The sequence below is a fragment of the Curtobacterium sp. 320 genome, assembly GCF_031455235.1.
Taxonomy (GTDB): Bacteria; Actinomycetota; Actinomycetes; order Actinomycetales; family Microbacteriaceae; genus Curtobacterium.
Genome location: NZ_JAVDSI010000001.1, coordinates 112203 through 168736 on the forward strand (window position 1 = coordinate 112203; position 56534 = coordinate 168736).

The 56534-nt window shown below is 71.9% G+C and carries 50 protein-coding genes and 3 tRNA genes (2 of these 53 cut by a window edge); 34 read left to right on the forward strand and 19 right to left on the reverse strand.

The window, feature by feature from the left end; translation table 11 throughout:
• Positions 1-14 carry the 5' end (the start) of a diacylglycerol kinase family protein gene (locus J2X60_RS00555; RefSeq protein WP_309886141.1) on the reverse strand. 1057 nt of this gene lie to the left of the window's left edge, so the window shows 14 of its 1071 coding nt (coding positions 1-14); it begins with the start codon at positions 12-14; its stop codon lies beyond the left edge, outside the window.
• Between the two features lie 128 nt (positions 15-142).
• On the opposite strand from J2X60_RS00555, the gene serS reads away from it, so the two are divergent.
• The 4 genes from serS (at position 143) to J2X60_RS00575 (ending at position 2926) form a co-directional block, all read left to right on the forward strand.
• Positions 143-1408 (forward strand): serine--tRNA ligase, encoded by a 1266-nt coding sequence (serS, locus tag J2X60_RS00560; protein WP_070418122.1) that lies wholly within the window; start codon positions 143-145, stop codon positions 1406-1408.
• Complete coding sequence (locus J2X60_RS00565; RefSeq protein ID WP_309780363.1) at positions 1405-2259, forward strand: HAD family hydrolase; 855 nt, start codon at positions 1405-1407, stop codon at positions 2257-2259. Before serS ends, J2X60_RS00565 begins: the two co-directional genes overlap by 4 nt.
• A 52-nt stretch (positions 2260-2311) precedes the next feature.
• Positions 2312-2399 (forward strand) — tRNA-Ser (locus J2X60_RS00570).
• Positions 2399-2926 (forward strand): GNAT family protein, encoded by a 528-nt coding sequence (locus J2X60_RS00575; protein WP_309886143.1) that lies wholly within the window; start codon positions 2399-2401, stop codon positions 2924-2926. Before J2X60_RS00570 ends, J2X60_RS00575 begins: the two co-directional genes overlap by 1 nt.
• A gap of 9 nt (positions 2927-2935) precedes the next feature.
• Here the strand turns inward: J2X60_RS00575 and mtnN are convergent, their stop codons facing one another.
• The gene (gene mtnN, locus J2X60_RS00580; protein WP_309886145.1) at positions 2936-3646 is read right to left on the reverse strand and encodes a 5'-methylthioadenosine/S-adenosylhomocysteine nucleosidase; all 711 of its coding nucleotides are present in this window, start codon (positions 3644-3646) and stop codon (positions 2936-2938) included.
• 84 nt (positions 3647-3730) lie between these two features.
• On the opposite strand from mtnN, the gene J2X60_RS00585 reads away from it, so the two are divergent.
• Positions 3731-4291 (forward strand): GrpB family protein, encoded by a 561-nt coding sequence (locus J2X60_RS00585; protein WP_309886147.1) that lies wholly within the window; start codon positions 3731-3733, stop codon positions 4289-4291.
• A gap of 249 nt (positions 4292-4540) precedes the next feature.
• Here J2X60_RS00585 and J2X60_RS00590 read toward each other — a convergent pair whose 3' ends face one another.
• Complete coding sequence (locus J2X60_RS00590) at positions 4541-5236, reverse strand: SDR family oxidoreductase (RefSeq protein WP_309886149.1); 696 nt, start codon at positions 5234-5236, stop codon at positions 4541-4543.
• A gap of 84 nt (positions 5237-5320) precedes the next feature.
• Between J2X60_RS00590 and J2X60_RS00595 the strand changes: the two genes are divergently transcribed.
• Entirely contained in the window at positions 5321-5770 is a 450-nt protein-coding gene (locus tag J2X60_RS00595; RefSeq protein ID WP_309886150.1) for a helix-turn-helix domain-containing protein, read from the forward strand.
• Positions 5771-5860: 90 nt separating this feature from the next.
• Here the strand turns inward: J2X60_RS00595 and J2X60_RS00600 are convergent, their stop codons facing one another.
• Both J2X60_RS00600 and J2X60_RS00605 read right to left on the reverse strand, forming a co-directional pair.
• The gene (locus tag J2X60_RS00600) at positions 5861-6874 is read right to left on the reverse strand and encodes a LacI family DNA-binding transcriptional regulator (protein WP_229087208.1); all 1014 of its coding nucleotides are present in this window, start codon (positions 6872-6874) and stop codon (positions 5861-5863) included.
• 74 nt (positions 6875-6948) lie between these two features.
• Positions 6949-8181: a Gfo/Idh/MocA family protein gene (locus tag J2X60_RS00605; RefSeq protein ID WP_396127768.1), complete on the reverse strand. Its 1233-nt coding sequence runs from the start codon at positions 8179-8181 to the stop codon at positions 6949-6951.
• A 199-nt stretch (positions 8182-8380) separates the two neighbouring features.
• Here J2X60_RS00605 and J2X60_RS00610 point away from each other — a divergent pair, with 199 nt between their 5' ends.
• The 4 genes from J2X60_RS00610 to J2X60_RS00625 all read left to right on the forward strand — a co-directional run bounded on the left by J2X60_RS00610 (position 8381) and on the right by J2X60_RS00625 (position 12283).
• Positions 8381-9355, forward strand: a complete 975-nt coding sequence (locus J2X60_RS00610; protein WP_309886153.1) for a sugar ABC transporter permease — start codon at positions 8381-8383, stop codon at positions 9353-9355.
• Between the two features lie 29 nt (positions 9356-9384).
• A complete protein-coding gene (locus J2X60_RS00615) occupies positions 9385-10341 on the forward strand; it encodes a carbohydrate ABC transporter permease (RefSeq protein ID WP_083295227.1) in 957 nt (318 codons plus the stop codon).
• A 10-nt stretch (positions 10342-10351) separates the two neighbouring features.
• Entirely contained in the window at positions 10352-11725 is a 1374-nt protein-coding gene (locus J2X60_RS00620) for a sugar ABC transporter substrate-binding protein (RefSeq protein WP_309780355.1), read from the forward strand.
• 87 nt (positions 11726-11812) lie between these two features.
• Positions 11813-12283 carry a BLUF domain-containing protein gene (locus tag J2X60_RS00625; RefSeq protein WP_309886155.1) on the forward strand — a complete coding sequence of 157 codons (471 nt, stop codon included), beginning with the start codon at positions 11813-11815 and terminating at the stop codon, positions 12281-12283.
• Between the two features lie 37 nt (positions 12284-12320).
• On the opposite strand, the gene J2X60_RS00630 is transcribed toward J2X60_RS00625, so the two are convergent.
• Genes J2X60_RS00630 through J2X60_RS00640 form a run of 3 tightly spaced genes read right to left on the reverse strand, consistent with a single transcriptional unit; the run spans position 12321 to position 14748 of the window.
• Positions 12321-12749: an RbsD/FucU domain-containing protein gene (locus J2X60_RS00630; protein WP_309886157.1), complete on the reverse strand. Its 429-nt coding sequence runs from the start codon at positions 12747-12749 to the stop codon at positions 12321-12323.
• Complete coding sequence (locus J2X60_RS00635) at positions 12749-13759, reverse strand: LacI family DNA-binding transcriptional regulator (protein ID WP_309886158.1); 1011 nt, start codon at positions 13757-13759, stop codon at positions 12749-12751. The genes J2X60_RS00630 and J2X60_RS00635 overlap by 1 nt, the downstream gene beginning before the upstream one ends.
• The gene (locus J2X60_RS00640; protein WP_309886159.1) at positions 13756-14748 is read right to left on the reverse strand and encodes an aldo/keto reductase; all 993 of its coding nucleotides are present in this window, start codon (positions 14746-14748) and stop codon (positions 13756-13758) included. Before J2X60_RS00640 ends, J2X60_RS00635 begins: the two co-directional genes overlap by 4 nt.
• A 120-nt stretch (positions 14749-14868) precedes the next feature.
• On the opposite strand from J2X60_RS00640, the gene J2X60_RS00645 reads away from it, so the two are divergent.
• The 3 genes from J2X60_RS00645 to J2X60_RS00655 all read left to right on the forward strand — a co-directional run bounded on the left by J2X60_RS00645 (position 14869) and on the right by J2X60_RS00655 (position 17435).
• Positions 14869-16419, forward strand: a complete 1551-nt coding sequence (locus tag J2X60_RS00645; RefSeq protein WP_309886160.1) for an alpha-L-fucosidase — start codon at positions 14869-14871, stop codon at positions 16417-16419.
• Positions 16420-16501: 82 nt separating this feature from the next.
• Positions 16502-17113 (forward strand): ScbR family autoregulator-binding transcription factor, encoded by a 612-nt coding sequence (locus tag J2X60_RS00650; RefSeq protein ID WP_309886161.1) that lies wholly within the window; start codon positions 16502-16504, stop codon positions 17111-17113.
• Between the two features lie 4 nt (positions 17114-17117).
• Positions 17118-17435 (forward strand): hypothetical protein, encoded by a 318-nt coding sequence (locus J2X60_RS00655; RefSeq protein WP_309886162.1) that lies wholly within the window; start codon positions 17118-17120, stop codon positions 17433-17435.
• Between the two features lie 33 nt (positions 17436-17468).
• Here J2X60_RS00655 and J2X60_RS00660 read toward each other — a convergent pair whose 3' ends face one another.
• The gene (locus tag J2X60_RS00660; protein ID WP_083295228.1) at positions 17469-17897 is read right to left on the reverse strand and encodes a BLUF domain-containing protein; all 429 of its coding nucleotides are present in this window, start codon (positions 17895-17897) and stop codon (positions 17469-17471) included.
• 76 nt (positions 17898-17973) lie between these two features.
• Positions 17974-19182, reverse strand: coding sequence for an MFS transporter (locus tag J2X60_RS00665; RefSeq protein ID WP_309886163.1), 1209 nt, complete (start codon positions 19180-19182; stop codon positions 17974-17976).
• A gap of 67 nt (positions 19183-19249) precedes the next feature.
• Between J2X60_RS00665 and J2X60_RS00670 the strand changes: the two genes are divergently transcribed.
• The 3 genes from J2X60_RS00670 to J2X60_RS00680 are packed head-to-tail and all read left to right on the forward strand — an operon-like array spanning position 19250 to position 21304.
• A complete protein-coding gene (locus tag J2X60_RS00670) occupies positions 19250-19972 on the forward strand; it encodes a histidine phosphatase family protein (protein ID WP_309886164.1) in 723 nt (240 codons plus the stop codon).
• A 34-nt stretch (positions 19973-20006) separates the two neighbouring features.
• Positions 20007-20534 (forward strand): DUF3090 domain-containing protein, encoded by a 528-nt coding sequence (locus J2X60_RS00675; RefSeq protein ID WP_070418140.1) that lies wholly within the window; start codon positions 20007-20009, stop codon positions 20532-20534.
• Complete coding sequence (locus J2X60_RS00680) at positions 20531-21304, forward strand: SCO1664 family protein (protein WP_309886166.1); 774 nt, start codon at positions 20531-20533, stop codon at positions 21302-21304. The genes J2X60_RS00675 and J2X60_RS00680 overlap by 4 nt, the downstream gene beginning before the upstream one ends.
• A 335-nt stretch (positions 21305-21639) precedes the next feature.
• Here J2X60_RS00680 and J2X60_RS00685 read toward each other — a convergent pair whose 3' ends face one another.
• Both J2X60_RS00685 and J2X60_RS00690 read right to left on the reverse strand, forming a co-directional pair.
• On the reverse strand, positions 21640-23652 hold the full coding sequence (locus J2X60_RS00685; RefSeq protein WP_309886168.1) for a VWA domain-containing protein: 2013 nt from the start codon (positions 23650-23652) through the stop codon (positions 21640-21642).
• Entirely contained in the window at positions 23645-25030 is a 1386-nt protein-coding gene (locus J2X60_RS00690; RefSeq protein ID WP_309780345.1) for a magnesium chelatase, read from the reverse strand. The genes J2X60_RS00685 and J2X60_RS00690 overlap by 8 nt, the downstream gene beginning before the upstream one ends.
• A 408-nt stretch (positions 25031-25438) precedes the next feature.
• Between J2X60_RS00690 and J2X60_RS00695 the strand changes: the two genes are divergently transcribed.
• The 4 genes from J2X60_RS00695 (at position 25439) to J2X60_RS00710 (ending at position 29936) form a co-directional block, all read left to right on the forward strand.
• On the forward strand, positions 25439-26896 hold the full coding sequence (locus tag J2X60_RS00695; RefSeq protein ID WP_309886169.1) for an MFS transporter: 1458 nt from the start codon (positions 25439-25441) through the stop codon (positions 26894-26896).
• 149 nt (positions 26897-27045) lie between these two features.
• Positions 27046-27720, forward strand: a complete 675-nt coding sequence (locus tag J2X60_RS00700) for a GntR family transcriptional regulator (protein WP_309780343.1) — start codon at positions 27046-27048, stop codon at positions 27718-27720.
• Between the two features lie 195 nt (positions 27721-27915).
• Positions 27916-29433 carry an LCP family protein gene (locus J2X60_RS00705; RefSeq protein WP_309886171.1) on the forward strand — a complete coding sequence of 506 codons (1518 nt, stop codon included), beginning with the start codon at positions 27916-27918 and terminating at the stop codon, positions 29431-29433.
• A 413-nt stretch (positions 29434-29846) separates the two neighbouring features.
• Positions 29847-29936, forward strand: a tRNA-Ser gene (locus J2X60_RS00710).
• 259 nt (positions 29937-30195) lie between these two features.
• Here J2X60_RS00710 and J2X60_RS00715 read toward each other — a convergent pair.
• Entirely contained in the window at positions 30196-31389 is a 1194-nt protein-coding gene (locus J2X60_RS00715; RefSeq protein ID WP_309886172.1) for an MFS transporter, read from the reverse strand.
• 134 nt (positions 31390-31523) lie between these two features.
• On the opposite strand from J2X60_RS00715, the gene J2X60_RS00720 reads away from it, so the two are divergent.
• Positions 31524-31973, forward strand: coding sequence for a MarR family winged helix-turn-helix transcriptional regulator (locus J2X60_RS00720; RefSeq protein WP_070418145.1), 450 nt, complete (start codon positions 31524-31526; stop codon positions 31971-31973).
• A gap of 48 nt (positions 31974-32021) precedes the next feature.
• A complete protein-coding gene (locus J2X60_RS00725) occupies positions 32022-33023 on the forward strand; it encodes a glycosyl hydrolase family 18 protein (RefSeq protein WP_309886173.1) in 1002 nt (333 codons plus the stop codon).
• 202 nt (positions 33024-33225) lie between these two features.
• Here J2X60_RS00725 and J2X60_RS00730 read toward each other — a convergent pair whose 3' ends face one another.
• A complete protein-coding gene (locus J2X60_RS00730; protein ID WP_309780340.1) occupies positions 33226-34221 on the reverse strand; it encodes a LacI family DNA-binding transcriptional regulator in 996 nt (331 codons plus the stop codon).
• Positions 34222-34317: 96 nt separating this feature from the next.
• On the opposite strand from J2X60_RS00730, the gene J2X60_RS00735 reads away from it, so the two are divergent.
• The 5 genes from J2X60_RS00735 (at position 34318) to J2X60_RS00755 (ending at position 41389) form a co-directional block, all read left to right on the forward strand.
• The gene (locus tag J2X60_RS00735; RefSeq protein ID WP_309886175.1) at positions 34318-35541 is read left to right on the forward strand and encodes a Gfo/Idh/MocA family oxidoreductase; all 1224 of its coding nucleotides are present in this window, start codon (positions 34318-34320) and stop codon (positions 35539-35541) included.
• Positions 35538-36542, forward strand: a complete 1005-nt coding sequence (locus J2X60_RS00740) for a sugar phosphate isomerase/epimerase (protein ID WP_309886177.1) — start codon at positions 35538-35540, stop codon at positions 36540-36542. The genes J2X60_RS00735 and J2X60_RS00740 overlap by 4 nt, the downstream gene beginning before the upstream one ends.
• 175 nt (positions 36543-36717) lie before the next feature.
• The gene (locus tag J2X60_RS00745) at positions 36718-37710 is read left to right on the forward strand and encodes a MoxR family ATPase (protein ID WP_309780337.1); all 993 of its coding nucleotides are present in this window, start codon (positions 36718-36720) and stop codon (positions 37708-37710) included.
• Positions 37710-39041 (forward strand): DUF58 domain-containing protein, encoded by a 1332-nt coding sequence (locus J2X60_RS00750; protein WP_071302792.1) that lies wholly within the window; start codon positions 37710-37712, stop codon positions 39039-39041. Before J2X60_RS00745 ends, J2X60_RS00750 begins: the two co-directional genes overlap by 1 nt.
• 110 nt (positions 39042-39151) lie before the next feature.
• Complete coding sequence (locus tag J2X60_RS00755; RefSeq protein ID WP_309886179.1) at positions 39152-41389, forward strand: DUF3488 and transglutaminase-like domain-containing protein; 2238 nt, start codon at positions 39152-39154, stop codon at positions 41387-41389.
• A 518-nt stretch (positions 41390-41907) separates the two neighbouring features.
• On the opposite strand, the gene J2X60_RS00760 is transcribed toward J2X60_RS00755, so the two are convergent.
• On the reverse strand, positions 41908-42537 hold the full coding sequence (locus J2X60_RS00760; RefSeq protein ID WP_070418152.1) for a TetR/AcrR family transcriptional regulator: 630 nt from the start codon (positions 42535-42537) through the stop codon (positions 41908-41910).
• Positions 42538-42821: 284 nt separating this feature from the next.
• Positions 42822-43607, reverse strand: a complete 786-nt coding sequence (locus J2X60_RS00765) for a trimeric intracellular cation channel family protein (RefSeq protein WP_070418153.1) — start codon at positions 43605-43607, stop codon at positions 42822-42824.
• 69 nt (positions 43608-43676) lie between these two features.
• On the opposite strand from J2X60_RS00765, the gene efeU reads away from it, so the two are divergent.
• From efeU to J2X60_RS00780, 3 genes are read left to right on the forward strand one after another with little or no spacing between them, the layout of a single operon-like run.
• Positions 43677-45263 carry an iron uptake transporter permease EfeU gene (gene efeU, locus J2X60_RS00770; protein ID WP_309886182.1) on the forward strand — a complete coding sequence of 529 codons (1587 nt, stop codon included), beginning with the start codon at positions 43677-43679 and terminating at the stop codon, positions 45261-45263.
• On the forward strand, positions 45250-46473 hold the full coding sequence (gene efeO / locus J2X60_RS00775; protein ID WP_309886183.1) for an iron uptake system protein EfeO: 1224 nt from the start codon (positions 45250-45252) through the stop codon (positions 46471-46473). Before efeU ends, efeO begins: the two co-directional genes overlap by 14 nt.
• Positions 46470-47807, forward strand: a complete 1338-nt coding sequence (locus J2X60_RS00780) for a Dyp-type peroxidase (RefSeq protein WP_309886185.1) — start codon at positions 46470-46472, stop codon at positions 47805-47807. Before efeO ends, J2X60_RS00780 begins: the two co-directional genes overlap by 4 nt.
• A 305-nt stretch (positions 47808-48112) precedes the next feature.
• On the opposite strand, the gene J2X60_RS00785 is transcribed toward J2X60_RS00780, so the two are convergent.
• The 3 genes from J2X60_RS00785 to J2X60_RS00795 all read right to left on the reverse strand — a co-directional run bounded on the left by J2X60_RS00785 (position 48113) and on the right by J2X60_RS00795 (position 53612).
• Entirely contained in the window at positions 48113-50470 is a 2358-nt protein-coding gene (locus J2X60_RS00785) for a bifunctional UDP-sugar hydrolase/5'-nucleotidase (RefSeq protein WP_309886187.1), read from the reverse strand.
• A gap of 92 nt (positions 50471-50562) precedes the next feature.
• Complete coding sequence (locus J2X60_RS00790) at positions 50563-52377, reverse strand: thiamine pyrophosphate-requiring protein (RefSeq protein ID WP_309886190.1); 1815 nt, start codon at positions 52375-52377, stop codon at positions 50563-50565.
• Between the two features lie 65 nt (positions 52378-52442).
• Positions 52443-53612: a Gfo/Idh/MocA family oxidoreductase gene (locus tag J2X60_RS00795; protein ID WP_309886191.1), complete on the reverse strand. Its 1170-nt coding sequence runs from the start codon at positions 53610-53612 to the stop codon at positions 52443-52445.
• 82 nt (positions 53613-53694) lie between these two features.
• Here J2X60_RS00795 and J2X60_RS00800 point away from each other — a divergent pair, with 82 nt between their 5' ends.
• The 4 genes from J2X60_RS00800 to J2X60_RS00815 all read left to right on the forward strand — a co-directional run.
• Positions 53695-55119, forward strand: coding sequence for a glucose-6-phosphate dehydrogenase (locus tag J2X60_RS00800; RefSeq protein ID WP_309886192.1), 1425 nt, complete (start codon positions 53695-53697; stop codon positions 55117-55119).
• Positions 55120-55146: 27 nt separating this feature from the next.
• Positions 55147-55932: a dienelactone hydrolase family protein gene (locus J2X60_RS00805; RefSeq protein ID WP_309886195.1), complete on the forward strand. Its 786-nt coding sequence runs from the start codon at positions 55147-55149 to the stop codon at positions 55930-55932.
• A gap of 90 nt (positions 55933-56022) precedes the next feature.
• Positions 56023-56095: transfer RNA gene (locus tag J2X60_RS00810), tRNA-Arg, on the forward strand.
• 133 nt (positions 56096-56228) lie between these two features.
• A protein-coding gene (locus tag J2X60_RS00815; protein WP_309886197.1) for a hypothetical protein crosses the window boundary here: on the forward strand, positions 56229-56534 show its 5' portion. Its footprint extends 135 nt past the window's final position; the window shows 306 of its 441 coding nt (coding positions 1-306); its start codon is at positions 56229-56231; the stop codon falls past the right edge of the window.

The following is a 56534-nucleotide window of genomic DNA, read 5'->3' on the forward strand; positions in this document are numbered from 1 at the left end:
GAAGGGGTCGACATGCACCAACGGTACCGATCGGATGCTGCGAGCGGACGGTCGTGACGACCCGTCTCGGGCCTGGAGGCGCGGGTCGGGCCCGCACCGCGCCTCCAGTCCGTCCGCAACTGCGCCCCTTTAGGATGGTGCGGTGATCGATCCCCAGCTGCTGCGTGACAACCCGGACGTCATCAAGGCCTCGCAGGAGGCGCGCGGCGCCTCCGTCGCCGTCGTCGACGAGGCCGTCGCCGCGGACGCGGCACGGCGGAGCGCGATCACCTCGTTCGAGTCCCTCCGGGCCGAGCAGAACGCCTTCGGCAAGACCGTCGCGAAGGCCCCGAAGGACGAGAAGGCCGCGCTCGTGCAGCAGGCCCAGGCGCTCGCCGCGAAGGTGAAGGAAGCGCAGGCGACCGTCACCGCGGCCGAGGAGTCCTTCAACGCGGTCGTCCGGAGCATCCCGAACGTCGTGCTGCCCGACGTGCCGAAGGGCGGCGAGGACGACTTCGTCACGCTCCGCACCGTCGGCACGAAGCCGGAGTTCGACTTCGAGCCGAAGGACCACGCCGACCTCGGCGAGCACCTCGGCATCATCGACATCCCGCGCGGCGTGAAGGTCTCCGGCTCGCGGTTCTACTTCCTGCGCGGCCTCGGTGCACGGCTCGAGATCGCCCTGATGTCGCTCGGCCTCGACCGTGCGATCGCCGCAGGCTTCGAGCCGCTCATCACCCCGACGCTCGTGCGCCCCGAGACCATGGCCGGCACGGGCTTCCTCGGCGAGCACGCGGCCGAGGTCTACCGGCTCGAGGCGGACGACCTCTACCTGACCGGCACGAGCGAGGTCGCCCTCGCCGGGTTCCACGCCGACGAGATCCTCTCCTTCGACGGTGGCGACGGCCTGCGGTACGCCGGCTGGTCGACCTGCTACCGGCGCGAGGCGGGGTCGGCGGGCAAGGACAACCGCGGCATCCTGCGCGTGCACCAGTTCAACAAGCTCGAGATGTTCGCCTACGTCCACCCGGACCAGGCCGAGGCCGAGCACGCCAAGCTCGTCGGGTACCAGGAGCAGATGCTGCAGGACCTCGGGCTGCACTACCGCGTGATCGACGTGGCGGGTGGCGACCTCGGCACGAGTGCGGCGCGCAAGTACGACATCGAGGCGTGGGTCCCGACGCAGGGCACCTTCCGCGAGCTCACGTCGACGTCGAACTGCACGACGTTCCAGGCTCGTCGCCTCGACATCCGGTACCGCACCGAGAGCGGGAAGACCGCGCCGGTCGCGACCCTGAACGGCACCCTCGCGACCACCCGGTGGATCGTCGCGATCCTCGAGACGCACCAGCAGGCCGACGGTTCGGTCGTCGTGCCCGAGGTCCTCCGTCCCTACCTGGGCGGCGTCGAGGTGATCGAGCCCCGATGAGCACGCAGGGTCGGTTCGTCGACGGTTCGGCCGGTGCGGGTGCGCCGGCCCGGACGAAGCGCTGGTTGGTGGCGCTCGACATCGACGGCACCACCATGCGCGAGGACGGTGTCGTCACCGACACCGTGATCGCCGCGCTCCGCGATGCCGAGGCGGCCGGACACGAGGTCATGCTCAGCACCGGTCGCAGCGAGGGCATGACCGTCCCGCTGCTCGACACGCTCGGCATCCAGCCGAAGTACCTCGTCTGCGCGAACGGAGCGCTGACGCTCGCACGACGTCCCGACGGCTCCTACGAGCGGGTGCACGTCGAGCAGTTCGACCCGAGCGAGGTCCTGCAGACCATCCACGGCGCCCTCGAGAACGCCGCGTTCGGCGTCGAGGACCAGACCGGCCACTTCCTGCTGTCCGGCAACTTCCCCGACGACACGATGACCGTCGCCGGTGAGCACGTCCCGTTCGAGCGGCTGCTCGGCGTCGAGGCGACCCGCGTCGTGGTCATCTCTCCCGGGCACGACACCGAGGACTTCCTGCAGATCGTCGAGCAGATGGGCCTGCACAAGGTCTCGTACTCGGTGGGCTGGACGTCGTGGCTCGACATCGCTCCCGAGGGCGTGACGAAGGCCACCGCGATGGAACGGGTCCGCGAGTGGCTCGACATCCCGCGCTCCCGCGTGTTCGCCGCGGGCGACGGTCGGAACGACATCGACATGCTCCGGTGGGCCTCGACCTCGGGGCGCGGCGTCGTCATGGGGCAGGCACCCGAGGACGTCGTGGACGCGGGCAACGAGCTCACGGGTGGCGTGACCGACGACGGCCTGGCGGCTGCGCTCGACTCCCTGCCGCGCTAGCCCGGTAGACTTCCCGGGACGCGATCACGTCTCGCCACGTGGTCGCGTCGCTGGAGGGTTGTCCGAGCGGCCGATGGAGCCTGTCTTGAAAACAGGTGGGCAGAGATGTCTCGTGGGTTCGAATCCCACACCCTCCGCCATGGACACACGCCTGCGCCTGATCCGCGTCGACGACGCTGCGACGCTCGCGGCCGTCGTCAGTGCGAGCGCCGACCACCTGCGGCCGTGGGAACCGACCCGTTCGCCCGCCTACTTCACCGAGGCGGGGCAGCACGACGTCATCGTCCAGGCCCTCGCGGCCGAGCGTGCCGGCACGTCCGTCCCGTTCGTGATCGAGTCGGTCGACGGCGAACTGCTCGGCCGGATCACGCTGAGCGGCATCACCCGCGGTGCCCTGCAGTCGTGTGCGATGGGGTACTGGATCCGCGCCGACCGAGTCCGGCAGGGGCATGCCTCCCGGGCTGTCCGGGCGGCTGCGGCGCACGCGTTCGAGGTGCTGCGGCTCCACCGTGTCCAGGCGGAGACCCTGCCCGAGAACGTGGGCTCGCAGCGTGCACTGCAGGCAGCGGGGTTCACGCGCTACGGCCTGGCGCCCGAGTACCTCAGGATCGCCGGGACGTGGCGCGACCACGTCATGTTCCAGCTCCTCGCTCCGACCGACCGGTGAGCCCCCGGTTCAGCTGACGAGCCCCGTCACGACGTCGTGCACCACGCGGGCGGCACGGGCGGCCGCATCGTCGAGGTGCTCCTTGAACTCGTCGCCGTCCGGCGCACACAGGTCGCTGATGCACCGGACGGAGACGAACGGCATGGCGTGGACGTGTGCGAACTGCGCGATCGCCGCCGACTCCATGTCGACCGCCGCGACCGTGGGGAACGCCGTCCGGAGCAGACGTGCTCGACCCTCGGTGACGAAGATCTCGCTCGAGCCGATCGTGGCCGAGCGGAGGCGGTACCCGGCGTCGGAGGCGAGTGCCAGCTCGACGAGCCGGTCGTCGGGCTCGTACCCGGTGGGCATGCCCGGGACCTGGCCGAGCGCGTACCCGAACGCCGTCGCGTCGGCGTTGAGGTTGACGTAGCGGTCCCCGACGACGACGTTGCCGATCTCGACGCCGTGCATCAGCCCACCGGCCGTCCCGACGCTGATCACCGGGATGCCCGAGCCGAAGTCGTGGAACGCGTGGGCGACCGCTGCCGTGGCGTTCGTGAACCCGATGCCGCTGCGGCGCACGGCGACCGTGGCGCCACCGACGTCGAGCAGGTGGTGTTCGTCGTGGCCGCCGACCGGACCGTCGAGGATCGGGACACCGCCGAGGAGCCCGGCGAACGCGGACACCTCTTCGCTCATGGCGGCGATGACGACCGCGATCGGGGGAGGGAGTTGCACTGATCGATGATCGCACGGGCCGCCGACCGTCGGGACACCGGGACGCGTACCGTGCACCGTGCGCGAGGAGATCCAGGGGGCGGTGTGGTCGAGGTCGTCGGGTACCGGGCGGAGTGGCCGCGGCGCTTCGCGGTGCTGCGGACGGCGTACGGCGCGGCGCTCCTCGCCGCCGGCGTCCCGCACCGCATCGAGCACGTCGGGAGCACGGCGGTGCCCGGCCTCGCGGCGAAGCCCGTCATCGACGTCGACGTGGTCGTCGGGGCGGCGGACGTGCCCGCGGCCGTCGAGGCCCTCGCTGCGATCGGTTTCGTGCCGCGCGGCGACCTCGGCATCCCGGGGCGGCAGGCGTTCCGCACGCCCGAGCGCTTCGCCCCGAGCAACACCTACGTCGTGGTCGAGGGATCGCTCGCGCTCCGCAACCACCTCGGCGTGCGTGATGTCCTGCGCGCGGACGGCGCACTCCGCGAGGAGTACGCCGCCGTGAAGCGTCGGGCTGCCGCCGAGGCGCTGGACATCGACGACTACCTCGTGCGCAAGACCGCGGTGCTCGACCGGGTGCTGCGCGCGGCGGGCCTCACCGACTCCGAGCGCGCCTCGATCGCCGACGCCACCGCGGGCATCACCGGCCGAGGTGCCCACGGCTGACCCCTGACGCGCGGGTGTGACCCGACCGGCTGCGATCGGCCGACTCGCCGCGGTCGTGCGCGTGTCCTCCCGCCGTCGTGACCGTTCCGGTTCGCGGATCACGGGATCCGCGAACCGGAACGGTCACGCGCCCCGCGGAACCGGCCGTCCCGACGCCGCAGCGCGCCGCGGCGTGTCCCGACGCCTCGCCGTCGCGCGGAACGGCGGGCGGGGTCGCGAGCCCCGCCGGCGCCGTCGACAGCGAAGGCGTCAGGCAGACGCCAGCGCCGGGTAGAGCGCGGTCAGCGGGGCGCTCAGTCCGGCGCGGACGTCGCGGCTGACCTGGTCGGCGAGGACCTCGTGCTCGCCGGCCTCGAGGGCGTCGTAGATCGCCGCCACGATGTCCGCCGGGTCGGCCTTCTCGACGTCGAGGTCGGCCGTCATGCCGGTGTCCGTGTAGCCGAGGTGCGCTCCGAGGACCTGGGTCCCCTGGGGTGCGAGCTCGAGGCGCAGGGAGTTCGTGATCGACCAGAACGCGGCCTTCGAGGCGGAGTAGCCCCCGGCCAGCGCGATCCAGCTGAGCACCGAGTGCACGTCGACGAGCGCGCCCCCGGCCAGCGACGGCGCGAAGGCCTTGGCGACCCGGAGCGCACCGAAGACGTTCGTGGCGAAGACGTGCTCGACCTCGTCGACCGAGGTCTCGAGGAGCGGCGCGGAGCCACCGATGCCGGCGTTGTTCACGACGATCGTGGCGTCGGCTGCTGCACGGGCGGCGGCGTCGACGCTCGCCTGGTCGGTGACGTCGAGGGCGAGCGGCACGATGCGCTCGTCGTCCCAGGTGCGCGGGGTCCGGGCCGTGGCGTAGACCTTGGCGGCGCCGCGGTCGAGGGCCTGCTGGACGAACGCGGCGCCGAGGCCGCCGTTCGCTCCGGTGACGAGGACGGTCGCGTCGGTGAGGGTGGTCATGGTGTGCTCCTGTCGAAGAGGTTGGGTACGGAAAGTGAACCTAGCACGGTGTGTCTGGATTCCGAACCCAGGTAGGATGAACACATGCTCGGCATCCTCGGCGGCGACGAGCGCTGCCCCATCGCGCGGTCCCTCGACGTCCTCGGCGAGAAGTGGACGCTCATGATCGTCCGCGACGCCCTCGCGGGGTCGACCCGCTTCAGCCAGTTCCAGCAGAGCCTCGGGGTCCCGCGGGAGGTCCTCACGGCCCGCCTCGGCTCCCTCGTCGAGGGCGGCGTGCTCGAACGCCACGCCTACAAGCCGGACGGTGGGCGCGTCCGTGACGAGTACGTCCTCACCGAGGCCGGCCGCGACCTCTCGCTCGTGCTGCTCGCTCTCGGCGGGTGGGCGGACCGGCACCGGCCGTCCGCGCGCACGTCCGACCTCCGCTTCGTCGAGGCGGCCACCGGCGAGCCGGTCGAGGCGGTCGCCGTGACGCGCAACGGGCACCGCCGCGTCGCGCTCGACGCGCTCGAGGCGGTCATGGAGGGCTGACGGTGCGAGCAGGCGGGCTGGCGTGACCACCGTCGGACGGGAGGCGCGGGTCGGCCCCGCGCCGCGCCTCCCGGACCGCAGGCGGGTGCGTCAGCGACGCACGCCGCACCCGCAACTGGCGCCGAGCACCAACTCGGCGGGGACGAGGTCCCGGTGCCACTGGTTGTCCGCGTCGAGGCCGAGCACCCGGTCGACGGCGGCGGTCGCCATCGTCTCGATCGGCTGCCGGACCGTGGTGAGCTGCGGGTTCGTGTAGTCGGCCTCGACCGCGCCGTCGAAGGAGACGATCGCGACGTCGTCGGGCGCGGACAGTCCGAGCTCGAAGAGGGCGCGCAGGAGCCCGACCGCCTGCATGTCGGAGCTGACGAAGACCGCACGGGGGCCGGAGCCCTCGCCGAACATACGGAGACCGGCCTCGTAGCCGCCCCGTCGGGTGAAGTCGCAGCGGACGATCGGGCCGTCGGGCAGCCCGGCGTCGCGGAGCGCGCGCATCCAGCCCTGCTCGCGGAGTTCCATCGAGCCGGCGTGCCCCATGACCAGGCCGATCGAGCGGTAGCCGTGCTCGACGAGGTGCTGCGTGCCGTCGTACGCGCCACGAAGGGCGTCGACGCCGATGCTCGCGTAGTCGGGGACCTCGAAGAAGGTGTTGAGCAGGACCATCGGGATGCCGGGGTCCGTCACGGTGGACAGGTCCGGCCGCGTCATGATGCTCGTGACGATGATGCCGTCGACCTGCCGGGCGGAGAGGCTGCGCAGGCGCTCCCGTTCCTGCGCGGCGTCGCCGTCGCTGTTGGCGAGCAGGACGTCGTACCCGCGCGCGGCGGCGGCGTGCGTGACCGCGACGCCGAGCTCGGACCAGAACGGGTTGTCGAGCTCGGGGACGATGAGTCCGAGCATCTTCGAGGAGCCGGTGCGGAGGGCCTGGGCGCTCGCGTTCGGGCGGTAGCCGAGGACGCGGATCGCCTCGCGGACGCGTGCCGCGGTGGCCGCTGCGACCGGACGGGGTCCGTCGTGCACGACGTAGCTCACGACGGAGGTGCTCACGCCGGCGTACCGGGCGACGTCGGCGCGGGTGACCGCCCTCGGGGTCGTCGGGACGGTCACGGGTGCCACCTTCGTCGGGTCGGAAGTCGCGTTCGGGTGCCGGCCCGTGCGGATCGACACCCGAACACCACTTGCTAGTCGCTGGCGATACTAGACGAGCCCACCGCCTCGACCGTCTCCGGGGCGTCGCCGAAGTCCGGCACCTCGAGGCGGACGCCGCCCTGCAGGGCGGACTGGTGGGCGATGATGCCGGGCAGCGTGAACCGGGCGGCGGTCCAGGCGTTCACCGGCGGCAGGGTCCGGTCGACGACGGCCCGGACGAAGTCGTCGGCGAGGAACTGGTGGCTGCCCTCGTGTCCGGTCGGCACGCCGGCGTACTCGGCCGGCAGGCGCGACGTGTCGTGCACAGCCGCGTAGCCGGAGACGAACGCGTCACGGAGCGAGGGGTCGACGCCGGCGAGGCGCGGGTCGTCGAGCTCCATCGTGGCCTGGGTGTCGATCTGGTCGCTGATGTCGTGCGAGTCCTCCTTCTCCTGCCAGACGCTGACCTTGGCGAGCTGCTCGAAGCTCGCCTCGGTGCCGAAGTAGCGGAAGCGGGACTCGCGGATGTGCGACGGGTAGCCGACGCGGCGCATCTCGTTGATCCGCATGACCCCGCCGTTGTCGAGCTCGAACAGGGCGGTGGCGTTCGAGAAGTCGTTGTCGAACTGGCTGACGTCCTTGTCGAAGACCCCGTCGCCGCGGTCGTCCTTGACGCCGATGCAGCTGACGCTGACCGCGTGCCCCGGGATCGCACCGAGGACCCCGCCGACCGAGTGTGTCGGGTAGAGCATGGGCGGGTAGCTGGCGGTGCGCTTCCAGTCCTCGCCGCCGCTGAACTGGTACGCGGCGTAGAAGCCGAGGTCCATGTCGTGCACGTAGTCGCCCTCGGCGTAGAAGACACGGCCGAAGGCACCCTCGGCGACCTTCGAGCGGGCGAACACCGTCGCGGGGTTGTAGTAGCTCGTCTCGCCCATCATGTAGGTGAGCCCGGTCTCGCGGACGGCCTCGATGATGGCCTGGATCTCCTCGACCGAGATCGCCATCGGCACGGCCGAGTACACGTGCTTGCCGGCGCGGAGGGCCTTGACCACGAGTGGCCCGTGCGTCCAGCGCTGCGTGAAGATCGCGACGGCGTCGACGTCCGAGGCGAGCACGGCGTCGAAGTCCGGGAACGTGCCGTCGAGGTGCTGCGACTCGACGAGCTCGGACGCCCGGTCGTCGACGAGGTCGGTGACGAAGACGCGGTCGACGTCCGGGTGCAGCTTGAACAGCTTGGCGAACTGGGGGGCGAACTGGCCCGCGCCGACCATTCCGACAGAGATCATCAGTGACCTTTCCAGGTGGGGGATGCGTCGCCGGGCAGGTCGCTCCGATGCGATCGAGGGATATCCTGACACCGATGTCTACACGTGACAACCCCCGATTCAAACGAAGAAGAAGCCTCTTGCCACCCGCTGTCCCCACGTGTAGATTCCCGGCTCACGGACTGCTGCACGTCAGTCCACCGCAGACGAAGGAGTCGCGATGGCCACCGAGAGCCCTGTGTCGTCACCCTTGACGACGGCCAGCACGAGACGGAGGAGTCGGGCGACCGACCTCGCCCGTGCCGGCACCACCTCCCCGCGACGCCGGCCCAGGAACGACCTCTGGCTGGCGCTGATCTTCATCGCCCCGGCATCGGTCGGCTTCGCCGTGTTCCTCGCGTGGCCCACCGTCCGGGGCATCTACCTCAGCTTCACGTCGTTCAACCTGCTCACGCCCCCGGTGTTCACCGGGCTGCAGAACTACGAGCGCCTGGTGCAGGACTCGATCTTCTGGCACTCGATGGCGGTGACGGTCGAGTACGTCCTGCTGAACATCGGGTTCCAGACGATCCTCGCGCTGTTCATCGCCGTGATGATGCACCGCCTCACCAAGTCGACCTTCGTCCGGGGCATCGTCCTCGCGCCGTACCTCGTGTCGAACGTCGTCGCGGCGCTCATCTGGCTGTGGATCCTCGACACGCAGCTCGGCATCGGCAACGAGATCCTGTCGGCGATCGGTGTGGGCCGCATCCCGTTCCTGCAGAGCGACGTCTGGGGCATCCCGACCATCGCGTTCATCAACGTCTGGCGGAACGTCGGCTACACGGCCCTGCTCATCTTCGCGGGCCTGCAGGCGCTGCCGGAGCAGGTCTACGAAGCCGGCCGCATCGACGGCGCCAGCGAGTGGAAGATGTTCTGGCGCATCACCGTGCCGCTGCTCCGACCGATCCTCTCGCTCGTGCTCATCATCACGATCATCGGGTCGTTCCAGGTGTTCGACACCGTCGCCATCGCCACCCAGGGCGGACCCGCGAACGCCACGAACGTCGTGCAGAACTACATCTACAACCTGGCGTTCGGCCGGTTCCAGTTCGGCTACGCGTCCGCCGTCTCGGTGGCCCTCCTCATCGTCCTCAGCATCATCACGATCATCCAGTACCGACTCTCGCGTTCCGGCGAGAGCGACCTGGACTGACGGCCAGAGCACACGGAAGCGAGTCGAAGATGACCAGCACCCTGCCCCCGGTGGTCGAACCGCAGACCACACGCGCGATCACCACCCGCGGCGGCCCCCGACCGCCTCGTCGGAAGCCCTCCGTCGGACGGGTCATCGCCTGGATCGCGATGATCGCCGTCATCGTCGTGACCCTGTTCCCGTTCTACTGGATCCTCCGCACCGCCCTGTCCTCCAACGGTGCGATCTCGGCCGACCCCACCTCGCTCCTCCCCACGGGCTTCAGCCTCGGTGGTTTCGAGCGCGTGTTCGGCCTGCAGTCCACGAAGGAGGCGCTCGCCCAGGGCGGGTCCGGCGCGGCCATCAACTTCTGGCAGTACCTGCTGAACTCGGTGCTCACCGCGACGATGATCACCGTCGGCCAGGTGTTCTTCTCCGCCGGGGCGGCCTACGCGTTCGCGCGGTTGCGGTGGCCCGGGCGCGACCGGGTCTTCGCGGTCTTCCTCGCCGGACTGATGGTGCCGACGATCTTCACGCTCCTGCCGAACTTCACGCTGATCAAGTCGCTCGGCCTGGTCGACACCCTGTTCGGGATCGCCCTGCCGTCGATGCTCATGACGCCGTTCGCGGTGTTCTTCCTCCGGCAGTTCTTCCTCGGGATCTCCCGCGAGGTCGAGGAGGCGGCACTCATCGACGGCGCCGGCAAGGTCCGGGTCTTCTTCCGGCTCATCCTCCCGATGGCCTCCGCCCCGATCGCGACGCTCGCCGTCCTGACGTACATCACGGCGTGGAACGACTACTTCTGGCCGCTGATGGTCTCGTACACCGACAGCTCACGCGTGCTCACGGTGGCGCTCGGGGTCTTCAAGTCGCAGTCGCCGCAGTCCGGCACCGACTGGGCCGGGCTCATGGCCGCGACGCTCGTGGCGGCGCTCCCGATGATCGTGCTCTTCGGCGTCTTCGCCAAGCGGATCGTCAACTCCATCGGCTTCTCCGGCATCAAGTAGGGATCCGCACATGACGAACTCCATCACCCGCCGCGCCCTCTTCGCCGGCGGAGCGTCCGCCCTGGCGCTCGGTGCGCTCGCCGCCTGCTCCACCACGGGGACCCCGAACCCGCGGAGCGGTGCGACCGGCACGGTGTCCTACTGGCTCTGGGACTCGAACCAGCTGCCGGCGTACCAGGCCGTCGCCAAGGCCTTCGAGCGCGAGAACCCCGGCATCACGATCAGGATCACCCAGCTCGGGTGGGCCGACTACTGGACGAAGCTCACCGCCGGGTTCATCGCCGGCACCGCTCCGGACGTGTTCACGGACCACCTGTCGAAGTTCCCGCAGTTCGCCGACCTCGACGTGCTGTACGAGCTCGACGAGCTCGAGGCGACGTCGGGGATCCGTGACGACGACTACCAGTCCGGGCTCGCCCAGCTCTGGAAGGGGCGGGACGGCCACCGGTACGGCTCGCCGAAGGACTGGGACACGGTCGCGATGTTCTACGACCAGAAGGTCATCGCGAAGGCCGGGTACACCGCCGACGACCTGGCCGCCCTGTCTTGGAACCCCGATGACGGCGGCACCTTCGAGCGTGCCGTCGCGCACCTCACGATCGACGGCAAGGGGCGCCGCGGGGACGAGCCGGGTTTCGACAAGACGGACGTCGCCGTCTACGGGATGAGCGCCAACGGCAGCGGGGGCGACGGGTTCGGGCAGACCCAGTGGTCGCCGTTCACCGGGTCGATCGACTGGTTCTACACGAACAAGAACCCCTGGGGGAACCGGTTCCGCTACGACGACGCCGGGTTCCAGAAGACGATCTCGTGGTACTTCGGGCTCGCCGAGAAGGGCTACATGCCGAAGTACGGGGTCTTCTCCACGACCACCGGACCGGACGTCCAGCTCGGCTCGAAGAAGGTGGCGCTCTCGTTCAACGGCTCGTGGATGATCGGGACGTACGCGAACCTCCCGGGCATCGACGTCGGGATCGCGCCGACGCCGACCGGACCGATCGGGCACCGCGCGTCGATGTTCAACGGGCTCGGCGACTCGATCACGAAGCAGGCGCGGAACCCGGAGGCAGCTGCGAAGTGGGTCGCGTACCTCGGCAGCGCTGCCGCCCAGGAGATCGTCGGCCGGGCGGGCATCGTCTTCCCGGCACGCCGATCGGGGACCGACGCAGCGGTGGCGGCGTACGCGAAGCGGGGCCTCGACGTGACGGCCTTCACCGAGCAGGTCGAGGACGGCACGACGTTCCTGTTCCCCGTGACCCGCAACCCCGCCGACGTGCAGGCCATCGTGCAACCCGCGTTCGACGACATCTACGCGAACGGCAAGCCGATCAGCACGCTGACCGGGGTGAACGAGCAGGTCAACAACCTCCTCGCCCTCACCTGAGCCGCGTTCGTCCGCACACCGCACCCGCCGGTGCGGTGTGCGGACGAACCTTGCACGCCGCAGGGGCCAGGTCCGAGACTGACGCCGATGTCCTCCCTCGAATCACTCGTGTACATGTCCGTCGCCGTCGACGACCTCACCGACGACCAACTGGTCGCCATGCTGCGCGAGGCGCGGCTCCGCAACGAGGCGCTCGGCGTCTCCGGTCTGCTCCTCGCGAAGGGCGGGCGGTTCATGCAGGTCCTCGAGGGTCCGGCATGGAGCGTCGAGGACCGTTTCGCCGCGATCCAGCGCGACCCGAGGCACCGCGAGGTGAAGTCGCTGTCGCGCGAGCGCATCGACGCGCGGCGGTTCGACGGCTGGGCGATGGCGTTCGGCAACCCCTCCGACCCCGAGGTCCGCGACGAGCCCGGCTTCAGCACGTTCCTCAGCGAGCGCTCCGGCCTGCCGGCCGGGGTCGCGGGGTCGCCGGCGGACTGGTTGCTCCGCTGGTTCCGTGGACGCGACCTGCAGGAGGTCCAGGAGGCGCGGATCACCCTGGCGAGGCACGCCGCCTGACGACGTGGCCGGTCGGCGTCCCGTCGCCGCGGGGTCCCTACCGTTCCGACGCCGCGTGGAAGCCGATCTCGAGCAGCAGGTTCGCGTGCGACCGCTGGTCGCCGGTCGCGATGACCAACCCGGTCTCGGGCGCCCGGACCGCGTCGTAGAACGCGAACCGGTCGAGCGCACCGAGCGGCACGTCCGGCCCGAGGATGCGCCGGTAGCCCTCGTGCGCCGCGACGACGGTGTCCGCCGGAGCCTCCATGACCGTCGCCGCCTCGACCGGGACCGCGTCGAGCAGGGTCGTCAGGACCTCGTCGACGTCGAGCAGTCCGGGGCGGAAGTTGAGGTGCACGAGCGCGGCGCCGGGACGCATCGCCGTCGCGAACGGGTAGTTCCCGTCGGCGACCAGCACCTTGGAGCCGTGCCCGAGCGACGCGAGCGCGCTCAGCGTCGGCTGGTGGGTGAGGGTGTAGCGCAGCATCATGCCTCCGTGGGGGTGACGAGTCGGGCGACCGATCCACCGGCGACCAGACGGGGTGCGACGACGACGTCGACGGGGGCCGGGTCGGCGTCGGGGTCCGCCAGGCGCGCGTGGATCAGGTCGGCGGCGCGGACGGCGAGCTCGTGCGTGGGCTGCACGATGACGGTGAGCTTCGGGACGGTGGCCTGGGCGAGTTCGAGGCCGTCGAACCCGAGCACCGAGAGCTCCCGGCCGAGGGTCAGCCCGGACTCGTTCAGTGCGATGACGGCTCCGAGGGTGAGTTCGTAGTTCGCGCAGAAGACCGCGGTCGGGCGGTCCGGCTGCACGAGGAGCCGCTGCATCGCCGCCTGCCCGTGCTGCACCGTGAGGGGACCCTCGACGACCGAGTCCGGTCCGAGGACACCGCCCTCCCGTTCGACCACCGCACGGAAGCCCGCGGTGCGCTCCCGCATGGTGGAGACCACGGGGTCACCGGCGACGACCCCGACCCGGCGGTGCCCGTGGTCGAGCAGGTGGCGGGCGGCGAGGGCGCCGGCGCCGCGGTTGTCGAGGAAGACGCCGTCGGTGACGAGGGCGTCCGCACGCCAGTCGATCTGCACGACCGGCACGCGCTCGGCCGCACGCGCCAGGGCCTCGACGTCGTGGTCCGACGGCACCGCGATGATGCCGTCCACCATCCGGCTGAGGAGCAGGTCGACCGCGCCCGCGGCGGCGTCCGGGCTCGACGAGACGATGACGCTCGTCCCGTGCGCCCGGAGTGCGCTCTCGACCCCGGCGATCACGGTGAGGTGGAAGTCGTTGTCGAGCGCCGGCAGCAGGACGCCGATCGTGCCGGACCGCCGGGAGCGCAGGCTCCGGGCGAACCCGTTGGGCCGGAACCCGAGCGTCGCCGCGGCCCGTTCGATCGCCTGTGCGTTCTCGTCACGGACGGTGCCGCCGTTGTAGAACTTCGAGATCGTCGCGAGCGAGAGCCCCGTCGCCCGCTGCAGGTCCTTGTAGGTCGCCGTCACCCGACGCCCCCGGGGATCGTGCCGTCCTCGTCCCACAGGTCGTGCCAGCTGTCGGCGCCCGACCACAGGAACACCTGCCCCTTGATGAGCCGGACGCCGTGGTCGACGTCCTGCATCGCCCGGAGTTCCTCGTCGGTGAGCGGGTCCGTCAGCGCGCCGTCGAGGTTCGCGCGGTACTGCTCGGGCTTCACCGAGAACGGGATCGGGACCTGCCCGCGCGCGACCGCCCACTTGAGGCAGACCACGGCGGGGTGCACGCCGTGCGCCTCGGCGATCCGCCGGACGACGGGGTGGTCGACGTCCACGGGGTCGTCGTCCTCGCGGTCGCGCTCCGGGCGGGACGGTGACCCGAGCGGCGAGTAACCCACGGGCTGGATGTCGTTCGCGCGGCAGAAGTCGAACAGCTCCGGTTGCTGGAACGTCGGGTGCAGCTCCATCTCGTTGAGCGCGGGGAGGACCCGGGCGTCGCGGAGCAGCAGCCGCAGCTTCGGGACCGTCGTGTTCGACGTGCCGAGGTGCCGGACCAGTCCGGCGTCGACGAGCCCCTCGAGCGACCGCCAGAGCGCGAGGTACGCGGCGTGGTCGTAGGGGCGGGCCGACCGGTCGCGGTCCTCGACCGAGGCGTGCGGCGCGTGGTGGTTCGGGAACGGCCAGTGCACGAACACCGCGTCGAGGTGGTCGACCCGCAGGTCCCGGAGTGATCGCTCGACCGACGCGACCGCATCGGCCGGGTCGTGCGCGTCGTTCCAGACCTTCGACATCACGAAGAGGTCCTCGCGCGGGACACCGCTCGCCGCGATCGCCACGCCGACCTCGGGCTCGTTGCCGTAGACGGAGGCGCAGTCGACCAACCGGTAGCCGGCGTCGAGGCCGCCGCGGACCGCCGCCGCCACCTCGTCCGGGCCGTACCGGTCGGAGCCGAACGTGCCGAGCCCGATCGTCGGGATGTGTGCGCCGGTCCGCAGGGGTCGGCTCGTCGGGACGTCCACGGTGGCCTGCTTCCTGCGCGTCGTCGCGCATCACTCAACGTTTCACCCGTGCGGGTGCGATGCACGCTACCGTAGAACCCTCTCCAGGACGAAACGTTTCGCTCGACTCGAGGAGGAGTCATGCCCGAACCCCACGACCTGCCACGGATCGACCCGGCGGCCCTGCCGGAGCCGGTCGACGTGTCGGACAACTCCGCGGCGCTCGCCGCCGTCGCCGCGGTCGTCGCCGCCGGCCCGTACGAGGCGACCTGGGAGTCGCTCCGCGGGTACACGCCGCCGCGCTGGTACGAGGACGCCAAGTTCGGGGTCTTCCTGCACTGGGGCGTCTACTCGGTGCCGGCCTTCCGGAACGAGTGGTACTCGCGGGACATGTACCGCGCCGGCACCCCCGAGTTCGAGCACCACGTGGCCACCTACGGACCGCAGTCGGAGTTCGGCTACAAGGACTTCATCCCGTCGTTCACGATGGAGCACTTCGACCCGCAGGACTGGGCGACCCTGTTCCGTCGCGCGGGGGCGCAGTTCGTGGTCCCCGTCGCCGAGCACCACGACGGCTTCGCGATGTACGACACCGACCGCTCCCGGTGGAGCGCGGCGCGGATGGGGCCGGAGCGCGACGTGTTCGGCGACCTGCTCCAGGCGGTCGACGACGCGTTCATGGTGCGGGGCGCTTCCTCGCACCGGGCCGAGCACTGGTTCTTCATGAACGGGGGCGCCCGGTTCGACTCGGACGTGCTCGACCCGCGGTTCATCGACTTCTACGGCCCGGCCCAGCGCGAGGAGACCGCGCCGAACGAGCGACACCTCGAGGACTGGCTGCTCCGGACCGTCGAGGTCATCGACAAGTACCGGCCGCAGGTGCTCTGGTTCGACTGGTGGATCGAGCAGCCAGCGTTCGAGCCGTGGCTGCGCACCCTCGCCGCGTACTACTACAACCGTGCCGCCGAGTGGGGGCGCGAGGTCGTCATCAACTACAAGTGGCAGGCGTTCGCGGACGGCTCCGCCGTCTACGACATCGAGCGCGGTGCGATGGGGGACATCCCGCCGTTCGTCTGGCAGAACGACACCTCGGTGTCCAAGTCCGCCTGGTGCTGGATCGAGGGGCACGACTACAAGACCGCGCGCGACCTCGTCGCCGAGCTCGTCGACGTCGTCGCGAAGAACGGCGTCCTCCTGCTCAACGTCGGCCCGAAGCCGGACGGCACGATCGCCGAGCCAGAGCAGCGGCTGCTGGAGGGCATCGGCCGGTGGTTGACCGCCAACGGCGAGGCGATCTACGGCACCCGTCCCTGGCGCGTCTTCGGCGAGGGTCCGACGCACGTCCAGGCGGGGTCGTTCGTCGACGGCGCCGCTCCGGCCTACACGTCCGAGGACGTGCGGTTCACCACCCGCCACGACGTCACCGGCGAGTACGTCTACGCGGTCCTGCTCGCCGACCCGGCGGACGGCGTCGCGCGCATCCGCTCGTTCGGCAGCGGGACGAACCTGCTCGGACGGCCGGTCCGCAGCGTCGAGGTGCTCGGCGCCGACGGCGAGGTGCAGTGGACGCAGACCGCCACGGCGCTCGAGGTCGTGGTGCCGACCGGCACCGATCCCGATTCCGGCCCGGTCGTGAAGGTCTGGCTGCGTCCGGAGGAGCGGCAGGAACGGACCGACTCGCTGCACGGGTGAGCGAGCGGTCCGCGGTGACCACCCTCGGTCTGGAGGCGCGGTGCGGGCCCGCACCGCGCCTCCCGACCGGCACACTGGAACCGTGGAACGACGCGCACTGATCCTGGAGGCCGCCGCCCGTGAGTTCGAGCGTGTCGGCTTCGCCGCCACGACGATCGCGGCCGTCGCCCGCGAGGCGGGCGTCTCGCAGGGCGCCCTGCACTTCCACTTCCCGACGAAGACGTCCCTCGCGCTCGGCGTGATCGACGAGCAGAACGTGCGGACGTTCGAAGTCGTGAGCCACCACGACGCGTCGCCCACGGAAGCGCTCGTCCGGGCCTCCCGCGGCATCGCCGGCATGCTGCTGACCGACCCCGTCGTGAGCGCCGGCATCCGGCTCTCGCTCGAACGCGGCGAGTTCGGTGCCGCGACCGCCGCCTTCTACGACCAGTGGATCGGTGGGATCAGCGACCTGTTCCGCCTCGCGATCGCGAGCGGCGAACTCCGGACGGACCTCACACCCGAGCAGCTCGGCGCGACCGTCGTCCCGATGTTCACCGGGGTCCAGCTCGTCTCGGCGGTGCGGACCGGCCGGCAGGACCTCTTCCCCGCGGTCGCGACGATGTGGCGGATGGTGCTCACCGCCGTCGCGGACCCCCGGCACCGGCCCCGCTTGCTGGGGGTCGTGGCGGACGCGTTCGGCACGGCAGACTGACGCCGTGGACACCAGCGAGCACGGCTCCCCTCCATACGGCGACCCCGCGCTCGCGACGTCCGGGGTCGAGCGGGTGGGGTGGTCCGCGAGCGTCGTCGCGCTGCACGTCGTCGCGACCGTGCTGCTCGCGGTCGGGTTCGTCGCCGTCGCGGTGACGCTCTGGTCCCTGTTCGTCACGGTCGACGACGGTGGCGGCGCGAACATCGGCGCCGGGATCCTCGGGGTGTTCGGCCTGGGCGTCGGTGCGCTCGGGCTGGTCGTGCTCGCCGCTGCGGGCAGTGCGGCCGCGGTCACCCGTGTCCGGCGCCGACGAGCGCACTGACGCGGGACGGCACGGGGGCCGGGCTACTGCGGGTCAGCGGTCGTGGAGCTCGCGGTCGCGGAACCACTTCAGCAGCCAGGCCGCGCTCGTGCGGTCGAAGGACCGCGGGAAGTCGACGCCGTCGGTGAGGAACGGGCTGAAGCCCTCCTCGGCGGCGATGTCGGAGTCGTCGAGCGACCGGTAGGCCATCGACCAGCCGTCGAACCGACGGCGTTCGATGTCCTCGCGCACGAGCGACTTCACCTCGCCGTGGCGGGGGTCGCGCGCGATCGCGGCGAACCGGTCGTCCACGCTCCACGCCGGGCCCTCGAGCAGCTGCATGAAGCGGCCGTCCTTCGCCAGCAGGATGCCGGAGACCCCCAGCGCCTCGTTCCGGAGCCGCGACCCACGCAGGAGCTCGGTCAGGGCGGCGTCGTCGAAGGGGGTGGCCGCCCGGCTCATGTAGACGATGGAGACGAGCACGGCTCCATCTTGGCGCGGGCCGTCGACGACACGAAATGGTGTCCGCTACACGTAGTCCGGGGTCGGAACCGTCCCGTCAGTCCACGGACGGGGCCGGTGCGCCGACCGGGGGCTCCTGCACGTCGAGCGTGGTGCGGTTCCGGGTCGCCGGGGCGGCGAGCAGCGCCACGACGAGGAGTGCGGCGGGGACGAGCATCGCCGCCTGCAGGCCGAGGTGCTCGCCGAGGAACCCGAGTGCCGGAGGACCGGCCAGGAACGCGATGTAGCCCGCGGTCGCGACGACGGACACCCGTCGGTCACCATCGGTCGGGTGGTCGCCGGCGGCCGAGATCGCGAGCGGGAAGCCGAGGGCGATGCCGAGACCCCACACCCCGGCGGCGGCCGCGGTCAGCACGGGGCTCGGCGACACCACGACGAGCAGCACGCCGACGGTGCCGACCGCCGCGCACACCCGGACGACCGGTGCACGACCGAACCGGGCGACGAGGGGCGTGCCGGCCGTCCGCCCGACGAACATCGCGAGGGCGAAGCCGGTGAAGACCAGGGACCCGACGGCCTCGGGGGCGCCGTGGTCGGACGTCATGAGCAGCGGGAGCCAGTCGCTCGCGGCACCCTCGGCGAACGCCATCGCCAGGGTGATCACGGCGATGAGCAGCACCTGCACCGTGAGCACGGCCCGGAGCCGCGGAGTCGGTGCGGCCGCGGACGACGCCTCGGGCGCAGCGCGGGGGACCGGACGGAGGTTCAGGGCGGCGAACGCGGCGAGTGCGGCCATGACGACGGTGGCGCCGAGCAGGTGCGCGAGGACCGGCGTCCGGGCAGCGGTCACCGCGATGCCCGCCACCCCGCCGAGGACCGTGCCGAGACTGAAGCAGGCGTGGAGCAGCGGGACGACCGGCCGACCGATCCGCCGTTCGACCGAGGCCGCCTCGACGTTCAGGCCGATCTCGGCGACGCCCGACCCGAAGCCGATGAGGAACAACCCTCCCCACACCCCGGCGGCGAGCTGCGCGGGGGCGGACAGGGCGACGAGGAGCATGCCGACGACGGGCAGGACCCCGCCGAGGACGATGAGCGGCCGGGTCCCGAGTCGCCGGACGAGCACACCGGCGCCGAGGATCCCGATCATCGAGCCGATCGAGAGCCCGAGGATGACGATGCCCATCGCCTCGATCGAGGCCCCGAGCGCGTCGCGGATCGCGGGCGTGCGCGTGATCCACGAGGCGATCCCGAACCCGGTCATCGTCGACGTGGCGAAGAGTGCCGCGCGGTGGCGCTCGATCATGGGTCCATCAGAACGTCCCACCGTGGTCGAGTCAAGGGAACGCGGTCGGCGGCCTAGGATCGGGCACATGGCGACCGTCCTCCTCGTCCGGCACGGACGCACCACCGCGAACGCGACCGGCGTCCTCGCCGGACGGACGGCAGGGGTGGCGCTCGACGCCGTCGGCCGCGAACAGGCCGCACGGACGGCCGGACGACTCGCCGCGGTCCCGCTCGCCGCGGTCGTGTCCAGCCCGCTCGAACGGTGTCGGCAGACCGCCCGCGCGCTGCTCGGACGCCAGGCCGGTGAGCCGGAGACCCGCATCGAGCGGGCGATCACGGAGTGCGACTACGGCGACTGGCAGGGCCGGAAGCTCGCGGACCTCGCGAAGGAGCCGCTCTGGCGGACGGTCCAGGCGAACCCGAGCGCCGTCGTCTTCCCCGGCGGGGAGTCCATGCAGGGGATGCAGTCGCGCGCGGTCGCCGCCGTCCGCCGGATCGACGCCGAGGTCGAGGCCACGCACGGTCCGGGCGCCGTCTGGGTCGCGGTGAGCCACGGCGACGTGATCAAGTCCGTGCTCGCCGACGCCCTCGGCATGCACCTCGACCTGTTCCAGCGCATCGCGGTCGGACCGGCATCGGTGTCCATCGTGCGCTACGGCGAGCACCGTCCCGAGGTCGTCGCGTCGAACACCGAGTCGGGCGACCTGACGTGGCTCGCGGCCGCACCGGCGCCGAGTGCGGACGCCGCGGTCGGGGGCGGCGCCGGCCACGACGACCCCGCCACCGGGCCGGCTCCTGCCGGAGCCTGAACGACTGTCGCCCGGCGCTCCTACAATGCGGGGTATGCCCACCATCGTGCACGGCTTCGACTGGCCGGACCGTCTCGTCGTCGGGACCGTCGGCCGTCCGGGCGAGCGGTCCTTCTACATCCAGGCGCGTGACGGCCGCCGAGTCACGAGCGTCGCGCTCGAGAAGGAGCAGTCGGCCGTCCTCGCGGACAAGATCGACGAGCTCCTGGACGAGGTCGCGACCGTCGAGGACAACCGGTTCAGCGTCCCGCCGTCCGCGCCCGCAGAACTCCGTGACGGTGAACCGCTCGACCAGCCGGTCGAGGCCGAGTTCCGTGCCGGCGCCCTGAGCCTCGGGTTCGACCCCGCGACCGCTCAGGTCGTGATCGAGGCGTACCCCATCGACGACGAGCTCGAGATCGTCGCCGAGACGACCGAGGACGGCGAGGAGATCGAGGCCGTGGTCGAGATCCCCGAGCCCGCCGAGCTGTTCCAGGTGAAGATCCCGGTCGGCACCGCCCGCGCGTTCGTCGAGCGCACGCGGGAGATCGTGGCCGCCGGCCGTCCCCCAGGGGCCGCATGAGCGACGGGTCGCTGTCCATCCGGGCACGCATCCGGGAAGCCTCGAACGCCACCTTCCTCGCCGACCTCGACGGCGAGGCGGTCGTCTACAAGCCGATCGAGGGGGAGCGGCCGCTCTGGGACTTCCCGGACGGCACCCTCGCCGATCGAGAGGTCGCGGCGTACCTCGTGTCCGAGGCGTTCGGCTGGGACGTCGTCCCCCCGACGTGGATGGGCGAGGGGCCGTTCGGCCGCGGCATGGTCCAGCGGTGGCAGGACGTCGATCCCGAGCAGGACGCGGTCGACCTCGTCCCCACCGAGGACGCCGAGGCCGAGCTGTCCGGCGACGGCGCACCCCGCTGGCGGCCGGTGCTCGAGGCGATCGACGAAGCGGACCGTCCGGTGACCCTCGTGCACGAGGACACGACCGCACTGCGGCGGATGGCGGTGTTCGACGTCGTGGTGAACAACGCCGACCGCAAGGGCGGTCACGTCCTCGCGATGCCGGACGGTCACCGCTTCGGCGTCGACCACGGGCTGACCTTCCACGTCGAGCACAAGCTGCGCTCGGTGCTGTGGGGGTGGATCGGCGAACCGCTCGACGCGGACGAGCTCGAGGGCATCGACCGGGTGACCGACGCGCTGCAGGGCGATCTCGGTGCCGCACTCGACGAACACCTCACGGTGGCCGAGGTCGACACCCTGCGCGCCCGGTGCGCGGCGCTGCGGGCCGTCGGCGTCTTCCCGCCGCCACCGGGACACGGGCCCGCCGTGCCCTGGCCGCTCTTCTAGCGACCCGCTCGGCCTCCGGCGCGGAGATCGGGTCGGCAGGTTCCGTCGGGTGCGGAACCCACCGACCCGTACCGCGTCCCGCCTGCCGGGTCGCGGTGACCCGTGGCGGTCGGACGGAGGGCGCCGTTGTCCTCCGGGACCCCACGGGGGTCGACCGGCCGAGGACGGATCAGGTGCCATCGGTCGGTCATCACCACCTCACCGACGCTGTCGGTGTACCGACAGCATCGGTTCACCGACGAGGTCGGTCAGGTGGAGCGGTGATCGCGGCCGGGGTCTGGGGCAGCTGTGGCGTCAGCATACGACCGAGACAGCCGGAGGAACAGACCCTGCCGTCAGATTTTCCAGTCGTCCCGGAAGAGCGCTCCACCGCGGCGCGATCCCAGGTACGACCCGACCACCGCGACGCCGAGGTCGTCGTTCTCGGGCGCGACGACCTTGCCGTCCACCCGCTTCGCCATCGCGTCGATGAAGCGCGCCAGCCCCGGGTCGTCGCCGAGCCGGAAGAAGGTCGTCTGCGCGCCGAGTCGTCCGGCGTTCTCGAGCTCCCGGACGGACAGCGCGATCGTGATCGGGTCCGGCGGGTACCCGAACCACACCTGGCCGTTCGGTTCGAGGTGGGAGGTGGGCTCGCCGTCGGTGACGATGAGCAGCACGGGCTGGGCGGTCGGGTGCTTCCGGAAGTGCCGGTTCGCGAGCAGCAGGGCGTGGTGGAGGTTGGTGCCCTTGTCCCACATCGCGTCGAGGCCGACGAGTTGCTCGATCTCCATCACCTCGGCTTCGCGGCCGAAGGCGATGAGCTGCAGGTCGTCGCCGCGGAAGCGCGTGGACACGAGGGTGTGGAGTGCGAGCGCGGTGCGCTTCATCGGCACCCACCGGTCCTCCATCGCCATCGAGAACGACGTGTCGACGAGCAGTGCGACACAGGCCTGCGTCCGCGCCTCGGTCTCCTGCACCTCGACGTCGTCGATCTCCAGGCGGACGCCGGGACCCATCCGTCCCGAGGCAGCGGTGCGGGTGAGCGCGTTCGTGATCGACCGCGTGACGTCCCACGGCTCGGTGTCGCCGTACTGCCACTGCCGGGTCGCACCGGAGGGTTCGCCTGACGCACCGGAGCGGCGGAGGTCTCGGGCGCCCTGGCGGCCGGACATGCGCTCGGCGACGTCCCGGAGCAGGCTCTTCCCGAGCTGCCGCATCGCCTTCGGGGTGAGCCGGAGCTGCCCGTCGGCACCGCGGCGCATCGCACCGGAGTTGCGCAGGGCCTTCTCGAGCTGCTGCAGGGTCCTCGCGTCGACGACAGCGTCGTTCCCGAGCTGGCGGCCGAGGGCGTCGAGGTCGAGGTCGTCGAGGTCGGAGCCCGGTCCGGCCTGCGCGATCTGGTCGGCGAGGGCGTCGAGGTCGGCGATGTCCTGGAACACCCCGGTCCCGTCGCCGAGGCCGAGTCCCTGCTCGCCCTCCATCCGCTCGGAGCCGCCCCAGTCCTCGCCCGGCCGGAGCGAGCGGAGGGTGTCGTCGAGCTGGGCGAGCTGTCCCATCAGGTCGGGGGAGCCGAACGCCTGCTGGGCGAGGGCGTCGAGCTCGTCGCGCTGCTCCTGGGTCATCGAGTTGCGCATGCGCTGCGCCGCGGCCGCCCGGGCAGCGAGGTCGTCGAGCAGTTCCTCGACGTTCTGCGGGTCCGATGGGAAGTACTGCCCGTGCTCGGCCATGAACGCGTCGAACTGCTCCTGCGTGTCCGTCCCCGCACGGTGGTCCTCGAGCAGGGTGTTGAGGTCGCGCATCATCGCGGCGACGTCCTCGCGGTCCTGGTCGGTGGCACCCTCGAGCGCCTGCTTCATGCCGGCGAACCGCTGGTCGAGCACCTCGCGGCCGAGCAGGTCCTTGATCTCCTCGTACTTCTGGCGCGCGGTCGGGCTCGTCCAGTCGTAGCCGCTCAGCTCCTGCACCGCGGTGGCGGGCGACGGTGACAGGCTGTCGAGCTGCATCTCGGCGAGGGCTCGGTCGCCGTCGTCGATCTCGGTGTCGCGGGCGAGTTGTCCGCGTTCCGCGAGCACGGCCTCGTCGAGCAGCTGCTTGACCTGCTGCAGGGTGCCGTCGAGGTTGTTCTTCGCCGTCAGCTCGCGACGTCGCTCGGCCACGCGGCGGGCCAGGTCGTCGAGGCCGCGCTGGTCCTGACCGCCGCGGCGCAGGTACTCCCGGATGGCACGCTCGGGCGAGGTCCCGCCCATGACGTCCTCGCCGATGGCGTCGAGCGCCTCGGCCAGGTCGACCGGGGGAGCGAGCGGGTCCGGGCCGTCCTCGTACTTCCCGTAGCGCGCGTCCCGCGCCAGGCGTCGGTTCGCCCTAGCCATAGACGGCTTCGCCCCCGCCGGACTCCTTGCTGATCCGCCGGGCGAGGTACAGCCCCTCGAGCGCGAGTTCGATGGCGCCGGCACGCTCGCCGTCGTCGGTCGCACCGAGCCGTTCGCAGATCTGGTCGTACAGGTCGGACTCGCCGATCGACGGCAGGCCCTCGAGGAAGGCGCGGGCGCTGACCTGCTCACCCGTGGTCACCATCGTGCCCCCGTCGAGCGCCTCGACGAGGACCGCGAAGTCGAGCCCGCGGAAGCGCGCCCGGACGGTCTCGGCGGTCGCGGTCCGGAGCAGGTGCTCGAGCACCTCGTCGGCGCGGTCCTCCTCGCCGTTCTCGAACTCGATCTTCCCGCCGAGGACGTCGATCGCGGTCTCGAGGTCGATCGGCCGCGCCACCGCGTGCTCCTCGCCCTGCCGCGCAGCGCGGTGCACCGCGGCGGCGGAGATCGTCTCCGCGCCGGCGATCGCGAAGCGGGCGCTGACGCCGCTGCGCTGGTCGACCGCACTCGATCCGCGCAGGGCACGCGTGAACCGGGCGAGGATCTCGACCAGCGCGTCCGGCACGTCGGCGGTGAGCCGCGCCTCCTGGCGGATCACGGCGATCTCGTCCTCGAGCTCGATCGGGTAGTGGGTGCGGATCTCGGCGCCGAAGCGGTCCTTCAGCGGGGTGATGATCCGACCGCGGTTCGTGTAGTCCTCGGGGTTCGCGCTGGCGACCACGAGCACGTCGAGCGGGAGCCGCAGGACGTAGCCGCGGATCTGGACGTCGCGCTCTTCCATCACGTTGAGCATCGCGACCTGGATGCGCTCGGCGAGGTCGGGGAGCTCGTTGATGGCGACGATGCCGCGATGGCCCCGGGGGACGAGGCCGAAGTGGATGGTCTCGGGGTCACCCAGGCTGCGGCCCTCGGCGACCTTCATCGGGTCGACGTCGCCGATGAGGTCCGCGACGCTCGTGTCCGGCGTCGCGAGCTTCTCGACGTAGCGGTCGTCGCGGTGCCGCCAGCTGATGGGCAGGGCGTCGCCGAGGTCCGCGGCCCGGCGGATGCTCGCGGTCGTGATCGGTTCGTACGGGTGCTCGCCGAGTTCGGAGCCGGTGATGACCGGCGTCCACTCGTCGAGCAGGCCCTGCAGGGTGCGGAGGAGTCGGGTCTTGCCCTGTCCGCGTTCGCCGAGCAGGACGACGTCGTGCCCGGCGATCAGGGCGCGTTCGAGCTGCGGGACGACGGTGGTGGCGAAGCCGTGGAGGCCGGGCCAGGGGTCGCGCCCCTCGCGGAGGGCGCTGAGCAGGTTGTCGCGGATCTCGGCGCGGACCGTCTTCTGGACGTGGCCAGAGGTGCGGAGCTCGCCGACCGTTCTGATGTCGGGTCGGGTCACCTCTTCGAGGTTACGCCGTTCGGGCCAGGAGGCGGGGGGGGCGCCGGGGCCCCCCCCCCCCCCCCCCCGGGGGGGGTGTTTTAAAACACATTGAAAAATTTAAAAAACGCCACGGAGGACGTGTGGGTGATGGGGGTGCGGGGCCGGGGGTTTGTGGGTTTACTTTTTCCTTCTGGGGGGGGGGGGGGGGGGGGGGGGTGGGGGGGGGGCGGGGGGGGGGGGGGGGGGGGGGGGGGCCGGGGGCCCCCCCGCCTCCAGGCCTCCTGCTTGTGAGTTTTCATAGCAATTGCAATGATTGAAAACCGGCATCGGAGCCGGATTCGATTAGGGGGATCCGGCTCCGGGCCCGGGACCCGTTCGTTTCCGGATCTGAACCATCGCGTCGATCTGGGCGTACGTTCCCCTCTCGTGAGCAGCACGACGAACGGGGCGATCAAGAGCCTGGTCCCCGCCAGGATGGACAGACTGCCGTGGACACGGTTCCACTGGAGTGTCGTGGTGGGACTCGGTGTCTCGTGGGTCCTCGACGGCCTCGAGATCCAGATCGTGTCGAACGCCGGGTTCCAGGCCGACCTGGACCTGTCGACGCAGCAGGTGACCTCGCTCGGCACCATCTACCTCGTCGGCCAGGTCGTCGGCGCGATCGTCTTCGGTCGGATGTCCGACCGGCTGGGTCGTCGGAAGCTCTTCATCCTCACGCTGGCCATCTACCTGATCGGCTCCGGCATCGCGGGGCTCGCGCAGGACTTCTGGTTCCTCGCGGCCTTCCGGTTCGTCGCCGGGCTCGGCATCGGCGGCGAGTACGCGGCGATCAACTCGGCGATCGACGAGCTCATCCCCGCGAAGTACCGCGGGCACGTCGACATCGCGATCAACGGCACCTACTGGGGCGGCGCGGCACTCGGCGCGTTCGCGAACATCTACCTGCTCGACACGGCCAACTTCGCCGAGAACATCGGCTGGCGCATCGGCTTCTTCCTCGGCCCGGTGCTCGGCATCGCGATCATCTTCCTGCGGCGGCACATCCCGGAGAGTCCGCGGTGGCTCATGACGCACGGACGTGAAGAGGAAGCCGAGGCGACGGTCACGCAGATCGAGGAGTCGGTCGAGAAGTCCACCGGGCACCGGCTGCCGGAGGTCGACGAGTCCAAGGCGATGACCGTCACGCCGACGGACAACGTGAAGTTCCGGACGATCGTGAAGGTGCTGTTCCGGCAGTACCCGACCCGGACCCTGGTCGGCGCGACGATGATGATCACGCAGGCGTTCCTCTACAACGCGATCTTCTTCACCTACGCACTGGTGCTCACGAACTTCTTCGGCCTGAAGACCGCCGAGACGAGCGTGTACTTCTTCCCGTTCGCGATCGGCAACCTGCTCGGACCGATCATCCTCGGTCGGTTCTTCGACACCTGGGGTCGTCGGCAGATGATCTTCTCGACGTACCTGGTGTCCGGGCTCGTGCTCGCCACCTCGGCGTTCCTGTTCCAGGCCGATGCGATCACCGCGCCGGTGCAGGTCGTCTTCTGGTGCATCTCGTTCTTCTTCGCCTCGGCGGGTGCGTCCAGCGCCTACCTGACCGTGAGCGAGATCTTCCCGCTCGAGCTCCGGTCGCAGGCGATCTCGTACTTCTTCGCGCTGGCGCAGATCTTCGGTGCCGTCGCGCCGCTCATCTACGGCGCGCTCATCGGCGACGGGTCGTCCCGCGAGCCGCTGTTCTGGGGGTACCTGCTCGGGTCCGCGGTGATGATCGCGGGCGGTGTCGTGGCGCTGATCTTCGGCGTCGACGCGGCCCGGAAGGGGCTCGAGGACGTCACGCAACCCCTGTCGGTCCTGACCAAGGAAGCGGCCGCGGCGCGGAAGTAGTATTCCGTATGCGGAGTGTTTAGCGCCGCGCTCCGGGGTCTGTCATCGTCCTCGCATGGCAGTCCTCCACAGCACGTCAGTGTCCTGCACGGTCCACGGGCCGACCACTCGCGAAGCCGGCGGCGTGGGCCGTGCGTGATCCTGGCGGCATGGAGCGAGCACAGCACCGACCGGGTCGCGACGACGACGATCCGCACGGCATCCGACGCAGTCTGCTGCGGGACGCGGTCTTCGCGCGGCTGCTCGACAACGTGCTGCGCGGGGTCTACCGCCGTGGCCAGCGGATCCGGCTCGACACGATCGCGGCGGACATGCGGGTGTCCCGGACGCCGGTGCGCGAAGCGCTCGTGCCGCTCGAGAACCTGCGGCTCGTCTCGGTGCAGCGGTACGTCGGGGTGGTCGTCGCGCACTGGACCGTCGACCACATGATCGAGCGGATCCGGATCGCGCGGACGATGATCACCGAACCCCCGGCCGGCGCGGTGCGGTGCGCGGATCGCTTCGACGTCGCCTGGCTCCGCGAGTGCGTGACCGAGGGCGGGGTCTTCGTCGAGCTCGGTTCGTGGTGGCTCCGCCGGAGCGGTGCAGCCGTCAGTGCCGACTGGCTCCTGTCGCAGCGTGCCGTGCTCGACGCGTTCTTCACGGACGACGTGGCGCTGGCGAACGGGATCGACGCCGTGGTCGCTCGTCGGGAACGCCGGAAGATCGCCGAACGCGCGACCGCCGCGGCCGAGCGGGACGCGCTCGACGAGTGCGCGGTGGCACTCGTCGAGCTCGCCGATGCCCTGATCGGCCTGCCGGAACGGTTCCGGGCGGCCGCCTGAGCACTCACCGCGGATTCCGGGGCCGCTCGCACTGAATCGACAGGCGGGCGCATGGCAGGGTGGTCCGGTTGCCGTCCCCGCGGCACCGGGATCGACCGGGCCAGCGCGGGACCCCTCGGTGCCCGACAGGGAGGGCACTGCCCGCGTGCTCGTCCGCTCGAGCACGCACCGTGTCCGCACACGACAGGAGTGCCCGTGAACGACGTCCGCGACCGATCCCACCGGCTGAACCGAGCGACCGGGATCGCACGGCACGGACGTCTCCGGCACCGCAACCCCGTCGGCACCGCGATGAAGGCGCTCTCCGGCGTGGCCGCGGTCGCCCTCGTGAGCACGGCGTCGGTTGCCGCGATCGCCGCCAAGCAGGTCACCGACGACTTCGGCGACGGCGTCGCGATCCAGGGGCAGCCCGCGCAGCCGGCGAAGGGACCGGCAGCGCTGAGTTCGTACCAGGGCGGCTTCAACATGCTGGTCGTCGGCACGGACAACGACCCCGAGCAGGGCACGGCGTACGGCGAACGCGACGCCACGTTGAACGACGTCAACATCCTGCTGCACGTCTCGGCCGACCACACCAACGCCACCGCGGTGAGCATCCCGCGCGACCTCGTCACGCCGATCCCTGCGTGCCGCAAGCAGGACGGCTCCGGGACGACCCCCGCCATGGCTGCGCAGCCGATCAACAGCGCGTGGGGCGAGGGCGGGCTGAACTGCGTCGTGCAGACCGTGCAGGGGCTGACCGGCCTCGACGTGCAGTACTCGGCGGCGGTGTCGTTCCAGGGCGTCATCGAGATGTCGAACGCGATCGGCGGTGTGCCGGTGTGCGTCGCGCAGCCGATCCACGACCGCTACACGGGGCTCGACCTGCCGCAGGGCACCTCGACGCTGCAGGGCGACCAGGCGCTGGCGTTCCTCCGCTCCCGGCACGGTGTGGGAGACGGCTCGGACCTCGGGCGGATCTCCAGCCAGCAGGCCTTCCTGTCCTCGCTGCTCCGCACGGTGAAGTCGAACGACACCCTCACCTCGCCGCCCACCCTGTACAAGCTGGCCCGGGCAGCGGCCTCGAACATGCAGCTGTCGCAGAGCCTGAACGACGCCGGCACGATGGTGGAGATGGGGCGGGCGCTCCAGGACCTCCCGCTCGCGCAGGTCAACTTCGTGCAGTACCCGGGGACGACCGGTGGCACGGGGGTGTACTCGGGGAAGGTGCAGCCGTCGGCGGAGCTCGCGGCGCAGTTGTTCGCGAAGATCCGGGCGGACCAGTCGTTCTCGCTCGGCGCGGACAGTACCGGGATCGGGGCGGAGCGCGCGGCGGGCGCGGGGTCTGCCGCGGGCGCGTCGGCTGCGGGGTCCGCTGCGGGGTCGTCGGCCGCTGGGTCCGCTGCGGCCGCGGGGTCGGCCTCGGGCGCCGGCGGCTCGGCTGCCGGCGCGGGGTCGGCTTCGGGCGCCGACGGCTCGGCTGCCGGCGCGGGATCGGGTGCCGGTGCGAGCGGCGTGGGATCGGGTGCCGGTGCGAGCGGCGCGGGCGCGGCTGCCGGTACGGGTGCGGGCCTCGGTACGGATGGTGCGAGCGCAGGTGCAGCCGGTGCCGCTGCCGGCGGAGCCTCCACGCCCGCGAGCAGCCCCGCGGCGACGGCTCCGGCCGAGACCCTCGACGGCTTGCAGGGGCAGTCCGCCGACGAGCAGACCTGCTCGAAGGCATTCGGCTCCTGACACCGTCCCCGAGGTTTCGCGCCCACCGACACTCCACGCGCTCCCCGGCCCGTGAGATGTCGCCCAGCGCGAAGAACCGCCCGCGAATCCAGCGCGCCCAGCGCGCCCGAACCACCGAGAGCGGGGGCGCGGTGGTGGGCCGCGCCCCCTGGTCACTCCTCGGTCTGAGCCTCGCGCGATCGGGCGCGCGTCGGGCTCGCCGCCCAGGAGCGACATCGGTGCTGTGTCGCGGCGACGGGGTGAGACCCCGGAATGTGATGGCCGCGCCTCGACGATGCTATTGACCGGGGTACGGGTGGACAACCCCCGACTGTCCCCACTTCGGGGGACCCCGCCGTGCACCCGACGCAGGGTCGGTGTCGAGACAGTGCTCGACCTCCTGTATGGTGGTGGGAGCGCTCGCGAGAGTGCTTGGAGACGTCGCATAGTCCGGCCGAGTGCACCACCCTGCTAAGGTGGAGTCCCCTTTGAGGGGACCGAGGGTTCAAATCCCTCCGTCTCCGCGGCACACGAAACCCCGGTCCTCCAGGACCGGGGTTTCGTCGTTCCCGAGGAACACCGGGAGCACCGGGCGCATCCAGTGCGCGGCGCGACCACCGCCGGACGGGAGGCACGGTGCCAGCTCGCACCGCGCCTCCCGTCCGCGCGTACGCGCCGTTACTGCCGCGCATGTCGTGAGCAGAAATGGTCGGGTGCGCGCACGTGACCCGACCATTTCTGCTCACGAAACCTCGCGGGGCGCCCCGCGCCCGCGCCCGCGTGTCAGACCGTCGCGACGCTGCCCGTCGGCACCGCGCCGCGCGAGCGCGCGCGCCGCGCCGCGCCCGCCGCGACGGACGTCAGCACCACGGCCGCCGCCGTGATCCCGGCCCCCGCCCAGATCGGCGAGGCGTACCCGAGCCCCGCAGCGATCGTGAGCCCACCGATCCAGGCGCCGAGCGCGTTCCCGAGGTTGAACGCCGCGATGTTCGCCCCGCTCGCCAGGGTCGGCGCGTGGTCCGCGTACTGCATCACCCGCGTCTGCAGTGCCGGCACGGTGGCGAACCCGAACGCCCCCATGAGCACGAGCGCGATCACGGTGAGCACGGGCGAGGCCGCCACTGCCGCGAACACGGCGAGCACCACCGTGAGGACGACGAGCACCACGAGCAGCGTGCCGTCGATCGACCGGGACGCGAGCTTGCCGCCCGCGAAGTTGCCGACGAACAGCCCGACGCCGAACACGATGAGCAACCACGGCACGGCGCCCGACGAGAACCCGGACACCGAGGTCAGCGTGTACGCGATGTAGGTGAAGGCGCCGAACATCCCGCCGTAGCCGAGCACGGTGATGCCGAGCGAGAGCCACACCTGGCCGGAGCGGAAGGCGCCGAGCTCCCGGCGGAGCGAGGGGACGGCTGCGTCGGCCGAGCGGACGGTGGGGACGAGCAGGGCGACCCCGACGAGGGCGACGACACCGATCGCCGCGATGGTCCAGAACGTGGCGCGCCAGCCGAGCGCCTGGCCGAGGAAGGTGCCGAACGGGACGCCGAGCACGTTCGAGGCGGTGAGCCCGGTGAACATCAGGGCGACCGCGGACGCCCGCTTCTCCTTCGCGACCATGTTCGACGCGACCACGGAGCCGATGCCGAAGAACGCCCCGTGGCAGAGGGCCGCGATGACCCGGCCGAGCATCATCACGCCGTACACCGGCGCGAGGGCGGACAGGGTGTTGCCGATGATGAACAGCACGAGCAACCCGATGAGCACCGGCTTCCGGGGGAGCCGGGTGGTCGCAGCGGTGAGTCCGAGCGCGCCGACGATGACGGCGAGGGCGTACCCGGTGACGAGCCACCCGGCGGTGGTCTCGGTCACGCCGTAGTCGGCGGCGACCTCGGGCAGGAGCCCGGTGATGACGAACTCGGTCAGGCCGATGCCGAATCCGCCGAGTGCGAGGGCGATGAGTCCCGCGGGCATGGATGTCCTTCCGTTGTGCGGTGCAGCTGGGCCGCGTACGCTGGTTGTTGCAGACGCGGGATATCGATAGTTGCACACGCGGGGTATCCGCGCAAGCAACCAATCCTGCCCGGAAGCACACCAGGAGGTCCCTCATGTCCGTCGACGACTCCTCCGTCGCCGTCCGCGCCCACGGCTGGCGCACGCTCGCGGCCCTGCACGGCCTCATCGAGACGCGGCTCGAGCGGGCGCTGCGCGCGGTCGACCTGTCGGTCGTCGAGTTCACGGTGCTCGACGCCCTCCGCCGCCAGGACGGCTTTCACATGCGCATGCAGCAGCTCGCCCGGGCGGCAGCGCTCAGCCCGAGTGCGACCACCCGGCTCGTGAACCGCCTGGAGGAGCGTGCCCTCCTCACCCGCGTGCTCTGCGCCGACGACCGCCGCGGGCTCTACACGGAGCTCACGCACGCGGGCCAACGACTGCTCGACGAGGCCACGCCCGTGCACGCCGCCGCGCTCGAGGAAGCGCTCGCCGAGGCGCGCGAGGTCCCCGAGCTCGAGGAGCTCGCCGTCGCGGTCGACCGGCTCGAGGGCGCCACCGTCTGAGGTCCAGGAGGCGCGGGTCGACCCCGCCCCGCACGCTACGGTGAGCGGGTGGTGCGGCGGACAGGACTCGTGGTCGGCGTCGCGGTCGTGGTCGCGCTGGCCCTCGGTGGCTGCGTCGGCACGCAGGGTGCCGACCCCGACCTCGCTGTCGAGGCGTACGTCGAACCGGGTGACGGATCGGCGGCGACGGTCTCGGACGCGTCCCGTCGTGCGGCGACGATCGGGATCGACGGCGTCACGGTGGCGGACGACGGTGCCGGGCTGAACGATCTGCCCGGCGGCGTGGCGGCACTCGCTCGCACGGCGAATGACGGTGGAGCCGCACCCGAACTGCTCGTCAGCAACTTCTCCGAGTCGATCGGGGACTTCTCACCCGAGGTCGGCACCGCGCTGCTGTCGGACGCCGGGAACCGCTCGCGGGTCGCCTACCACCTGGCCGAAGTCGCGTCCGACGCGCACATGCGTGGCGTGCAGATCGACCTCGAGTCGCTCCGGAGCCGCGACCGTGCCGGGCTCGCGGCGTTCGCCGCGACGCTCGAGGGCGCCGTGCACGAGCGGCTCGGGTCGGACGCCGAGGTGTCGATGGCGGTCATGGCCTCGACGGACGAGCGGGGCTACCGCGACACCGGGTACGACCTCGGCGCGCTCGCGGACCACGTCGACCGGTTCGTCCTGATGGCGTACGACCAGCACGGGCCCTGGAGCGGTGCCGGCACCATCGGGTCCCTGCCGTGGGCGGAGCGGGTGGTCCATGCGGCCGAGCGCTCGGGCGTCCCGGCCGACCGGATCGACCTCGGCATCGCGGGGTACGGGTACGTGTGGGGCGGCTCGGGTGACGCGCAGGTGAGCCCGGCGCGGGCACGGGAACTCGCGGGCGACGATGCGCGGTGGTCGGCCCGGACCGGCGAGTGGTCGGCGACGCTGGACGACGGCCGCGAGCTGCACTGGTCCGACGCACGTTCCTACCGGGCACGGGTCGCGCTCGCCGAGGACCTCGGACTGCACGGCGTGGCGCTCTGGTCCCTGGACACGCTCGCCCTGCCGGGCTGAGCCCGCGCCGGGCGCTTGCCGAACGGTCCGGGCGACCCGCGCCTCCCGTCCGTCCTCGGCCGCGGCGGTGCTGCGCACAACGCAAGTCCTTCCGAACCGCGCGCATGCGCGGTTCGGGCGTACTCCGGTTGTGCGCCCGCACTGCGAACCGCGGGGCCGCCGGCCGCCGGGCCGCGGGCCGCCAGCCGCCGGGCCCCCGCGGTCAGGCGCGCGGGGGAGCGGTCGTCGACCGGACGACGAGCGACGGCGGCACGAGGACCCGGGTCGGCTCCGGCCGCTCGGCCGCAGCGATCAGCTCGACGAGCCGGTCCGCCGCGAGTCGCCCGACCTCGTCGTTGTGCGGGTCCACGGTCGTCAGGCGCAGCAGGGGTGACGCGGCGAGCGGGGTCTCGTCGTTGCCCATGACCGACACGTCCTGCGGTACCCGGAGCCCGGCCTCGTGCACGGCGGCGATCGCGCCCATCGCCATGACGTCGTTCGCCGCGAACACCGCGGTCAGGTCCGGGTGGTCCTCCAGTGCGCGGACGGTGCCCCGGTAGCCGGTCTGCTCCGAGGTCGGTCCGTCTCCGTACACCAGTGGCTCGATGCCGGAGGCGACCATCCGGGCGACGGTGGCCTCGCGGCGGACGGCAGCCGGGCCTCCTGCGCCGGTGACGTGGGCGATGCGGCGGTGACCGAGTCCGACCAGGTGGTCCGCGGCCAGACGTCCACCGGCGGCTTCGTCGGAGGCGACGACGTCGAGTCCTCCCGGGACGTCGGCCCGTGCGCCGGCGATGACGACCGGGGTGTCCGCGGGGACCACGAGGTCGGGGAAGCCCTCGGCGGCGAGCACGACACCGTCGACACGGAGCGAGACGAGGTCGTCGAACGGCGAGGAGTCGAGGTGGGCGTTCGCGCGGCTGTCCGCGAGCGTGAGGCGCAGGCCGTGCGGGGCGAGCGCGTCGCGGATGCCGTCGAGCATCGGGACGTACCAGGGGTTCCGGAAGTCGTCGACGACGACGCCGATCGTGCGCGTCCGCGTGCCGGCGAGGATCGCGGCGGCACGGTTGGGGCGGTAGCCGAGCTCGGCGGCCGCGGCGAGGACGGCTGCCCGGCGGGTGTCCGAGACGCCGGGGTCGTCGCGCATCACCATCGAGACGAGCGACTTCGAGACACCGGCACGGGTCGCGACGTCGATGATCGTCGGTGGTCGGGACACGCGGCTCCTTGACAGGACATGGGTGGGTGCGTCTACAGTCTACCGACGGACTCTGGAACGTTCCAGAGCCATCACCGACTTCTCGAGGGAGAGAACATGAGCGACAGCATCGGCGTCGCCGTCATCGGCGCCGGCATGGCCGGCAAGGCCCACATGGCCGCGTGGCGGAACGCACCGTCCCTGTTCGGTCACACGCTGCCGCCCGTCCGGCTCGTGTCGGTCGGCGACGTCTACGAACCGCTCGCGGCCGAGGCTGCGACGCGCTTCGGGTACGACCGGCACGACACCGACTGGCGAGCGATCGCCGAGGCCGACGACATCGACGTGGTGAGCGTCGTCGTCGCGAACACGCTGCACCGCGAGATCGTCGAGGGGCTCCTCGCCGCCGGCAAGCACGTGCTGTGCGAGAAGCCGCTCTCGGACTCGCTCGACGATGCCCGCGCGATGGCGTCCGCCGCATCGCTCGCGGCCGGTCGTGGTCTCACCGCCCGCGTCGGCTTCACCTACCGACGTGCTCCCGGCCTCGCGGCCATCAAGCAGCTCGTCGAGGACGGCACACTCGGTCGCGTCCTGCACGTCTCCGCGCGCTACTGGACCGACTACGGCTCCTCGCCCGACGTCCCGTTCTCGTGGCGCTTCGCGGGGGCCCCGGGGACCGGCGCCCTCGCCGACGTCGGGTCGCACCTCGCGTACGTCGCCGAGTTCCTGGCCGGCGAGGTGCAGAGCGTCAACGGCGGCATGTTCACCACGGCCATCACGAAGCGGCCGATCGCCGCCGGGTTCGCCCTCCGTGGCCAGGCCGTACCGTTGACCGGGGAGTTCGCCGACGTCGAGAACGACGACTACGCCACGTTCACCGCGCGCTTCGGCGACGGCTCGGTGGTCGGTTCGCTCGAGGTCTCCCGGGTCGCGACCTCGCACCCGAACGGCCTCGTCGTCGAGGTGTTCTGCGAGCACGGCGCCGCACGCTGGGACCAGGAGCGCGCATCCGAGATCGGACTCGCGCTGCAGTCCGACGGCTCCCGTCTCGGCGGCTACCGTCAGGTCGTCCTCGGCCCGGACCACCCGTACGTCGCCGGCGGCATGGCGATGGACGCTCCCGGTGTCGGCTGGGGCCAGAACCAGATGTTCGAGTACCAGGCGCGTGCCTTCCTCGACGAGGTCGTGGGCAACACGGCCGACCCGCTGCCGGCGAACGCCACGTTCGACGACGGCGTCCACAACATGGAGATCCTCGACGCGGTGGCCCGGTCCGCCGCCGACGGAGGAGCAACCGTCGACCTCACCGCAGCGTCCGTCACCGGAGGAGCACACGCATGAAGCTCGGTCTCTACAACGCGATCTTCCACGACCGCCCGCTCGCCGCGGCGCTCGAGGCCATCGCGGGCAACGGCCTCACCGGCATCGAGCTGAACACCGGCGGGTTCCTGCCGCCGGTGCACGTGCCGAACGTCGACGAGATCCTCGACGACGACGCGGCGCGCGACGCCTTCCTCCCGCAGTTCGACGGGACCGGCGTCTCGATCGCCGGCCTGAACTGCAACGGCAACCCGCTGCACCCGGACCCGGCGATCGGGCCGAAGCACGCGGAGGACGTCCGCCGCAGCATCCGGCTCGCGGCCCGTCTCGGCCAGGACCGGGTCGTGACGATGTCGGGCCTCCCCGCGGGGGAACCCGGCGGCACCCGGCCGAACTGGATCGTGAACGCCTGGAACTCCGCCGCGCTCGACGTGATCGAGTACCAGTGGAGCGTCGCGGTGCCGTTCTGGCAGGAGATCGACGCCCTCGCGCGCGAGCACGGGGTCAAGGTCGCGCTCGAGCTGCACCCGCAGAACGTCGTCTTCAACCCGGCGACGATCCGCGAGCTCGTCGAGCGCGGCGGGCTGACCAACGTCGGCGTCGAACTCGACGCGTCGCACCTGTTCTGGCAGCAGATGGACCCGGTGGCGGTCGTCCGCGACCTCGGTCCGCTCGTGTTCCACGCCGCCGCGAAGGACGTCCGGATCAACCCGCAGGCCGCGATCAACGGCGTGCTCGACAACTCGTTCCGTCGGCTCTCGCCGGACGAGCCGCGCACGAACCTCGGCGGGGACGAGTGGGCGAACGAGTGGCCGAAGCCGTCCGCGTGGGACTTCGTCGCGCTCGGCAAGGGGCACGACGAGGCGTACTGGTCGGCGTTCCTCGAGGCCCTGCGCGAGGTGGACCCGGGCATGTGGGTGAACATCGAGCACGAGGACACCGAGCTCGGCCGCGAGGAGGGCGTCGCCGTGGCGGCGCAGGTCCTGCTGGCCGCCGACGCGTCGCTGGCGGCTCGCGTCTGAGGTGCAGCGGGATCCGGACTGGAGGCGCGGATCACGTGCGCTGATCGGCGCACGTGACCCGCGCCTCCAGTCCGTCGCCGTGCGTCCGGCGGCCCGGTCGGTGACGCATCCCCCGGTCCCTGTCACCGGGCCGTTGTAGCATGCACGACACCTGTCCTGAGCCGAGGAGGCCTGCGTGCCGGAACCGACCGACCCCGCCTTCCCGATCGAGCGCATCCGGGACGTCGGTGACGACATCACCGCCGCCGTCTCCACCGTCGTCGACGGCAAGACCGAGGCCATCCGCACCGCCCTGACGGTGATGCTGGCAGAGGGACACCTGCTCGTCGAGGACGTCCCCGGCGTCGGCAAGACGGTGCTGGCCAAGGCGCTCGGCGCATCGGTCGGCGGGTCCGTGAACCGCATCCAGTTCACCTCGGACATGCTGCCGTCGGACGTCACCGGCGTGAACATCTTCGACCAGTCCTCCGGTGCCTTCCGGTTCTCGCCGGGGCCGGTGTTCGCGAACGTCGTGATCGGCGACGAGATCAACCGCACGAGCCCGAAGACCCAGTCGGCGCTGCTCGAGGCCATGGCCGAGGCACAGGTGACCGTGGACGGCGTGACGCGCAAGCTGGACAGCCCGTTCATGATCGTCGCGACGCAGAACCCGATCGACATGGAGGGCACGTACCCGCTGCCCGAGGCCCAGCGCGACCGCTTCATGGCCCGCCTGACGATGGGGTACCCGAGTGCCGACGCCGAACGGCAGATGCTGACCAACCGCGGTGGGGGCGACCCGTTGGCGCACCTCCGACCGATCGTCGACGTGGACACCCTCCGCGACCTCATCCAGTCGGTGCGCACGGTCCACGTCGCGCCCGACGTCGAGGCGTACATCGTCGCGATCGTCCGGGCCACCCGCAGCCACCCCGACATCGTGCTCGGTGCCAGCCCGCGGGCGACGCTGCACCTCGCCTCGGCCGCCCGTGCCCACGCCGCGCTGCTCGGCCGTCCCTTCGTCACGCCGGACGACGTCGCCACGCTGGCGCCGGTCATCCTCGCGCACCGGCTCGTGCCGGTCGCCCGCGGCCTCGGCGGGACGGGCGACGACACCGTCCGCGACATCGTCGTGCGCATCGTGTCCGACACGGCCGTGCCGTTCACGGCGACCCCCGTCCGCTCCTGATGTCCGGGTCCCCGGCGCCGACGTCGCTCGCGCTGCGTGCCGGCGCCTTGCGCTCCGGGGCGCTCCGGTACGGGCGGCGTGGCCTCGCGCTGCTGCGTCGCACGCCGTTCCCCCGACCGACCGTGCGCGGCTGGACCGTGATCGCGGTCGGCATCGGGCTGATCGGCGGCGGGCTCGTGGGGACGACGAGCGTCGCGGTGTCCGCGGGGCTGCTGCTCCTCGTGCTCGTGGTCCTCGGCATCGTCATGGCGTTCGTCGTCGCCGCACCGCTGCGCGGCAGCCGGAGCACGGCGCGCGCGATCGTCCAGGTCGGCGAGGTGTACCGCGAGCGGATCACCCTCGGCGGGACGAGCCTGCCGATCGGCCCGCGGTCGATGCTCCTCGTGCGCGAACAGCTCGACGACGCCCTCGTCAGCATGTCCACCGCCGAGACGTACGCCGCCGTCGGGCCGAACCTCCCGCCGGCGGTGCTCGACGTCGAGGCCCTGGCGATGCACCGCGGGCGCAGCGTGGTCGGCCCGGTGACGATCCGCGTCGAGGACCCGTTCGGCCTGCTCCGCATCGACCGACCGGTGGTCGCCGCCGAAGAAGTCGTCGTCGTCCCGGCATCGACCCCGCTCGCGTCGCTCGACGCGGGTGCGCTCGCCGGAGCCGTCTCCGCCGACGAAGGCCGGGTCGGGCAGGGCGGGTCGGCGGACGACAGCGAACTGCGTCCCTACCGCCCGGGTGACCCGATCCGCCGTGTGCACTGGGCCCAGAGCGCCCGCCGCGGGGAACTCCACGTCCGTCAGACCACGCAGGCGCAGCCGCCCGAGGCCGTCATCGCGCTCGACGTCCGACGCGAGTCGTACCAGCGCCTCGGCCGCGACGACCTGGCCGAGCTCTCGGACCTCGGCGGCGACGCCGCGTTCGAGCACGCGGTCGTCGTCGCCGCGAGCGTCGCACGGGCACTGGCCGCACGGACCTCGCGCGTCGTGCTCGTCAGCGACGGACCGTCCGGCAGCACCCGGCACGCGGGGGACGCCGGCGGACTGACCGACGTGCTCGTGGGGCTCGCCGACGTCCGGGTCCGCTCCGACGCCCGCGAGGTCACCGAGGTCCTCCCGGACGTCCGCGGCCGCGACGTGCACGGCATGACCGCCGTCGTCACCGGCAACTGCACGGCAGAGCAGGCCGCCGAGCTCGTCTCGGCGACGACCGGTTCGAGCCGGGGGATCCTCGCGACGATCGTCCCGCCGGACCCGGTGGTGCGCGGCATCCTCGACCGCGGCGGGTGGCGGACCCTGGTGGTCCCGGTCGCCGGTGCCCACGCGCCCGGGAGCATCCGGTGAGCGGCGTCGCCACCCGTCCGGCCCCGCCCCGGGGCGAGGCGCGGCGCGAACCCGACCGACGGGTCGACCGACCAGACTCGCCGAGCCCGTGGGTCGTTGCACTCGCACCGGTGCCCGTGCTCATCGCCGCCCTCGCCATGCGGCCCCTCGTGCAGGGCGTCGCGTGGTGGGTGTCCGGCGTCCTCGTCGCCGCCGTCCTCGTCGGCACGATGCTCGCCGTCCGTCGTCGGGCGCCCGGGGTGCGGTTCGTGGCACTCGTCGCGGCGCTCGTGGTCTGCTCGTGCGCCGCCGCGGTCGTGAACGACGTCCAGCCACTCGGGTGGCTCGACCGGAACGGTGCGCTCGGCGAGACGCTCGCGGCGATCCGGCTGAACCCCGCACCGCTGCCGCAGTCCGACGCGATCCGGCTCATCGTCACGGTCGCGATCGGCTGGGTCGCCGGCGTCTCGCTGTTCCTCGCGGCCGTCGCCCCGACCGCCGCACTCGCCGCCGTCCCCGCGCTCGTGATCCTCATCGCGCCGGGCGTCGTCACCGGAGCCCCCGCGGCACCCGGGCTCGTGATCGCCACCGGCATCGCCTTCCTCGTCCTGCTCTGGCTCTCGGTGCGGCCGGTCCAACGGGCGTTCCCCGCCGCCGTCGTCGGGGCGATCGGACTCGTCGTCGCCGTGGGACTGCCCGCGATCGTGCCGCTCAACGCCAGCTGGTTGTCCGGCGTCACCGGGGCGATCCAGTCGCCCGTGCAGCCCGGACGCCCCGGCACGCTGCTCAACCTCGGGCAGGACCTCCGGCAGCCGAACGAACTCGAGGTGTTCCGCTACCGCTCGTCCGACGGTCGGCCGGAGTACCTGAAGCTCGCGAACCTCGACGAGTTCGGCACCGGCGACTGGGTGCCGACCACCACCGACGCCGCGAAGTCCGAGACCGCCGACCAGCAGCAGTGGGCGGTCGGCATCAACCCGCGGCTCTCCAGCCGCGGCGACGTCACGATCCGGGTCACGGGGCTGTCGAGCAACTACCTGCCCGTCCCCGCCGGCGCGGTCTCGATCGAGTCGCGCTCGACGAACCTCGACCTGTCGCAGTGGCGCTGGATGGGGGAGTCGAGCACGGTGCGTTCCACCGGCCCGGCCACCCCGCGCGGTGCCACCTACGAGGTGTACGGCGCCTCGACGTGGTCCGGCGAGTACCTCGACGCGATCGCGAGCTCCGGCCTGCTCGGGCGTGCCGACGGCCGGGGGTTCGCGACCCCCTCGGCGAACCAGCTCCGCACCGACCGCGAGCTCCCCGACAAGCTGCCGGTCAGCATCGCGCGGACGGCGCAGCGCGTCGCGGGCAGCGCGGCCACCGACTACGAGAAGGGCCGCGCGCTGGAGCAGTGGTTCCGCAGCGACCTCTTCACGTACTCCGAGACCGCGCCGGTCGAACAGGGCTACGACGGTGACAGCATGGACGTCGTCGCGAAGTTCCTGCAGGTCCGCGAGGGCTACTGCGTCCACTTCTCCTCGGCGATGGCGGTGATGGCCCGCACACTCGGCATCCCGTCGCGCATCGCGGTCGGCTACCGGGCGGGCTCCACGCAGGCCGACGGCGAGTACACGGTGTCGAACCGGCAGCTGCACTCGTGGCCGGAGCTCTACATCAAGGGCGCCGGCTGGGTCGCGTTCGAGCCGACCCCCGACTCCGACGCCGCCGCGACGCCCTCGACCGAGGCCACCTCCACCCCCTCGGCGGCCGCCCCGGAGACACCGCTGCCCGCCCCGGGGGAATCCGCTCCCGCCGCGTCCGAGACGCCGACGCCGAGCGCGTCCGCCGCACCGGGAGCCGCCGGGTCGACCGGTGGCGGGGGCAACGGACCGCTCGGGCTCGCGGTGGGACTGGTGATCGCCGTGGCGCTGCTGGTGTCCCCGGCGCTCGTCCGTGCACTCCGCCGTCGGACACGACTCGGCGCGGTGCGATCGGGCAGGTCGCCGGCGGTGAACGCCTGGCGTGAGGCGCTCGACGACGTCGCCGACCACGGCTACGCGCCGGGCCTCGCGCCGCCGGGTGACGCCGCCGCAGCAGCGCGGACGGCACGTGCGGTGCTCGGGCGGCTCCGGCCGTCGGTGCCGGCGACGGTGCTGCCGCACCTCGAGACGATCGTCGATGCGATCGACCGGGAGCGGTTCGCCGCGGGCGGTGCGGCCTCGGTGGACGCTGCGGCGTTGCTCGTGGCGGTCCAGGAGGCGCGGGTCGCCCTGGACGCCTCGGCCTCCGGTGCGCGGGTGCTCCGGTCGCGCCTGGTGCCGCCGAGCCTGCTGCCCTCGTCCGCGTGGTCGCACGAAGGGCGGCGCGCGCGCCGCAGCGCGGCGTAGCGCCGCGCCGCGGAGGCGGCGCGGAGTCGGCACGGTGCGGTGTTGTTGGCCGGCGCCGCTGTTGCCCACTTGGTGTGCCGCTACAGTGCCGCACCAAGTGGGCAACCGCGCGCTGCCGGACGAGCGGCGCACGGTGCGCTGCGCGCGCTGCCGGACGAGCGGCGCACGGTGCGTCGCGGCGGCGGCGGCCGCCGCGCGGCGAGCGCCTTGCCTGCGCCCGCGCCGCCCGCGCCGCCCGCGCCGCCCGCGCCGCCCGCGCACGGTGCGGACTTGTCCGCACGGCACGCGGGTGCTCACTCGGTGCGCCGCTGTAGCGGCGCACCGAGTGGCCGAGCGCGCATCGCCCGATGAACCGCGCACGGTGCGTCGCGCCGGTGGCGCGCCCGCGGCGCCCGCGCACGGTGCGGACTCGTCCGCCCAGGAAGGGGCTGCCCACCCGGTGCGCCGTCGTAGCGGCACACCGGGTGGGCAGGGCCGCACCTGCTGGCGTACCTCGCACGGTGCGCGGCGCAGCCGCGTCAGCGCCGGCGGATGACCGCCTCGACGAGGGCCGCGACGACCTCGCCCGGGTTCACCCCGGGCAGCGCCGCCGCATCGAACACGATCCCCACGTTCGCCCCGATGAGCACCCGGGAGAAGTCCTCGAGCGACATCCCCGCATCGATCTCCGGGTGCGCCCCGAACCACAGCTCCACGAGCTCGAACACGCCGTCCTGCAGCTCCCGCCGCTGGCGCACGAACTCGGGCAGGAACTCGGGGTGGCGCGTGGCGTACCCCCGGAACTCCGACAGCAGGGCGAACTGGCCGCTCTGGTCGTGCCGCCCGAACGCTGCCCGGACGACGTCGCCGATGTCCACCGCGGCGATGTCGGCGCGGACGAGTTCCCGCAGCGACCCGAGCACCAGGTTCGTCGCGCGCTGCATGACCTGCGCGACGAGGTCCTCCTTCGACGAGAAGTTCGAGTAGACGGCGCCCTTGCTGAACCCGGCGCGGGCGGCGACCTCGTCGAGCCGAGCCTCGTGCACGCCCTGCTCGGCGAAGACCTGGGCCCCGGCGGTGAGGAGTCGTTCCCGCACCTCGGCCCGCGGGGTCCGGGGCGTGGGCGAACCGGTGACGGAGGGGCTGGGGTCGGAGGCGTCGTCGCTCATGGTTCCTGATTCGACGGGCCCGCCGTGATCCGTCGGGTCCGGCTTCGTCGGGCTGGCGTGGTGGTGGGTCACGACCATTGTGCTGGAGGCAGGGTGCGTCGGGAGACCTGCCGCGCCGCGCGTCTGATCCCGCGCGGCATCAGCGAAGCCCCCAACCACAGGTCCGTACGGAACCGGCGCGTTCGGGTCGCGTCGGTGCGCCAGCGGACCATGGATGCCGGGCCGATACCCGGCGGTACTGATTGTACGACCGAGCACCGACAGATGACAGCCCCTTCGCGGATTCAGCCGTCCGACGCGTCCGCGGGCCCCGACTCGTTCTCGTGGTGCACGCTCCCCGCGCCGGACCGTCGCCCCGGCCGACGCAGCAACCGGATCGCGTCCGGTCGGAGCTTCCGGCCGCGCTGGAGCAGGGATCCGAGCGTGGACTTCGGCTGCCACTCACGACCGTTCGGCAGCCCCCATCCGCGCCGGACCGCGCCCCACCGCAGCCCGAGGGAGAGCACGATCGCGGCGACGATGCCGATCGACGGCGACCCGAGGTGCGACGCGACGACCATCACGGCGGACGCGGCGACGGCGACCGTGGCGTAGAGCGCGTTGCCGCCGAACACCGCCGGGACCCGGCGGAGCAGCAGGTCCCGCATCGCACCACCGCCGACGGCCGTGATCGTGCCCATGATGATCGCGGCCGGCCAGTCCAGCCCGGCGTCGAACGTCCGCTGCACCCCGACCACCGACCAGAAGCCGATCACCGCGGCGTCGAGCACGGTGAACAGCCGGTCCCAGGTCAGCTCGGAGAACGACACGAAGAAGGCGATGAGCGCCCCGGCGATCGCGACCGGCACGTACAGCGGGTCGACGAGCGCGACGGGCGGCCCGTTCTGCAACAGGGTGTCGCGGAGCATGCCGCCGCCGAGGCCGGACACGAACCCGACGACGAGGAACCCGAAGAGGTCGAAGTCCATCGTCCGCGCGAGCGATCCGCCGAGCAGCGCCGACGCGAACACCCCGGCCAGGTCGAGCACGTTCGTGACCGACGCCAGGCCATCGACGGACAGTAGGTTCATGAGAACCATCAAACATCACCGGCGGGAGGTGGCGGGTCGCGCGCTGGTTAGGTTAGCCTCACCTTTGCCATGCTCGCCACCCTCGTCATCGGCCTCCGTGAAGGCCTCGAAGCGACGCTCATCGTCGGCATCATCGCCGCGTTCCTCCGTCGCAACCGCGTCCCCCTCGCCCCCATGTGGCTCGGCGTCGGGGTCGCCGTGGTGCTCAGCGTCGCCGTGGGCTTCGGCCTGCAGGTCGTCGAGCAGGCGCTCCCGCAGGCCCAGCAGGAGGGCATGGAGGCGATCATCGGCATCGTCGCCGTCGTGTTCGTGACGGGCATGATCGTCTGGATGCGCACCCACGCGCGGACGCTCACGACCGAGCTCGAGGCGAGCGCGACCGAGGCCCTCGGCCGCGGCACCGCCTGGGCCCTCGCCGGCATGGCCTTCCTCGCCGTCCTCAAGGAGGGCTTCGAGACCGCGGTCTTCCTGCTCGCCACGTTCCAGGCGTCGTCGGACACCGGGCTCGCGGCGCTCGGTGCGGTCATCGGCATCGCGGGAGCCGTGGTCGTCGGGTACGGCATCTACACCGGCGGCGTCCGGCTGAACCTGTCGAAGTTCTTCACCGGGACCGGGATCTTCCTCGTGTTCGTCGCCGGCGGGCTCGTGCTGACCGTGCTCCGTCGCGCGCACGAGGCCGGGTGGATCGTGATCGGGCAGCAGCCTACGGTCGACCTCAGCTGGCTCGCACCGAACGGCTCCGTGCAGGGCGCCCTCGTCACCGGCGTCCTCGGCATCCCGCCGGACCCCCGGGTCATCGAGGTGCTCGGCTGGGTGCTCTACGTCGTCCCCGTCTTCGCGATCTCCCTCTGGCCGCGTGCTTGGCGCCCGTCGCGCGAACGGGTCCCGGCCGTGCGGCTCGGCATCGCCGGTGTCCTCGCCGTCGCCGCTGCGACCCTGGCGATCGCGGTCCCGAGCGGGGGCGTCGACCTCCCGTCCACGACCGCCGTGACCGGCGGCGGCTCCGTCACCGCGTCCGTCGACGGGACGGCCGCGAGCATGCGCACCAGCGGCACGGGCCAGGAGGCGCGGTTCGCCTTCCCGGCGTCGACCCACCGGAGCGTCACCCGCGCGGGCGTGACCGCCGACCGCTGGCGGCGGACCGAGGACGGGTCGGCCGCGCAGCGGCCGTCGAGCCTGACGCTCGACGACCTCGTCGACCTGTTCGGCCGCGTCCCCGTCGGCATCTCACCGAGCACGAACCCCGGGCCGTTCTCGGCGCGCTGGGCCGTCCGCGAGACCGTCAGCCTCTGGACCGTCCGGGGTGGCGTCCTGGACGCGAGCCGCGCGGAACGCACCGTGCTCACGCTGAGCGGTGGGGGCCTCCCGTCCGCTCGCACCACGACCCTCGACCGCACCGTCTGGTCCGTGCCGGACGCCCGCGTCCAGCAGGCCGCCACCGCGGTGGCGGCCGCGGACACCCGCTCCGCCGAGCTGCTGCTCTGGAAGGCCTGGCTGCCGATCGCCCTGGGCGTCGCCGCCGCTGCCCAGACGTTGCTCGCCCTCCGCGACCGCCGTCGGCGGCCGGAGCCCACGACCACCACCCCCGAAACCGACCCGTCACGCGGTCCACCCGCGGACGACCCCACGAGGAGCCCTGAGTATGCCGTTCGGTAGGACTGCCCGCCCCCTGACCACCCTCGGCGCCCTCGGCGTCGTCACCGCCCTCGCCCTGACCGGCTGCGCGAACTCGTCCACGTCGGCGGGTGACACCGCGAGCAGCTCCGGCAAGGTCTCCCGCGTCTCGGTCACACTGACGAACGACGGCTCCGACAAGTGCGCCGTGTCGACCACGAAGGTCCCCGCCGGTCCGGTCACGTTCACCGTGAAGAACGAGTCGTCGACCGCGATCACCGAGGTCGAGCTGCTGCAGGACCAGCGCATCCTCGGCGAGAAGGAGAACCTCGCGCCCGGGCTCGCCGCGGTCACGTTCACCGCCACGCTCACCGGCGGCAAGTACCAGGTGTACTGCCCCGGCGCCGACCAGGAGCTCACGGACTTCACCGTCACCGGCAAGGTGACCTCGACGGCGAACAGCAGTGCCGCGACCCTCCTCGACGAGGGCACGAAGGGCTACGCCGAGTACGTCGCCGGCCAGGTCACCGACATGGTCGCCGCGGTCGAGCAGCTGCAGAAGGACGTCGACGCGGGTGACCTCGCCGCCGCGAAGACCGACTACGCGAACGCCCGCCCGTTCTACGAGCACGTCGAGAGCGACGTCGACGGCTTCGTCAAGAAGGGCTTCAAGGCGACCGACAACGCCGGCAACCTCGACTACCTCATCGACATGCGCGCCTCGAACCTCGACCCGGCCGTCGGCTGGAGCGGGTTCCACGCGGTCGAGAAGGACCTGTTCGAGGCCGGGGCGATCACCGCCTCGACCAAGCAGACCGTCGCCGACCTGACCGAGAACGTGCAGCTGCTCGCGAAGCTCGTGCCGACCCTCGACTACAAGCCCGAGGACCTCGCCAACGGTGCCGCGGGCCTGCTCGAGGAGGTCCAGTCGAACAAGATCACCGGCGAGGAGGAGGCGTACAGCCACATCGACCTCGTCGACCTCGCCGCGAACGTGGAGGGCGCCCGCCAGGCCTTCGCGTACCTCAAGCCGGGCTTGACGAAGCTCGACCCGACGCTGACGAAGCAGATCGCGACGCAGTTCGACCGCACGAACACGCTCATGGACGGCTACCGCAACGCCGACGACCTCGGCGGCTTCGACACGTGGGACGCCGCGACCAAGGCCTCGGACGCGAACACGATCTCGCAGCAGGTCCAGGCGCTGCAGGACCCGCTGTCCCGCCTCGCCGAGAAGGTCGCCACCGCGTGACGACCCCGCACGACGAGCCGGCCCGCGACGGGACGAGCGCCACGCCCCTGTCCCGCCGCGGGCTCTTCGGCGCCGGCCTGACCGCCGGTGTGACCGCCGGCGTCGCGGCGGCCGGAGTCGGCCTCGGAGCCGCTGCCGGCGTCGCCGGTGCCACGGCCGCGACCGGGGTGAACCCGTTCACCGCGGCGACGAACGGCGACGAGTCGATCGACCTCTCGCGGAGCCACCCGTTCTACGCGACCGCCGCGCGGCAGCCGCAGGGCGGGGTGCAGACCGCTCCGCAGCGGTACTGCGTGTTCATGACGTTCGACATGTCCTCGACGGTCCGGACCGACCTGCAGGTGCTCCTCGCCCGCTGGTCGGCGTCGATCGCGCAGCTGCAGGCCGGGAAGACCGTCGGCAGCGTCGAACCCGCCCACGGCGACGGCGTCGGTGCGGACACGGGGGAAGCGCTCGACCTCGGTCCCGCGTCCCTGACGGTCACCGTCGGCCTCGGCCCGGGGCTCTTCGACGAGCGCTTCGGTCTCGCGTCGAAGAAGCCGGCGCACCTCGCCGCGATCCCGACGCTGCCGAGCGACAACCTCGACCGTGCCCTCACCGGCGGCGACCTGTCCCTGCAAGCGTGTGCGGACGACCCGCAGGTGGCGTACCACGCGGTCCGCGACCTCGCCCGGATGGCCCGCGGCACCGCGACCGTGCGGTGGACGGTGCTCGGCTTCGGTCGCGCCTCGGCCGGGCCCGACCAGTCCACGCCCCGGAACCTCATGGGGTTCAAGGACGGCACCCGGAACATCACCACCGACGAGGACTACGAACGCTTCGTCTGGGTCGACGAACCGGGGTCCGGGGCCGGCTGGATGCGCGGCGGCACGTACCAGGTCGTGCGGAAGATCCGGATGAACATCGAGATCTGGGACGCGGACGTCGTCAGCGACCAGCAGCGCGTGTTCGGCCGCACGAAGATCGAGGGCGGACCGCTCTCCGGCGGCTCGGAGCACACCACACCGGACTTCCACGCGAAGGGCTCGGACGGCACGACGAAGATCGACCCGACGTCGCACATCGCGCTCGCGGCCCACGAGGCGAACGGCGGCGTGAAGATCCTGCGGCGGCCGTACAACTACACCGACGGGCTCAACCAGTACGGTCAGCTCGACGCGGGGCTGCTCTTCGCGGCGTACATGAACGACCCGGAGCACTTCACGACGCTCCAGCGGAAGCTCGGCGCCTCCGACCGGCTCAACGAGTACGTCTCGCACATCGGGAGCGGCGTGTTCGCCGTCCCGCCGGCTCCGCGCAAGGGCTCGTACATCGGCGAGCAGCTCTTCCGCTGAGGCAGTGAGATGGGTGCCCTCCGTCGTTTCCCTGGAGACGGAGAGCACCCGCGTCGCGGAGTCCCCCGGGCGGAACCACCGTCCGGGATGAGAGGCGACCCAGCGCGACGCGTCGCGATGCGACAGGGCTGAGCGTACCCCGCCGATCGCCGGTACAGCAGGGAGGTACCGTGATGGGACAAGCGTCGCGGGCCACCCGCGGACGGGCGCCGACGCTGCGGACCGGCACCGCGCCTCCTGGACCCACGAGAACGGGCCGTCCCACCTGGGTGGGACGGCCCGTTCTCCTGCCTGGAGGCGCGGCGTCAGTCCGTCAGGTCCGTCGCCTCGCGCTCGGCGCGCTTCCGACGCGCGAGCACCAGCGCCACGAGGCCCGCGAGGACCAGGAGGCCGGCTGCGACGGCCGGGGCCGCGATGTCGGCACCGGTGTACGCGAGCGCTCCGCCGGCGTTCGCCGGGACCGTGCCGTCGACGACGCCGTCACCGTCGGTGTCGACACCGACCGCACCGTCGTCACCGCCGCCGGCGCCCGGGGTACCAGGCGTGCCCGGGTCGGTCGGGTCCGTGGGGTCAGCGGGGTCGGTCGGATCGGTCGGGTCCACGGCCGCGGCGACGGGGATCGTCACCGCGAGCGTGATCGTCTGCCCGTTCGGCAGCGTGACGACGAGGGGCTCGTCGGTCGTGGCGGCCGGGGCCACGGCTGCCGCGAGGGTCGTCGTGCCGGCTGCTCGGCCCAGTGCGGTCGCGGGGTCCGTGGTTGCGCCGGGGACGAGGAACGACAGCGTCGCCTGACCCTGCTCGTCCGTCGTGTCGACGATCGTCGGGTCGATCGTCGCGCGGTCGAGTTCCTTCCCACCGGCGCTGACCGTGACCGTGCCGCCCTGGTCGGGTTCGTTGCTGAACGTCAGCGAGGAGAGCTCGATGGTGACCCGGTCACCGGGCTGGAAGCCGCCGTCCGGGGTCGCCGTCGTGCGGATGCCGGTGGAGCGCTGGTCGTGGGCGACCGTCACCGTGGGGTCCGCGCGGAAGTACTCGACCTGCGCCTCGAGGTCGACCTTGCCGCTGTCCTGCTTCGCCGCCGCCTGCTTGAACGCGGCGAAGTTGTCGCCGCCGCCCGCGAGGAACGAGTTGACGGTGACCTTGTAGGTCGTGTCCGCGTCGATCGCCGTTCCGTCGAGGGTCATCGTGGTGATGCGCGAGCCGGCCGGAGCACCAGGGTCGTAGGTGTACCCGAAGCCGTCTGAGGCGCCGAGCTTGAGGAACGGCCGGCTCGACCCGGAGGGCTGCCACTGCTGTTCGAGCGCCTGCCGGATCTGCGCGCCGGTCAGGTCGAGGACGACGAGCGTGTTGGCGAAGGGCTGGACGACCGCGGCCTCCTTGTAGGTGACCGTGCCCGACGCGATGTCGGCCCGGAGCCCGCCGGGGTTCATGAACGCGATCTGCGAGCCCTGGCGGGTCGTCGCTGCGCGCTGCACCTCGGCGACGAAGTTCCCCAGCGTGGACTCGCCGCCGCGGTTCTCGGAACCGTTGCGCTGCTTCGCACGGCCCAGGTCGCGGTCGACCGTGCCGAGCTCGACCGCACCGAGGACCTCGGCCTCGGCCACCGCGTCGTCGACGGTGGCCTGCACGTCGGCGTCGGGCGTGAAGGTCCCGTCGACGAGCCGGATGTTCTCCGCGACGGTCGACGTGACGGTGCCGTCCGCCGCGACGGTGAGCTGCACGTGTCCGAGGTTGAAGCCGTACGAGCCGGTCTGGATCACCGGGCGGGTGGCCGGACCGTCGCCGATCTTCGCCTGGTGCACGTACGTCTGGTGGGTGTGCGCGGAGAGGATCGCCGAGACACGGGGGTCCACGTCGCGGACGGCACGGGCGAAGTCGGAGTCGCCGTCGAGGTCCGTCGCAGCAGCGGACTCGGCACCGTCGTGCACGAGCAGGACGAGGACGTCGGCCTCGCCGTTGCCCTCGACGCCGTCGGTGAGGTCCGCTGCGACCTTGTTCACCTCGGTCGCGATGTCGCCCATCTCGAGGCCCTCGATGCCGGCCGGGCTCACGAGGCCCTGTCCGACGAGGTCGACCGTGGCGCCGATGAACCCGACGCGCTTGCCGCTGATCTCCTCGATCGCGTACGGGTCGAACGCGGGCTTGCCCGTCGCGGTGTCGAGGATGTTCGCCGAGACGTAGTCCCACTGCGCGTTCCGGTCGCCCCGGGGTCCGATGACGCGGTCGCGCAGGTCGTCCTGGCCCTTGTCGAGCTCGTGGTTCCCGATGGCACTGACGGAGAGGTCCATCTGGTTGAGGACGTCGATCGTCGGCTGGTCGTCCTGGATGAAGGACTCGAACGTCGATCCGCCGATGTTGTCGCCGGAGCTGACGAACGCGGACGTCGTCGGGTCCGGCCCGCGGAGCTGCTCGAGCGCACCCGCCAGGGTCGCGGCACCGGCGGCGTCGCCGTCGCGCGGGGTCGGCTTGCCGTCGGTCTGCGAGATCGACTGTGCGATGCGGCCGTGGAAGTCGTTGACGTCGTAGAGGTCGATCGTCGTGTCGCCCTCGGCTGCGCCGGCGACGGACGGGACGGACAGTGCGACGAGGACACCGGCGGTCGCGAGCGCAGCGCCCGCGACGAAGCGCCCGCGACGCGTTCGTGAGTGGTGGGAAGTGTTCATCGGCGTCGAACCTAGGAGAACGCACAGGCGACACGCCAGCTGCCCCCCGGACGCGTCACACGATGTTCACATCGGTGATGCCCAGCGTGCCGTCAGTCCCGGCCGAACACGCCCTTCACCCGTTCGACCGCCTCCGCCGCCATCGCCTTCGCGGAGTCCTTGACGACGTCCAGCTCGACCGGGTCGCCCTTGAGCAGGCTCTTCGCGGTGTTCATCGCGTACTCGGCGGTGATGTGCGGCGGGAGCGGAGGCACGTTCCGGCTCACGTACGCGTCGATGACGGTCACGCCCGGGTTGTCGAACGCCCGCTGGACGGCAGCCTCGACCTCGTCGTCGCGGTGCACCGCGATGCCCGTGAACCCGAGGAGCTCGGCGTACCCCGCGTAGTCCATCGTCTCGACGTCCTGCGACCCCCGCCACATCGGGTTGCCGTCCTCCGTGCGCATCTCCCACGAGACCTGACCGAGGTCGTCGTTGTGCATGATCACGATGACGAGCTGCTGGTTCGGCCACTGGGCCATGTACTTCTTCACGGTGATGAGCTCGTTCATACCGAGCATCTGGAAGGCCCCGTCACCGATGGTGCACACGGCGGGCTTGTCCGGGAAGGCGAACTTGGCCGTCACCGCGTAGGGCATCGCGGCGAGCATGGTCGCGAGCCGGCCGGACATGTCGCCGTGCATGCCGCGACGCAGGCGGATGTGGTGCCCGTACCAGTCGGCGGTCGTCCCGGCGTCGCAGGTCACCGTGACGCCCTCGGGCAGGTGGTCGTTCACCGCGCGGATGACGCGTCGGGGGTTCACCCCGTCGTCGTAGGCGACCTCGGCCTGGCGGGCCATCTCCGCCTCCCACTCGCGCATCTCGTCGGCGAGCCGCTCCTGCCAGCTGCGGTCCGACGTCTGCTCGAGGAGGGGCAGGACTGCCTCGAGCGTCGCACCGACGTCGCCCCAGAGGTTGAGCTCGGTCGGGTACCGCAGGCCGAGCTGCTCGGGCTTGATGTCCACCTGCACACCGCGTGCCTGGCCGGACTCCGGCAGGTACTCGCCGTAGGGGTAGTTCGTCCCGAGGAGCACGATCGTGTCGCACTCCTTGATCTGCGTGAGGCTCGGTCGCGACCCGAGGAGCCCGACCTGCTGCGTGTGGTAGGGCACGTCCGACGGGACGACGTCCTTGCCGCGGAGCGCCGTGATGATGCCGGCACCGGTCTTCTCCGCCGCGGCGAGGACCTGCTCCGTCGCACCGCGGGCACCGGCCCCGACGAGGAAGGTGATCTTCTCGCCGGCGTTGAGGATCTCGGCGAAGCGCCGGACGTCCTCGGCGGGTGGGGTGATCCGGGTCGACGCGGGGACGTCGCTCGAGCGGGAGACCCAGTGCTCGACGCCCGGCTCCTCGTACGCCATCGCCTGCACGTCATGCGGGAGGACGACCACGGCCGGCTGCTTGCGGAGCATCGCCGTCCGGAACGCGGTGTCGACGACGACCCCGACGGCGTCGGGCGTCGTCACGGTCTCGACGTAGCACGCGACGTCGGCGAACACCCGCTCGAGGTTCGACTCCTGCTGCGTGAACGTCCCGATCGAGGCCAGTCCCTGCTGACCGACGATCGCGACCACCGGCTGGTTGTCCATCTGTGCGTCGTACAGGCCGTTGAGCATGTGGAACGCGCCCGGGCTCGACGTCGCGACGCAGACCCCGACCTCGCCGGTGAACTTCGCGTGCGCGGTCGCCATGAGGGCGGCGATCTCCTCGTGCGTCGGACGGACGTACTCGAGTGCTCGTTCGCCGCCGCCCGCCTTGCCGAGGGCACCGTCGAAGGCGCCGATCCCGTCGCCTGGGTAGCCGAAGACGCGGGAGACCCCCCATGCCTCGATGCGGTCGATGACGAAGTCGCTCACGGTCGTGCTCATGCGCCCACCGTGCTCGGCGGTTCCTGTACGCGCTCAGCGACGAGGGGGACGCGCGTTCGTGCCCGTCAGCCGATCTCCTGCCACGTGCCGCCGGCTGCGCTGCCGACCACGGCGTCGATGATGTGCGCCGACCGGGCGCCGTCCGCGAACGTCGGCAGACCCTCGGGCCACCCGTCCGGGTCGGGTCCGCTCCGGACCGCGTCGTAGGTGTCGGCGACGAACGCGGCGAACGCGTCGAGGTAGCCCTGCGGGTGCCCCGACGGCACCACGGCCAGGCGCCGCTGGTCCGGCACGCCGAGCGACGGGTCTCGGACGACGATCTGCGCGCCGCGTTCGTTCCCGAACCAGGCCGACTCCGGCTGCTCCTGGTCGAAGGCGGCGGACCCACGGGTGCCGTCGACCTCGAACCACAGCCGGTTCTTCCGTCCCGAGGCCACCTGCGAGATGACCACGTTGCCGATGCGGCCGGTGCCGGTCCGGAAGGTAGCGACCGCGGTGTCCTCGGTGGTGACCTCGGCGCGCTGCGAGGCGTCGGCCACCGGGTCGGGGTCGGGGGAGCCGGAGAACGACGGACCGGACGCCGCCGGACGCGTCGGGTAGACGATGTCGGTCGCAGCCGAGACCGACGCGAAGCGCTCGCCCGTGACGAACTCGACCAGGTCGCACCAGTGCGAGCCGATGTCGGCGAACGCCCGCGAGAGGCCCCCAGAGCCCGCGTCGACCCGCCACGACGAGGCGTCCTCGTCGAGCATCCAGTCCTGCAGGTAGTGGCCGTGGACGGCGAGCACGCGCCCCAGGTCGCCGTCGGCGATGCGTCCGCGGATCTCCCGGACGATCGGGTGGTACCGGTACACGAACGGCACGGTGGCCACGACGCCGGCCAGCCGTGCGGCCTCGACCAGCTCGTCGGCCTCGGTGGCGTCGATGGCGAGCGGCTTCTCGCACACGACGTTGATCCCGGCGCGGATGACCGCGAGGGCCTGCGGGTGGTGCTGGTCGTTCGGCGTGCAGACGTGCACGACGTCGGGAGCGTCCGCGATCACCTCGTCGAGCGAGGCGTACCCGCGGGGGAGGTCGAGCTGGGCGGCGACCTGCTCGGAACGGGACGGACTCCGACCGAGCACCCCGAGGACCTCGGCCCCGGCCGCGCGGGCGGCTCGCGCGTGGACGCCGGCGATCATACCGGTGCCGACCACAGCGACGCGCAGGCGTCGCCCTCCGTACCCACTGCTCATGGTGCTCCCTCGCGCCGGACTGGACCCCACCGTACCGACGTCTCCCGGCCACACGCCGGAACGCATGAGTACGTTCTGGGGCATGTCGAGCCTCCAGACCTCCCTGCTCATCCTCGGTGCCAGCGGCGACCTGTCCAAGCGACTCCTGCTGCCGGGCCTGGCCACTCTTCTCGAGGTGAAGGACGACTGGGACGTCCAGCTCGTCGGAGCCGGCGTGGAGGACATCTCGGACGCCGACTGGAAGGCGCAGGTCCGCGAGTCCTTCGAGAACGCGCAGGCGTCGAAGAACGAGGAGGACGAGGGGGCTGCCGACGGCGGTGAGCGCCTCAGCAAGCGGCTCCTCGGTGTCATCGACGCCTCGACCTACCGCAAGGCCGACGTCACCGACGCCGACGACCTCCGGACCCTGCTCGGCGACTGCCGGTACGACCCCGCGATCTACTTCGCCCTGCCGCCCGCCGTCACCGAGAAGAGCTGCGAGGTGCTCAAGGACCTGGACCTGCCGTCCGGGACGCGCCTGGCGCTGGAGAAGCCGTTCGGCACCGACGCCGAGAGTGCCGAGCACCTCAACGACGTGCTGCACTCGTTCCTCCCCGAGGAGCGCATCCACCGGGTCGACCACTTCCTCGGCCGGTCCACCGTGCTGAACCTGCTCGGCCTCCGCTTCGCGAACCGCATCATCGAGCCGCTGCTGTCGTCCGCGCACGTCGCCCGCGTCGACATCGTCTACGACGAGACGCTCGGACTCGAGGGGCGTGCGCGCTACTACGACAAGGCGGGCGCGCTCGTCGACATGATCCAGAGCCACCTGCTCCAGGTGATGGCCGTGGTCGCGATGGAGGCGCCGGCGTCGATCGACGCGGACGACCTGCGCACCCAGAAGGAACTCGTGCTCCGCGCCGTCCGGCCGTGGGGCGGCGACGTCGTCGCGGCGGGCAAGCGCGCCCGGTACACCGCGGGCACGATCGGCGACCGCTCGCTGCCGTCGTACACCGACGAGGACGGCGTGGACCCGTCCCTCGGGACCGAGACGCTCGCGCAGCTCACCCTCGAGATCGCGAACTGGCGCTGGGCCGGGGTGCCCTTCACGCTGCGGTCCGGCAAGGCCCTCGCCGAGCAGCGCCGCGAGATCGTGATCACCTTCAAGGACTCGCCGCACGTGCCGGTCGGCCTGCACGGTGCGGAACTGCCCGATCGGCTCCGGATCTGGATCGCACCCGACGAGATGCAGCTCGAGCTCAACGTCAACGGCGCCGGCGACCCGTACACGATCGACCACACGAGCCTGGACGTCACGTTCAACCCCGGACGCCTCAGTGCCTACGGCGAGGTGCTCGCCGGGGTGCTCGAGGGCGACGCCACCCTGTCCGTCCGCGGGGACAGCGCCGTGCAGGGCTGGAAGGTCGTCGAGCCGTTCCTGCAGGCCTGGCGCAACGGGAAGGCCCCGCTCGACGAGTACCCGGCAGGCTCCGAGGGACCCGGTTCCTGGGACAACATCGACTGCTGACGGACCCCACGGCGTAGGTTCCGACGCGTGACCACGATCGACGACGTCCTGCAGACCGTTCCCGAACCCGCCGGAGCCGACGTGCGCGTCGACCCCGTCCGCTACGACCACGAGGGCACCCCGCTGCTCGGCGTGCTGGCGAAGGACGCGGCGATCGCCGGTCGTCGCCCGGCCGTGCTCGTCGTCCACGACTGGCACGGCGTCAACGAGCACGTCGAGGCGCGCGTCACGATGCTCGCCCGCCTCGGGTACGTGGCCTTCGGTGCCGACGTCTACGGCGAGGGCGTCCGCCCGGGCGACGACACCGCCGCCCAGGTCGCCGGGTCGTTCTACCAGGACCTCCCGCTCATGCGGGCCCGCGTCCGCGCCGGCCTCGACCGCCTGCTCGCGGACCCCGACGTCGACCCGGCCCGGGTCGTCGTGATGGGCTACTGCTTCGGTGGATCCGCCGCGCTCGAACTCGCGCGCACCGGGGCCGACCTCGTCGGCGCGGTCTCGTTCCACGGCGGCCTCATCGTCCACGACCCCTCTGACGCGTCCGCGATCCGCGCGAAGCTGCTGGTGCTCACCGGCGCATCGGACCCGGTCGTGCCCGACGAGACCGTCGTCGCGTGGGAGGACGAGATGCGGGCCGCTCCCGAGGTCGACTGGCAGCTCGTGAGCTACGCCGGTGCGATGCACGCCTTCGCGGTCCCCGGCACCGACGCGCCGGACCACGGCGCCCAGTACCAGGCGCGTGCCGACCGTCGGTCGTGGCGGGCGCTCGAGGTGTTCCTCGCCGAGGTCTTCGACGAGGAGCTCGCCGCGCTCTGAGGGCCGACACGCCGAGGGCGGGCTCGGGGCGGCCTCGATTGGCGTTCGGGGCCGCAGCTGTTGTAGAGTCTTCCACGGCCGCAAGGCCACGCGCTCGTAGCTCAATGGATAGAGCATCTGACTACGGATCAGAAGGTTGGGGGTTCGAGTCCCTTCGAGCGCACCGCAACACCGAACCGATCGAAGGCCCCGTCGCAATGCGACGGGGCCTTCGTCGTGTTGGCAGAGCGGCCGCAACGCGAGTTCGCATGCGAACTCCTTGCAGCCCGAACTCCGTGCTGTCTAGGTTCGTGCCCATGGCACGGCGCACCCAGCAGCAGCGGCGAGATGAGCGTCGTGCGCGTGCCACGGCAGAGCGAGTCACCGCCGACCAGACACGGGGCGAGTACCGTCCGCCGGACCGGTCCACCTGCAGCGAGCGCTCCTGGTACCAGAGCGTCGACGACGCCGACACCGTCCGGGTCGACCACCGGCTCTTCCGGAGCGGCGGGAGGCTGGTCGACTTCGCCATCCTCGTCCACACGCTCGACATCGACGGGGAGTGGATCGAAGCTGCTCGTGTCGACTGCTGCCACGGGTACGTCCACCTCCACCACACCTCG

Coding starts and splice junctions, on each gene's coding strand:
- J2X60_RS00565 (WP_309780363.1), top strand. CDS start 1,405: ATGAGCACGCAGGGTCGGTTCGTCGACGGTTCGGCCGGTGCGGGTGCG.
- J2X60_RS00575 (WP_309886143.1), top strand. CDS start 2,399: ATGGACACACGCCTGCGCCTGATCCGCGTCGACGACGCTGCGACGCTC.
- J2X60_RS00590 (WP_309886149.1), bottom strand. CDS start 5,236: ATGACCACCCTCACCGACGCGACCGTCCTCGTCACCGGAGCGAACGGC.
- J2X60_RS00595 (WP_309886150.1), top strand. CDS start 5,321: ATGCTCGGCATCCTCGGCGGCGACGAGCGCTGCCCCATCGCGCGGTCC.
- J2X60_RS00605 (WP_396127768.1), bottom strand. CDS start 8,181: ATGATCTCTGTCGGAATGGTCGGCGCGGGCCAGTTCGCCCCCCAGTTC.
- J2X60_RS00610 (WP_309886153.1), top strand. CDS start 8,381: ATGGCCACCGAGAGCCCTGTGTCGTCACCCTTGACGACGGCCAGCACG.
- J2X60_RS00615 (WP_083295227.1), top strand. CDS start 9,385: ATGACCAGCACCCTGCCCCCGGTGGTCGAACCGCAGACCACACGCGCG.
- J2X60_RS00620 (WP_309780355.1), top strand. CDS start 10,352: ATGACGAACTCCATCACCCGCCGCGCCCTCTTCGCCGGCGGAGCGTCC.
- J2X60_RS00625 (WP_309886155.1), top strand. CDS start 11,813: ATGTCCTCCCTCGAATCACTCGTGTACATGTCCGTCGCCGTCGACGAC.
- J2X60_RS00630 (WP_309886157.1), bottom strand. CDS start 12,749: ATGCTGCGCTACACCCTCACCCACCAGCCGACGCTGAGCGCGCTCGCG.
- J2X60_RS00645 (WP_309886160.1), top strand. CDS start 14,869: ATGCCCGAACCCCACGACCTGCCACGGATCGACCCGGCGGCCCTGCCG.
- J2X60_RS00665 (WP_309886163.1), bottom strand. CDS start 19,182: ATGATCGAGCGCCACCGCGCGGCACTCTTCGCCACGTCGACGATGACC.
- J2X60_RS00670 (WP_309886164.1), top strand. CDS start 19,250: ATGGCGACCGTCCTCCTCGTCCGGCACGGACGCACCACCGCGAACGCG.
- J2X60_RS00675 (WP_070418140.1), top strand. CDS start 20,007: ATGCCCACCATCGTGCACGGCTTCGACTGGCCGGACCGTCTCGTCGTC.
- J2X60_RS00680 (WP_309886166.1), top strand. CDS start 20,531: ATGAGCGACGGGTCGCTGTCCATCCGGGCACGCATCCGGGAAGCCTCG.
- J2X60_RS00685 (WP_309886168.1), bottom strand. CDS start 23,652: ATGGCTAGGGCGAACCGACGCCTGGCGCGGGACGCGCGCTACGGGAAG.
- J2X60_RS00700 (WP_309780343.1), top strand. CDS start 27,046: ATGGAGCGAGCACAGCACCGACCGGGTCGCGACGACGACGATCCGCAC.
- J2X60_RS00715 (WP_309886172.1), bottom strand. CDS start 31,389: ATGCCCGCGGGACTCATCGCCCTCGCACTCGGCGGATTCGGCATCGGC.
- J2X60_RS00720 (WP_070418145.1), top strand. CDS start 31,524: ATGTCCGTCGACGACTCCTCCGTCGCCGTCCGCGCCCACGGCTGGCGC.
- J2X60_RS00735 (WP_309886175.1), top strand. CDS start 34,318: ATGAGCGACAGCATCGGCGTCGCCGTCATCGGCGCCGGCATGGCCGGC.
- J2X60_RS00740 (WP_309886177.1), top strand. CDS start 35,538: ATGAAGCTCGGTCTCTACAACGCGATCTTCCACGACCGCCCGCTCGCC.
- J2X60_RS00750 (WP_071302792.1), top strand. CDS start 37,710: ATGTCCGGGTCCCCGGCGCCGACGTCGCTCGCGCTGCGTGCCGGCGCC.
- J2X60_RS00760 (WP_070418152.1), bottom strand. CDS start 42,537: ATGAGCGACGACGCCTCCGACCCCAGCCCCTCCGTCACCGGTTCGCCC.
- J2X60_RS00765 (WP_070418153.1), bottom strand. CDS start 43,607: ATGAACCTACTGTCCGTCGATGGCCTGGCGTCGGTCACGAACGTGCTC.
- efeU (WP_309886182.1), top strand. CDS start 43,677: ATGCTCGCCACCCTCGTCATCGGCCTCCGTGAAGGCCTCGAAGCGACG.
- efeO (WP_309886183.1), top strand. CDS start 45,250: ATGCCGTTCGGTAGGACTGCCCGCCCCCTGACCACCCTCGGCGCCCTC.
- J2X60_RS00785 (WP_309886187.1), bottom strand. CDS start 50,470: ATGAACACTTCCCACCACTCACGAACGCGTCGCGGGCGCTTCGTCGCG.
- J2X60_RS00790 (WP_309886190.1), bottom strand. CDS start 52,377: ATGAGCACGACCGTGAGCGACTTCGTCATCGACCGCATCGAGGCATGG.
- J2X60_RS00795 (WP_309886191.1), bottom strand. CDS start 53,612: ATGAGCAGTGGGTACGGAGGGCGACGCCTGCGCGTCGCTGTGGTCGGC.
- J2X60_RS00800 (WP_309886192.1), top strand. CDS start 53,695: ATGTCGAGCCTCCAGACCTCCCTGCTCATCCTCGGTGCCAGCGGCGAC.